General features: G+C 70.1%; 55 protein-coding genes and 3 pseudogenes (2 of these 58 running past the window's edge). 41 read left to right on the top strand and 17 right to left on the bottom strand.

Annotation, left to right across the window (positions count from 1 at the left end; all coding sequences use genetic code 11):
- Positions 1–986, top strand: the 3' portion of a protein-coding gene (locus ACZ7IB_RS01875) for a SpoIIE family protein phosphatase (protein WP_470908750.1). Its footprint begins 949 nt before the window's first position; 986 of the gene's 1,935 nt are visible here — the last part of the coding sequence; the start codon falls outside the window, past its left edge; its stop codon occupies positions 984–986.
- A gap of 103 nt (positions 987–1,089) precedes the next feature.
- Positions 1,090–2,331, top strand: coding sequence for a radical SAM family heme chaperone HemW (gene hemW, locus ACZ7IB_RS01870; protein ID WP_470908338.1), 1,242 nt, complete (start codon positions 1,090–1,092; stop codon positions 2,329–2,331).
- A 127-nt stretch (positions 2,332–2,458) separates the two neighbouring features.
- Here hemW and ACZ7IB_RS01865 read toward each other — a convergent pair whose 3' ends face one another.
- Both ACZ7IB_RS01865 and ACZ7IB_RS01860 read right to left on the bottom strand, forming a co-directional pair.
- Positions 2,459–3,280: a DUF3097 domain-containing protein gene (locus tag ACZ7IB_RS01865; protein ID WP_470908336.1), complete on the bottom strand. Its 822-nt coding sequence runs from the start codon at positions 3,278–3,280 to the stop codon at positions 2,459–2,461.
- 25 nt (positions 3,281–3,305) lie between these two features.
- A complete protein-coding gene (locus ACZ7IB_RS01860; protein WP_470908334.1) occupies positions 3,306–4,028 on the bottom strand; it encodes an MBL fold metallo-hydrolase in 723 nt (240 codons plus the stop codon).
- Positions 4,029–4,225: 197 nt separating this feature from the next.
- Here ACZ7IB_RS01860 and hrcA point away from each other — a divergent pair, with 197 nt between their 5' ends.
- The 9 genes from hrcA to ACZ7IB_RS01815 all read left to right on the top strand — a co-directional run bounded on the left by hrcA (position 4,226) and on the right by ACZ7IB_RS01815 (position 14,669).
- The gene (hrcA, locus tag ACZ7IB_RS01855) at positions 4,226–5,242 is read left to right on the top strand and encodes a heat-inducible transcriptional repressor HrcA (RefSeq protein WP_072483581.1); all 1,017 of its coding nucleotides are present in this window, start codon (positions 4,226–4,228) and stop codon (positions 5,240–5,242) included.
- Positions 5,243–6,379 (top strand): molecular chaperone DnaJ, encoded by a 1,137-nt coding sequence (gene dnaJ / locus ACZ7IB_RS01850; protein ID WP_470908332.1) that lies wholly within the window; start codon positions 5,243–5,245, stop codon positions 6,377–6,379.
- 123 nt (positions 6,380–6,502) lie between these two features.
- Entirely contained in the window at positions 6,503–7,579 is a 1,077-nt protein-coding gene (locus ACZ7IB_RS01845) for a nitronate monooxygenase (protein WP_470908330.1), read from the top strand.
- Complete coding sequence (locus tag ACZ7IB_RS01840) at positions 7,576–8,322, top strand: 16S rRNA (uracil(1498)-N(3))-methyltransferase (RefSeq protein WP_470908328.1); 747 nt, start codon at positions 7,576–7,578, stop codon at positions 8,320–8,322. The genes ACZ7IB_RS01845 and ACZ7IB_RS01840 overlap by 4 nt, the downstream gene beginning before the upstream one ends.
- 83 nt (positions 8,323–8,405) lie before the next feature.
- Positions 8,406–8,939 (top strand): hypothetical protein, encoded by a 534-nt coding sequence (locus ACZ7IB_RS01835; RefSeq protein WP_470908326.1) that lies wholly within the window; start codon positions 8,406–8,408, stop codon positions 8,937–8,939.
- Between the two features lie 80 nt (positions 8,940–9,019).
- A complete protein-coding gene (locus tag ACZ7IB_RS01830; RefSeq protein ID WP_470908324.1) occupies positions 9,020–12,253 on the top strand; it encodes a S41 family peptidase in 3,234 nt (1,077 codons plus the stop codon).
- A 98-nt stretch (positions 12,254–12,351) separates the two neighbouring features.
- Positions 12,352–12,711 (top strand): histidine triad nucleotide-binding protein, encoded by a 360-nt coding sequence (locus ACZ7IB_RS01825; RefSeq protein WP_470908323.1) that lies wholly within the window; start codon positions 12,352–12,354, stop codon positions 12,709–12,711.
- Between the two features lie 18 nt (positions 12,712–12,729).
- A complete protein-coding gene (locus ACZ7IB_RS01820; RefSeq protein WP_470908321.1) occupies positions 12,730–13,638 on the top strand; it encodes a ribonuclease Z in 909 nt (302 codons plus the stop codon).
- 38 nt (positions 13,639–13,676) lie between these two features.
- On the top strand, positions 13,677–14,669 hold the full coding sequence (locus ACZ7IB_RS01815) for an adenosine deaminase (RefSeq protein WP_470908320.1): 993 nt from the start codon (positions 13,677–13,679) through the stop codon (positions 14,667–14,669).
- On the opposite strand, the gene ACZ7IB_RS01810 is transcribed toward ACZ7IB_RS01815, so the two are convergent.
- Entirely contained in the window at positions 14,633–15,991 is a 1,359-nt protein-coding gene (locus ACZ7IB_RS01810) for an MFS transporter (protein WP_470908318.1), read from the bottom strand. The two genes, ACZ7IB_RS01815 and ACZ7IB_RS01810, sit on opposite strands and share 37 nt — an antisense overlap.
- A 337-nt stretch (positions 15,992–16,328) precedes the next feature.
- Here ACZ7IB_RS01810 and ACZ7IB_RS01805 point away from each other — a divergent pair, with 337 nt between their 5' ends.
- The 9 genes from ACZ7IB_RS01805 (at position 16,329) to ACZ7IB_RS01765 (ending at position 24,906) form a co-directional block, all read left to right on the top strand.
- Entirely contained in the window at positions 16,329–17,453 is a 1,125-nt protein-coding gene (locus tag ACZ7IB_RS01805) for a carbohydrate kinase family protein (protein ID WP_470908317.1), read from the top strand.
- Positions 17,454–17,592: 139 nt separating this feature from the next.
- Entirely contained in the window at positions 17,593–18,621 is a 1,029-nt protein-coding gene (locus ACZ7IB_RS01800; RefSeq protein ID WP_470908316.1) for a PhoH family protein, read from the top strand.
- Positions 18,622–18,633: 12 nt separating this feature from the next.
- A complete protein-coding gene (ybeY, locus tag ACZ7IB_RS01795) occupies positions 18,634–19,131 on the top strand; it encodes an rRNA maturation RNase YbeY (protein WP_470908315.1) in 498 nt (165 codons plus the stop codon).
- Positions 19,128–20,420 (top strand): hemolysin family protein, encoded by a 1,293-nt coding sequence (locus ACZ7IB_RS01790; RefSeq protein ID WP_470908314.1) that lies wholly within the window; start codon positions 19,128–19,130, stop codon positions 20,418–20,420. The genes ybeY and ACZ7IB_RS01790 overlap by 4 nt, the downstream gene beginning before the upstream one ends.
- Positions 20,417–20,770 (top strand): MmcQ/YjbR family DNA-binding protein, encoded by a 354-nt coding sequence (locus ACZ7IB_RS01785; protein WP_470908312.1) that lies wholly within the window; start codon positions 20,417–20,419, stop codon positions 20,768–20,770. Before ACZ7IB_RS01790 ends, ACZ7IB_RS01785 begins: the two co-directional genes overlap by 4 nt.
- 59 nt (positions 20,771–20,829) lie before the next feature.
- Positions 20,830–21,183, top strand: coding sequence for a cytidine deaminase (locus ACZ7IB_RS01780; protein WP_470908310.1), 354 nt, complete (start codon positions 20,830–20,832; stop codon positions 21,181–21,183).
- 216 nt (positions 21,184–21,399) lie between these two features.
- Positions 21,400–22,782, top strand: coding sequence for a WxL domain-containing protein (locus ACZ7IB_RS01775; protein ID WP_470908309.1), 1,383 nt, complete (start codon positions 21,400–21,402; stop codon positions 22,780–22,782).
- An 88-nt stretch (positions 22,783–22,870) separates the two neighbouring features.
- Positions 22,871–23,815, top strand: coding sequence for a WxL protein peptidoglycan domain-containing protein (locus ACZ7IB_RS01770; RefSeq protein ID WP_470908307.1), 945 nt, complete (start codon positions 22,871–22,873; stop codon positions 23,813–23,815).
- Between the two features lie 62 nt (positions 23,816–23,877).
- Positions 23,878–24,906 carry a GTPase Era gene (locus tag ACZ7IB_RS01765; protein ID WP_402001202.1) on the top strand — a complete coding sequence of 343 codons (1,029 nt, stop codon included), beginning with the start codon at positions 23,878–23,880 and terminating at the stop codon, positions 24,904–24,906.
- 163 nt (positions 24,907–25,069) lie between these two features.
- On the opposite strand, the gene ACZ7IB_RS01760 is transcribed toward ACZ7IB_RS01765, so the two are convergent.
- Positions 25,070–25,336, bottom strand: coding sequence for a protealysin inhibitor emfourin (locus ACZ7IB_RS01760; RefSeq protein WP_470908305.1), 267 nt, complete (start codon positions 25,334–25,336; stop codon positions 25,070–25,072).
- A gap of 36 nt (positions 25,337–25,372) precedes the next feature.
- On the bottom strand, positions 25,373–26,449 hold the full coding sequence (locus ACZ7IB_RS01755; RefSeq protein WP_470908303.1) for a M4 family metallopeptidase: 1,077 nt from the start codon (positions 26,447–26,449) through the stop codon (positions 25,373–25,375).
- A gap of 295 nt (positions 26,450–26,744) precedes the next feature.
- Between ACZ7IB_RS01755 and leuA the strand changes: the two genes are divergently transcribed.
- The 6 genes and pseudogenes from leuA to ACZ7IB_RS01725 all read left to right on the top strand — a co-directional run bounded on the left by leuA (position 26,745) and on the right by ACZ7IB_RS01725 (position 32,063).
- Complete coding sequence (gene leuA / locus ACZ7IB_RS01750; protein ID WP_470908301.1) at positions 26,745–28,541, top strand: 2-isopropylmalate synthase; 1,797 nt, start codon at positions 26,745–26,747, stop codon at positions 28,539–28,541.
- Between the two features lie 239 nt (positions 28,542–28,780).
- Positions 28,781–29,458 carry a TerB family tellurite resistance protein gene (locus tag ACZ7IB_RS01745; RefSeq protein WP_470908749.1) on the top strand — a complete coding sequence of 226 codons (678 nt, stop codon included), beginning with the start codon at positions 28,781–28,783 and terminating at the stop codon, positions 29,456–29,458.
- Between the two features lie 161 nt (positions 29,459–29,619).
- Positions 29,620–30,276 (top strand): annotated as a pseudogene (locus tag ACZ7IB_RS01740) (MMPL family transporter); the annotation flags it as partial.
- Positions 30,270–30,401 (top strand): annotated as a pseudogene (locus tag ACZ7IB_RS01735) (DNA-binding response regulator); the annotation flags it as partial. The pseudogenes ACZ7IB_RS01740 and ACZ7IB_RS01735, both read left to right, overlap by 7 nt.
- Before the next feature lie 58 nt (positions 30,402–30,459).
- The gene (gene recO, locus ACZ7IB_RS01730) at positions 30,460–31,206 is read left to right on the top strand and encodes a DNA repair protein RecO (RefSeq protein WP_093897111.1); all 747 of its coding nucleotides are present in this window, start codon (positions 30,460–30,462) and stop codon (positions 31,204–31,206) included.
- Between the two features lie 35 nt (positions 31,207–31,241).
- Complete coding sequence (locus ACZ7IB_RS01725) at positions 31,242–32,063, top strand: isoprenyl transferase (protein WP_470908299.1); 822 nt, start codon at positions 31,242–31,244, stop codon at positions 32,061–32,063.
- 34 nt (positions 32,064–32,097) lie between these two features.
- Here the strand turns inward: ACZ7IB_RS01725 and ACZ7IB_RS01720 are convergent, their stop codons facing one another.
- The 4 genes from ACZ7IB_RS01720 to ACZ7IB_RS01705 form a co-directional block, all read right to left on the bottom strand.
- A complete protein-coding gene (locus ACZ7IB_RS01720; protein ID WP_383971248.1) occupies positions 32,098–32,532 on the bottom strand; it encodes a Fur family transcriptional regulator in 435 nt (144 codons plus the stop codon).
- Between the two features lie 65 nt (positions 32,533–32,597).
- Positions 32,598–33,491 carry a metal ABC transporter permease gene (locus ACZ7IB_RS01715; RefSeq protein ID WP_470908297.1) on the bottom strand — a complete coding sequence of 298 codons (894 nt, stop codon included), beginning with the start codon at positions 33,489–33,491 and terminating at the stop codon, positions 32,598–32,600.
- Positions 33,492–33,493: 2 nt separating this feature from the next.
- Positions 33,494–34,276, bottom strand: coding sequence for a metal ABC transporter ATP-binding protein (locus tag ACZ7IB_RS01710; protein WP_470908295.1), 783 nt, complete (start codon positions 34,274–34,276; stop codon positions 33,494–33,496).
- A gap of 38 nt (positions 34,277–34,314) precedes the next feature.
- A complete protein-coding gene (locus ACZ7IB_RS01705) occupies positions 34,315–35,268 on the bottom strand; it encodes a metal ABC transporter substrate-binding protein (protein WP_470908293.1) in 954 nt (317 codons plus the stop codon).
- Between the two features lie 208 nt (positions 35,269–35,476).
- Between ACZ7IB_RS01705 and ACZ7IB_RS01700 the strand changes: the two genes are divergently transcribed.
- From ACZ7IB_RS01700 to ACZ7IB_RS01690, 3 genes are all read left to right on the top strand, one after another.
- A complete protein-coding gene (locus ACZ7IB_RS01700) occupies positions 35,477–36,859 on the top strand; it encodes a glycine--tRNA ligase (protein ID WP_383971260.1) in 1,383 nt (460 codons plus the stop codon).
- Between the two features lie 117 nt (positions 36,860–36,976).
- A complete protein-coding gene (locus ACZ7IB_RS01695; RefSeq protein WP_382897691.1) occupies positions 36,977–37,180 on the top strand; it encodes a hypothetical protein in 204 nt (67 codons plus the stop codon).
- Between the two features lie 198 nt (positions 37,181–37,378).
- Positions 37,379–37,627 carry a DUF6243 family protein gene (locus tag ACZ7IB_RS01690; protein ID WP_470908291.1) on the top strand — a complete coding sequence of 83 codons (249 nt, stop codon included), beginning with the start codon at positions 37,379–37,381 and terminating at the stop codon, positions 37,625–37,627.
- A gap of 91 nt (positions 37,628–37,718) precedes the next feature.
- Here the strand turns inward: ACZ7IB_RS01690 and ACZ7IB_RS01685 are convergent.
- A pseudogene (locus ACZ7IB_RS01685) lies at positions 37,719–37,886 on the bottom strand (MFS transporter); the annotation flags it as partial.
- Positions 37,887–37,940: 54 nt separating this feature from the next.
- Entirely contained in the window at positions 37,941–39,425 is a 1,485-nt protein-coding gene (locus tag ACZ7IB_RS01680; protein WP_470908289.1) for an MFS transporter, read from the bottom strand.
- Positions 39,426–39,495: 70 nt separating this feature from the next.
- On the opposite strand from ACZ7IB_RS01680, the gene dusB reads away from it, so the two are divergent.
- The 4 genes from dusB to ACZ7IB_RS01660 all read left to right on the top strand — a co-directional run bounded on the left by dusB (position 39,496) and on the right by ACZ7IB_RS01660 (position 46,178).
- Positions 39,496–40,644, top strand: a complete 1,149-nt coding sequence (gene dusB, locus ACZ7IB_RS01675) for a tRNA dihydrouridine synthase DusB (RefSeq protein WP_470908287.1) — start codon at positions 39,496–39,498, stop codon at positions 40,642–40,644.
- A 645-nt stretch (positions 40,645–41,289) separates the two neighbouring features.
- The gene (gene ppdK / locus ACZ7IB_RS01670; RefSeq protein ID WP_470908286.1) at positions 41,290–44,037 is read left to right on the top strand and encodes a pyruvate, phosphate dikinase; all 2,748 of its coding nucleotides are present in this window, start codon (positions 41,290–41,292) and stop codon (positions 44,035–44,037) included.
- A 650-nt stretch (positions 44,038–44,687) separates the two neighbouring features.
- Entirely contained in the window at positions 44,688–45,662 is a 975-nt protein-coding gene (locus ACZ7IB_RS01665; protein ID WP_470908284.1) for an ArsR/SmtB family transcription factor, read from the top strand.
- A 102-nt stretch (positions 45,663–45,764) separates the two neighbouring features.
- A complete protein-coding gene (locus ACZ7IB_RS01660) occupies positions 45,765–46,178 on the top strand; it encodes a VOC family protein (RefSeq protein ID WP_470908283.1) in 414 nt (137 codons plus the stop codon).
- 30 nt (positions 46,179–46,208) lie between these two features.
- Here ACZ7IB_RS01660 and ACZ7IB_RS01655 read toward each other — a convergent pair whose 3' ends face one another.
- Positions 46,209–47,138, bottom strand: a complete 930-nt coding sequence (locus ACZ7IB_RS01655; protein WP_470908281.1) for an oxidoreductase — start codon at positions 47,136–47,138, stop codon at positions 46,209–46,211.
- Positions 47,139–47,317: 179 nt separating this feature from the next.
- On the opposite strand from ACZ7IB_RS01655, the gene ACZ7IB_RS01650 reads away from it, so the two are divergent.
- Complete coding sequence (locus tag ACZ7IB_RS01650) at positions 47,318–48,106, top strand: sulfite exporter TauE/SafE family protein (protein WP_470908280.1); 789 nt, start codon at positions 47,318–47,320, stop codon at positions 48,104–48,106.
- A gap of 21 nt (positions 48,107–48,127) precedes the next feature.
- On the opposite strand, the gene ACZ7IB_RS01645 is transcribed toward ACZ7IB_RS01650, so the two are convergent.
- The 4 genes from ACZ7IB_RS01645 to ACZ7IB_RS01630 all read right to left on the bottom strand — a co-directional run bounded on the left by ACZ7IB_RS01645 (position 48,128) and on the right by ACZ7IB_RS01630 (position 51,345).
- Entirely contained in the window at positions 48,128–48,751 is a 624-nt protein-coding gene (locus tag ACZ7IB_RS01645; protein ID WP_470908278.1) for a class F sortase, read from the bottom strand.
- 99 nt (positions 48,752–48,850) lie between these two features.
- Positions 48,851–49,603, bottom strand: a complete 753-nt coding sequence (locus tag ACZ7IB_RS01640) for a hypothetical protein (RefSeq protein WP_470908276.1) — start codon at positions 49,601–49,603, stop codon at positions 48,851–48,853.
- 385 nt (positions 49,604–49,988) lie between these two features.
- Positions 49,989–50,450: a DUF5990 family protein gene (locus ACZ7IB_RS01635; protein ID WP_470908274.1), complete on the bottom strand. Its 462-nt coding sequence runs from the start codon at positions 50,448–50,450 to the stop codon at positions 49,989–49,991.
- Positions 50,451–50,544: 94 nt separating this feature from the next.
- A complete protein-coding gene (locus ACZ7IB_RS01630) occupies positions 50,545–51,345 on the bottom strand; it encodes an aminotransferase class IV family protein (protein ID WP_470908273.1) in 801 nt (266 codons plus the stop codon).
- Positions 51,346–51,433: 88 nt separating this feature from the next.
- Here ACZ7IB_RS01630 and ACZ7IB_RS01625 point away from each other — a divergent pair, with 88 nt between their 5' ends.
- Positions 51,434–52,060 (top strand): NADPH-dependent FMN reductase, encoded by a 627-nt coding sequence (locus ACZ7IB_RS01625; protein WP_470908272.1) that lies wholly within the window; start codon positions 51,434–51,436, stop codon positions 52,058–52,060.
- A 44-nt stretch (positions 52,061–52,104) separates the two neighbouring features.
- Positions 52,105–52,488, top strand: coding sequence for a divalent-cation tolerance protein CutA (gene cutA, locus ACZ7IB_RS01620; RefSeq protein WP_470908271.1), 384 nt, complete (start codon positions 52,105–52,107; stop codon positions 52,486–52,488).
- Positions 52,489–52,517: 29 nt separating this feature from the next.
- On the opposite strand, the gene ACZ7IB_RS01615 is transcribed toward cutA, so the two are convergent.
- Positions 52,518–53,231 carry a SanA/YdcF family protein gene (locus ACZ7IB_RS01615; RefSeq protein ID WP_470908269.1) on the bottom strand — a complete coding sequence of 238 codons (714 nt, stop codon included), beginning with the start codon at positions 53,229–53,231 and terminating at the stop codon, positions 52,518–52,520.
- A gap of 268 nt (positions 53,232–53,499) precedes the next feature.
- On the opposite strand from ACZ7IB_RS01615, the gene ACZ7IB_RS01610 reads away from it, so the two are divergent.
- The 5 genes from ACZ7IB_RS01610 to ACZ7IB_RS01590 form a co-directional block, all read left to right on the top strand.
- Positions 53,500–53,712, top strand: a complete 213-nt coding sequence (locus ACZ7IB_RS01610; RefSeq protein WP_470908267.1) for a hypothetical protein — start codon at positions 53,500–53,502, stop codon at positions 53,710–53,712.
- Positions 53,713–53,789: 77 nt separating this feature from the next.
- Complete coding sequence (locus ACZ7IB_RS01605) at positions 53,790–54,584, top strand: Cof-type HAD-IIB family hydrolase (RefSeq protein WP_470908747.1); 795 nt, start codon at positions 53,790–53,792, stop codon at positions 54,582–54,584.
- Between the two features lie 150 nt (positions 54,585–54,734).
- Positions 54,735–54,965: a hypothetical protein gene (locus ACZ7IB_RS01600; RefSeq protein WP_470908265.1), complete on the top strand. Its 231-nt coding sequence runs from the start codon at positions 54,735–54,737 to the stop codon at positions 54,963–54,965.
- A gap of 45 nt (positions 54,966–55,010) precedes the next feature.
- Positions 55,011–56,357 carry a deoxyguanosinetriphosphate triphosphohydrolase gene (locus ACZ7IB_RS01595; RefSeq protein WP_470908745.1) on the top strand — a complete coding sequence of 449 codons (1,347 nt, stop codon included), beginning with the start codon at positions 55,011–55,013 and terminating at the stop codon, positions 56,355–56,357.
- 182 nt (positions 56,358–56,539) lie between these two features.
- Positions 56,540–56,762 carry the beginning of an NAD(P)/FAD-dependent oxidoreductase gene (locus ACZ7IB_RS01590; protein ID WP_470908263.1) on the top strand. The gene runs 1,037 nt beyond the window's last position, so the window shows 223 of its 1,260 coding nt (coding positions 1–223); the start codon lies at positions 56,540–56,542; its stop codon lies off the right edge, out of view.

The following is a 56,762-nucleotide window of genomic DNA, read 5'->3' as shown; positions in this document are numbered from 1 at the left end:
AGGACGGCGGGGAATCCGACGGGCACGCCGGATCCGCTCTCGCCTACCGGATCACATCGGGCGGCCGGACACTCGGCGCCGTACTCCTCGGCCGGGAGGGCGCGGCACGTGTCCCCGACGAAGTGACCGCCCTGATCGAGGACTTCGTACGCCGTGTCGGCCTCGCCGTCGGAGCCGCCCGCGCCTACACCCGGCAGGCCACCATCAGCCGCATCCTGCAGCGCGCGCTACTGCCCAGCAAGGTCGCCGACATACCCGGCGTCACCAGCTCACTGGTGTACGAGCCCAGCGACGACGGGGTCGTCGGCGGCGACTTCTACGACATCTTCCCGTGCCCCGGCGACCGCTGGTGCTTCGTCCTCGGGGATGTACAGGGCAGCGGCCCCGAAGCCGCCGTCGTCACCGGCCTCGCCCGGCCCTGGCTGCGGCTGCTGGCCCGTGAGGGTTTCGGCGTCGGTGAGGTGCTGGACCGGCTCAACCGGCTGCTCCTCGACGATGCGATGGAGGCTGCCGAGGCTGCCGCGCTCATGGTGGCCGCGGCGGGCGGCCAGCAGACGGCGGACACCGGGCAGTCCCGCTTTCTCTCCCTGCTGTACGGGGAACTCGTGCCGCTGCCCGGCGGCGGCGCGCGCTGCACCCTCGCCAGCGCCGGCCACCCGCTGCCGCTGCTGCTGCGCCCCGGCGGCGAGGTGCGCCCGGCCGCCGAGCCGCAGATGCTGCTCGGAATCTTCGACGACGTCGCGTACAAGAGCCAGAGCTTCGAGCTGGCGCCCGGCGACAGCCTGCTGTGCGTCACGGACGGCGTGACGGAGCGGCGCTCAGGGACGCTGATGTTCGACGACGGGGACGGCCTGGCCCGGGCGCTGGCCGACTGTGCCGGGCTGTCGGCGGACGGGATCGCGGACCGGATCAACCGGGCCGTGCACGAATTCGCCGAGCGGCCGCCCGATGACGATCTGGCGCTGCTGGTGCTGCAGGCGGGGTGAGCGTGCGGCGGGGCGGCCGGGGGCGCTTGCTGCGGCCGGGTGCCGCGGTGCGGCCCCTTCGTGATCATGAACGTGGCTCGGAGGTCCCCGGCGGCGAGTGACAATGGGCGGTATGCCTTCCGTACTGCCCGATGGTGAACCCGTACCCGACGACGGGGCGCTGCCCCGCCATGCCCTGGAAGGCGCCGCCGACCGGCCGCTCGGCTTCTACCTGCATGTGCCGTACTGCGCGACCCGCTGCGGCTACTGCGACTTCAACACCTACACCGCCACCGAGCTGCGCGGCTCCGGCGGTGCGCTGGCCTCCCGGGACAACTACGCAGCCCATCTGATCGGCGAGGTCCGCCAGGCCCGCAAGGTCCTCGGTGACGATCCGCGTCCGGTCCGTACGGTCTTCGTCGGCGGCGGCACACCGACCCTGCTGGCCGCCGGAGACCTGGTACGGATGCTGGGGGCGATCCGCGACGAGTTCGGGCTCGCGGACGATGCCGAGATCACCACCGAGGCCAACCCGGAATCCGTCGATCCGGCGTATCTGGCCGAGCTGCGGGAGGGCGGCTTCAACCGGATCTCGTTCGGGATGCAGAGCGCGCGGCAGCATGTGCTGAAGATCCTGGACCGTACGCATACGCCTGGGCGGCCCGAGGCGTGTGTCGCCGAAGCGCGGGAGGCGGGTTTCGAACACGTCAACCTGGATCTGATCTATGGCACACCCGGGGAGTCCGACGACGACTGGCGGGCCTCGCTGGACGCGGCGATCGGTGCGGGGCCGGACCATGTGTCCGCGTACGCGCTGATCGTCGAGGAGGGGACGCAGCTGGCCCGGCGGATCCGGCGCGGCGAGATCCCGATGACCGATGACGACGCCCATGCGGACCGGTATCTGATTGCGGACGAGGCGATGACCGCGGCGGGCTTCTCCTGGTACGAGGTGTCGAACTGGGCCCGCACGCCCGAGGGCCGGTGCCTGCACAACGAGCTGTACTGGCGCGGAGCCGACTGGTGGGGCGCCGGTCCCGGGGCGCACAGCCATGTCGGCGGGGTGCGCTGGTGGAACGTGAAGCATCCGGGGGCGTATGCGCAGGCTCTGGCCGAGGGGCGGTCGCCGGGGGCCGGGCGCGAGATTCTCTCCGCCGAGGACCGGCGGGTCGAACGGATCCTGTTGGAGTTGCGGCTCGCGGACGGGTGTCCGTTGTCGCTGCTGGCACCGGCGGGGCTGGCCGCGGCGGTGCGGGCGGTGGAGGACAGGCTGCTGGAGCGGGTGCCGTACGGGGAGGGGCGGGCGGTGCTTACGTTGCGGGGGCGGTTGCTGGCGGATGCGGTGGTGCGGGATCTGGTGGACTGAGAGGCCGGGTGCGGGGTGGGGTGCGGGTGCGCCTGCGGCGGGTCTGTTCCCCTGCCCGCTCCTTCCCGTAACAGGGGCTCCGCCCCCGGATCCCTCGCTCCCCGAACGCCGGAGGCGGCGGAGGGGGCTACTGGGGCGGCGCCGTCACGAAGTCGATCAGGTGCTCCACGGAGCCCAGCAGTGCCGGCTCCAGGTCCCGGTACGAGCGCACCGTGGACAGGATTCGCTGCCAGGCCGCGCCCGTGTTCTCCGGCCAGCCCAGAGCACGGCACACGCCCGTCTTCCAGTCCTGGCCGCGCGGGACCACCGGCCAGGCGGCGATGCCCACGGACGACGGCTTCACCGCCTCCCACACGTCGATGTAGGGGTGGCCGACCACCAGCACGTTCGCGTCCGAGACCTGGGAGGCGATCCGGGACTCCTTGGAGCCCGGGACCAGGTGGTCGACCAGAACGCCCAGCCTGGCGTCCGGGCCGGGGGAGAACTCGCGCACGATGGCCGGGAGGTCGTCGATGCCCTCGAGGTATTCGACGACCACGCCCTCGATCCGCAGGTCGTCGCCCCAGACCCGCTCGACCAGCTCCGCGTCGTGGCGGCCCTCCACATAGATCCGGCCCGCCCGCGCGACCCGGGCGCGCGCCCCGGGGACTGCGACCGAACCCGATGCCGTACGCGTGGGGCGTACGGGACCGGCCGCCGACGGGCGCACGAGCGTGACCACCCGGCCCTCCAGCAGGAAGCCGCGCGGCTCCATCGGGAACACCCGGTGCTTGCCGAAGCGGTCCTCCAGGGTCACCGTCGGACCCTGGGCCGTCTTCTCGCAGCGGATCACCGCACCGCAGAATCCCGTGGAGACCTCCTCCACGACCAGATCGGGATCGGCGGGAACCTCGGGAACGGGGGCGGACCTCTTCCACGGTGGGGTCAGGTCCGGCTGGTAGCTGCGCATCGGATGACGATAAGACGACAACACGTCACGACACGCCGAAGAGGGCGGTCAGTTGGTCACGCTGGTTCCTGACGAACGTCGCGTCCACCACCGCTCCGTGCCCCGGAACGTACACCGCGTCCTCGCCGCCCAGCGCCAGCAGCCGGTCCAGCGCGGCCGGCCAGCGGGACGGGACGGCGTCCCGTCCCGCCTGCGGTTCGCCGGACTCCTCGACCAGGTCGCCGCAGAGCACCACCGCGGGGGAGCCGGGGACGAGCACCGCCAGATCGTGGCCGCTGTGGGCGGGGCCCGCATTCGCCAGCAGCACCTGACGGCCGCCGCCCAGATCGAGCGTCCACTCGTCGCGCACTTCATGGTGCGGCGCCACCAGCGCATCGACGGCCGCGGCCGCATCGTTCTCGGACACTCCGTGGCGCACCGCGGAGGCGTGCAGACCGTCCGCCCCGAGCTTCATCAGCCCGGCCATGCCGACCGCTCCGTACACCTGGGTGCCGGAGAACGCGGCGGTGCCCAGCACGTGGTCGAAATGGGGGTGGCTGAGTGCGATATGCGTCACCTTCCGGCCGAGCAGGGCCTGTGCCTGGGTCCGGATTTCCTCACCTTCGCGGAGTGTCGATCCGGTGTCGTAGAGCAGCACCCCATCCGCTCCGACCACCAGTGCGACTGTCGCATCCCATCCGGGGAGGCGCCGTCGGCCCACTCCGTGACCGAGTCGCTCCCAGCCGAACTCTTCCCAAGAGGCGTCCATACCGCGAGGCTATCGGCAACGACCTGCGCAGTCTCGCGGTAGCGTGACCGGTCGCCCTTGCTAGGCCCCCACTCGGTCGCCGTACACTGGCCGGGGGATTGCTGGCACTCGTGAGGACAGAGTGCCAGGGGGATTCCTGGGAATGAAGCAGGAACGGCCCGAGAACCACCGAGGAAACACAGCTGGAGGTGTGCGCGATGCTCAGCGAACGCAGACTCGAAGTGCTGCGCGCCATCGTCCAGGACTATGTCGGCACCGAGGAGCCCGTGGGCTCCAAGGCGCTCACAGAGCGGCACAAGCTGGGGGTCTCCCCGGCCACCGTCCGCAACGACATGGCGGTGCTGGAGGACGAGGGCTTCATCGCCCAGCCCCACACCAGCGCGGGACGCATTCCGACGGACAAGGGCTACCGGCTCTTTGTCGACAAGCTTGCGGGCGTCAAGCCCCTCTCGTCGCCGGAACGTCGTGCCATTCACAATTTCCTCGACGGCGCGGTCGACCTCGACGATGTCGTGGGCCGCACCGTACGGCTGCTCGCGCAGCTGACCCGGCAGGTCGCCATCGTGCAGTACCCCTCGCTGACCCGGTCGACGGTTCGGCATGTGGAGCTGCTGTCACTGGCAGCCGCCAGGCTGATGCTCGTGCTGATCACGGACACCGGCCGGGTCGAGCAGCGCATGATCGACTGCCCCGCTCCGTTCGGTGAGACCTCTCTCGCCGATCTGCGGGCCCGGCTCAACAGCCGGGTCGTCGGACGCCGTTTCGCGGATGTCCCGCAGCTGGTGCAGGATCTGCCGGAATCCTTCGAGAGCGAGGACCGGGGAACCGTGTCCACCGTGCTCTCCACCCTGCTCGAAACCCTCGTCGAGGAGACGGAGGAGCGGCTGATGATCGGCGGCACCTCCAACCTCACCCGCTTCGGGCACGACTTCCCTGTGATGATCCGGCCGGTGCTGGAGGCATTGGAGGAGCAGGTCGTGCTGCTGAAGCTGCTCGGCGAGGCCAAGGACTCGGGCATGACCGTACGGATCGGGCACGAGAACGCCCACGAGGGGCTCAACTCCACGTCCGTCGTCGCGGTCGGCTACGGTTCGGGCGACGAGGCAGTCGCCAAACTCGGCGTGGTCGGACCGACCCGCATGGACTACCCCGGAACGATGGGAGCGGTACGCGCAGTGGCACGTTACGTCGGACAGATCCTGGCGGAGTCGTAAGTGGCCACGGACTACTACGCCGTACTCGGCGTGCGCCGCGACGCATCTCAGGACGAGATCAAGAAGGCATTCCGTCGGCTCGCTCGTGAGCTGCATCCGGATGTGAACCCCGATCCGAAGACCCAGGAGCGGTTCAAGGAGATCAACGCCGCTTACGAGGTGCTGTCGGACCCGCAGAAGAAGCAGGTCTACGACCTCGGCGGCGACCCGCTGTCCGCCTCCGGCGGCGGTGGCGCGGGCGGATTCGGACAGGGTGGCTTCGGCAACTTCTCCGACATCATGGACGCGTTCTTCGGTACGTCGTCGCAGCGCGGACCCCGTTCGCGCACCCGGCGCGGCCAGGACGCGATGATCCGGCTGGAGATCGATCTCGCCGAGGCCGCGTTCGGCACCACCAAGGACATCCAGGTCGACACGGCCGTCGTCTGTACGACCTGCAACGGCGAGGGCGCCGCACCCGGCACCTCCGCCCAGACCTGTGACATGTGCCGCGGCCGCGGCGAGGTCTCCCAGGTCACCCGGTCCTTCCTGGGCCAGGTCATGACCTCGCGTCCCTGCCCGCAGTGCCAGGGCTTCGGTACGGTCGTGCCGACCCCGTGCCCGGAGTGCGCCGGCGACGGCCGCATCCGGTCGAGGCGCACGCTCACCGTGAAGATCCCCGCCGGTGTCGACAACGGCACCCGCATCCAGCTCGCGGGCGAGGGCGAGGTCGGCCCCGGCGGCGGCCCGGCCGGGGATCTGTACGTGGAGATCCATGAGCTGCCGCACTCGGTGTTCCAGCGCCGCGGCGACGATCTGCACTGCACGGTCACCATCCCCATGACGGCGGGCGCGCTCGGCACCAAGGTGCCGCTGGAGACGCTCGACGGCCTGGAGGAGGTCGACATCCGGCCCGGCACCCAGTCCGGCCAGTCGGTCCCGCTGCACGGCCGCGGGATCACGCATCTGCGGGGCGGCGGGCGTGGCGATCTGATCGTGCACGTCGAGGTCTTGACCCCGACGAAGCTGGACCCGGAGCAGGAGCGACTGCTGCGGGACCTGGCGAAGATGCGCGGCGAGGAGCGGCCCACCGGCCAGTTCCAGCCCGGGCAGCAGGGGCTGTTCTCCCGGCTGAAGGACGCCTTCAACGGGCGCTGACGGCCCCGCACACCGTTCCCTGCCGCCGGACGGGCTCGCCTGCCGAGCCCGTCCGGCGTTTGAGGACAAAATGGACCGCAGGCCGCGCACGCCGAGGCATGCAGGACGTGACACGATGCGGTCATGTCATCCGTGTTGACCGATCTCTGCCGGTATCCGGTCGTGCAGGCCCCGATGGCGGGTGGTGCGTCCTGTCCGCAGCTCGTCGCGGCCGTCGCCGAAGCGGGCGGGCTGGGCTTCCTCGCCGCCGGGTACAAGACGGCGGACGGCATGTACAACGAGATCAAACAGCTGCGCGGGCTGACCGGTCAGCCCTTCGGCGTCAATCTCTTCATGCCGCAGCCGGGTCTCGCCGACCCGAGCGCCGTCGAGGTGTACCGGCATCAGCTGGCCGGTGAGGCCGCCTGGTACGAGACCCCGCTCGGCGACCCGGAATCCAGCGGCGGCGACGACGGTTACGAGGCCAAGCTCGCCATCCTCCTGGAGGACCCGGTCCCGGCAGTCTCGTTCACGTTCGGCTGCCCGACACGCGACACCCTCGACGCGTTCGCCGGCGTCGGGACGTACACCGTCGTGACGGTCACCACGCCCGAGGAGGCCCAGGCCGCCCAGTGGGCGGGGGCCGACGCGGTCTGTGTCCAGGGCATAGAGGCGGGCGGCCACCAGTCCACCCACCGCGACGACCCGCAGACCGACGGCACCGGGATCGGACTGCTCTCCCTGGTGTCCCAGGTCCGCGAGACCGTACAGGTGCCGATCATCGCCGCTGGCGGGCTGATGCGCGGGTCCCAGATCGCCGCGGTGCTCGCCGCGGGTGCGGAGGCGGCGCAGCTCGGCACGGCGTTCCTCGTCTGCCCCGAGTCCGGGGCGAATCTGCTGCACAAGCAGGCACTGACCAACCCGCTGTTCGTACGGACCGCCCTGACCCGGGCGTTCTCCGGCCGCCCGGCCCGCGGCCTGGTCAACCGCTTCATGCGCGAGCACGGCCCGTACGCCCCCGCCGCCTACCCACAGGTCCACTATCTGACGGCGGGGCTGCGCGCGGCGGCGGCAAAAGCCGGGGACGCCCAGGGCATGGCACTGTGGGCGGGGCAGGGGCACCGGATGGCACGCGAGCTGCCCGCCGGCCGGCTGATCGGACTGCTCGCAGAAGAACTGGACGCCGCACGGACGGCAGTGAGCACAGGGAGTACGCAGTGACCGCACCGGTCTTCGTCGTCGAACAGGTCCCCGACGGGCCCGAGTTCGTCCTGGAAGGACCCGAGGGACGGCACGCCGTATCGGTGAAGCGGCTGCACGCCGGTGAGGATGTCGTGCTGACGGACGGCCAAGGCCGTTGGACGGAGGGCGTCGTCAGGGCCGCCGAGGGCAAGGACCGGCTCGTGGTCGGCGGCCTGGCGACGGTTCATGAGGAGCCGTGGCCCACGCCCCGTATCACCGTCGTCCAGGCCCTGCCCAAGGGGGACCGCGGCGAGGTCGCCGTCGAGACGATGACGGAGACCGGTGTCGACGCGATCGTGCCCTGGCAGGCGTCGCGCTGCATCACGCAGTGGAAGGGCGACCGCGGCCTCAAGTCCCTCGCGAAATGGCGCAACACCGCCCGGGAAGCGGGCAAGCAGTCGCGCCGGGTGCGCTTTCCCGAGGTGGCGGACGCACTGACGACCAAACAGGTTGGCGCACTTCTGGCCGCGGCTGACTTCGCCGCCGTCCTGCACGAGGACCGGGGCCACGACAGTGAGCCGCTGGCCACCGTCCAGCTCCCCACCCAGGGCGAGATCGTGCTGGTCGTCGGCCCCGAGGGCGGTGTGTCGCCGGACGAACTGGCGGCCTTCGCCGCCGCGGGGGCCCGTACCTGCCGGCTCGGAACGTCCGTTCTGCGCACCTCGACGGCGGGCACGGCGGCGACGGCACTGCTGCTGGGGCGCACCGGCCGCTGGGCGTAAGCCCCCTCCGGCGCGCCTGCGCCGCCCCGTTGTGGCCGCAAGCCGTCTACCGCGTCGTGGGGGATCGGTGGGAAGCTGCCCGTATGGGGACATCAAGGGCATGGGGTCAGGGAAGAACCCGTCGCATTCTGGCCGCGTCCGCGCTCGCGGGCGCGGCGGTCGCAGGTGTCGTGGCCTGTGAGCCGACGGGCAGCCTGAACTCCACATCCATCGCCGTGACCACCGACCTGACCGGCACCAGCGCCCTGGAGCGCAACGGGGTCGATGTGCGGTGGCTGAACTGCACGGCCGACGTCGACGGGGACCGGCTCCAGGGGGCGTCGCCCTCCGCGTCCGCGCGTCGGATCGCGGACGTCGACTGCACCGGAAAGACCGGGAGCGACAAGGACATCACGATCACCGGCAAGGTGACCCAGGCTCTCGACGGGCGGTGTGTGCGGGGCGACCTGACCGCCAGGACCGGCGGGAAGGCCGTCTTCCGGGCAGATGTGCTCGGCAACTGCAACGCCGCTTTGCCGGCCGTCGGGGCGAATCCGTCCCGGGGTGGCGGCAGTGGCGGCGCCCGGCCGACAGTCACCGTGACGGTCACGGTGACCGAATCGCCCCTGGGTAAGTGAGTGTGACCGGCACCGGGCCACCCGGCGGACTCCGGCCAACCCGGTTCCGCGGAGCACACCAGCGGCCTAGGGTGATCCGTGTGACGCAGCCTGCCTACCTCCGATACCCCCATGTCCAGGGCGATTTGATCGCCTTCACCGCCGAGGACGATGTCTGGCTGGCGCCGCTGGACGGCGGCCGAGCCTGGCGCGTCAGCGCCGACAACCGACCCGTCACCAACCCGCGGATATCTCCCGACGGAACCCGCGTCGCCTGGACGTCCACCCGGGACGGGGCGCCCGAAGTGCACATCGCACCGGTCGACGGCGGCCCCTCCAAGCGGCTCACGTACTGGGGCGACGCACGGACCTCCGTACGCGGCTGGACGCCCGAGGGCGACGTACTGGTCATCAGCACCCAGGGGCAGGCGTCACTGCGGCGCAGCTGGGCCAGGGCCGTACCGGTCGACGGCGGGCCCGCGCGGACCCTGCCGTACGGGCCGGTCGGCTCCCTCGCGTACGGGCCCGGCGGGCGGGTCCTGCTGCTCTCGGCCACCATGGGGCGCGAGGCCGCCGCCTGGAAGCGCTACCGGGGCGGAACCGCGGGCAAGTTGTGGATCGCGGAAGCGGGCACGACCGACGGCCCGGCGGAGTTCGTACGGCTGCACGAGGACCTCGACGGGAACATCGAATCCCCGATGTGGGTGGGTGACCGCGTCGCCTTCCTTTCCGACCACGAAGGCGTGGGCGCGCTCTACTCCTCGCTCCCCGACGGCTCGGATCTGCGCCGGCACACCGGCATCGAGGGGTTCTACGCCCGCCACGCGACCACCGACGGAACCCGCGTCGGCTACTCCTCGGCGGGTGAACTCTGGCTGCTGGACGACCTCGAAGGCTCCGAGCCCCGTCGTATCGGCATCCGGCTCGGCGGCCAGCGCGCCGACCTCCAGCCCCACTCGGTGCACGCCGGCAGCCACCTCGACTCCGCGTCCCCGGACCGTACGGGCCGCGGCAGTGCCGTCGGGACGCGCGGCGCCGTCCACTGGGTCACCCACCGCGAGGGCCCGGCCCGGGCGCTCGCAGTCGAACCGGGCGTACGGGCCAGGATGCCTCGCACCTTCCAGGCCGACGGCGACCAGCACGTCGTCTGGGTCACCGACGCCGAGGGCGACGACGCCCTTGAGTGCGCACCCGCCACCGGCACCGCGCCGGGCGCCGTACCGCGCCGCCTCGCCGCGGGCCGTATCGGCAGGGTCCTCGACCTGGAGGCGGCCCCGGACGGCAGCCGGTTCGCCGTCGCCGCGCACGACGGGCGGGTACTGATCGTCGAGCGGGAGAGCGGCGAGGTCCACGAGGTGGACCGAAGCGAGCACGGCGACGCCTCGGGCCTTGTCTTCTCGCCCGACTCCTCCTGGCTCGCCTGGTCGCACCCCGGGCCCGAGCCGCTCAGACAGCTCAAGCTCGCGCACCTTGCCGATCTGTCGGTCGCGGAGGCCACCCCGCTGCGCTTCCGGGACTTCGCCCCCGCGTTCACCACCGACGGCAAGCACCTCGCGTTCCTCTCCGAGCGGTCCTTCGACCCGGTCTACGACGCCCATGTCTTCGACCTGGCGTTCATCGGCGCCTGCCGTCCGCACCTGCTGACGCTCGCCGCCACCACGCCCTCCCCGTTCGGGCCGCAGCGCCACGGCCGTCCGGCCGAGAAGGAGAAGAGCGGCGGTGAGGGCGAGGACAACCCGACCGCGCTGCCCGTCACCCGGATCGACCTCGACGGACTCGCCGACCGGATCGTGCCGCTGCCCGTCGAGGCCGCCAGCTACTCCACGCTGTGCGCCGCGAAGGACGGGCTGTTGTGGCTGAGCCACCCGGTGACCGGGGTGCTCGGTACGAGCGGCGCCACGCCCGACGCCCGCCGGCCCGAGACCGTCCTCGAACGGTACGACCTGGAGAAGCTGCGCTGCGAGGAACTCGCCTCGGACGTCGACGGCTTCGCGGTCAGCGGCGACGGCAAGCGGATCGTCCTGCACACCCGGGGCAAGCTGCGCGTCGTACCGTCCGACAGCCGTGTCCCGGCCGGTGACGACCACGACGGCGGCAGCGACAGCAGTGTCACCGTCGACCTCTCCCGGATTCGCCGGACCCTCGACCCGGCCGCCGAGTGGCGTCAGATGTACGACGAGGCCGGGCGCATCATGCGGGACAACTTCTGGCGTCCCGACATGGGCGGCATCGACTGGGACGGAGTCCTGGACCGCTACCGCCCGGTGCTGGAGCGCGTCGCCACCCATGACGACCTGATCGACCTGTTGTGGGAGGTGCAGGGCGAGCTCGGCACCTCGCACGCCTATGTGACGCCGCCCGGCGGATGGCGCGACGACTCGGCCCGGCAGGGGCTGCTCGGTGCGGACATCTCCCGCACGGACGAGGGCAGTTGGCGCATCGACCGGATCCTGCCGTCGGAGACCTCCGACCCTGCGGCCCGCTCGCCGCTCGCCGCACCCGGGGTGGCGGTGCGCGTCGGGGACGCGATCCTCGCCGTCGACGGGCACCCGGTCGACCCGGTGGCCGGGCCCGGACCGCTGCTCACCGGCTCGGCCGGCAAACCGGTCGAGCTGACCGTCTCACCGGTGGACGGCGGCGACCCGCGCCATGTCGTCGTCGTACCCGTCGCCGACGAGGAGGCGCTGCGCTACCACGCGTGGGTCGCCGACCGGCGGGCCTACGTCCACGAGCACTCCGGCGGGCGCCTCGGCTACCTCCATGTCCCCGACATGGTCGGCTCGGGCTGGGCGCAGCTCCACCGCGACCTGCGGATCGAAGTGGCCCGCGAGGGGCTGGTGGTGGACGTCCGGGAGAACCGGGGCGGGCACACCTCGCAGCTGATCGTGGAGAAACTCGCCCGGCGCATCGTCGGCTGGGACCTGCCGCGCGGGATGCAGCCGTACAGCTACCCGGAGGACGCACCGCGCGGCCCCGTGGTGGCCGTCGCCAATGAGTTCTCCGGCTCGGACGGTGACATCGTGAACGCCGCGATCAAGGCGCTGCACATCGGGCCGGTGGTCGGCACGCGTACCTGGGGCGGGGTGGTCGGCATCGACAGCCGGTACAAGCTCGTGGACGGGACGTCGGTCACCCAGCCCAAGTACGCGTTCTGGTTCGAGGGTTACGGCTGGGGTGTGGAGAACCACGGGGTCGATCCCGATGTCGAGGTCGTGACGGCGCCGCAGGACCATGCCGCGGGGCGGGATCCGCAGCTGGACGAGGCGATCCGGATCGCGCTCGCGTCGCTGGCCCAGACGCCGGCGAAGCGGGCACCGGAGCGGCCGGGGGCGTAGGGGGCGGGTGCGCCTGCGGCGGGCCTTGCCCCCAGCCCGCCGCAGGCGTCCCGATACCATGCCGTACAACGATCACCACCGACCGAGGAGCCGACCCCATGGCGGGAGAACCGCAGCCCGACTGCCTGTTCTGCAAGATCGTCTCGGGTGACATCCCGGCAACCATCGTCCGGGAGACCGAAACCATCGTCGCCTTCCGGGACATCAACCCGCAGGCCCCCACCCACGTACTCGTCATCCCCCGCGTCCACCACCCGGACGCCGCCGCCCTCGCCGCCGCCGAGCCGGGGATCGCCGCCGACATACTGCGCGAGGCCGGACACATCGCCGCCGACGAGAAGATCGTGGACAGCGGCTACCGGGTCGTCTTCAACACCGGCTCCGGCGCCGGCCAGACCGTCTTCCACGCGCACGCCCACGTCCTGGGCGGCCGCGGACTGCAGTGGCCCCCCGGCTAGAACGGTCGATCGCACACCGTGTCCGTACGCGAACTCGTGGTCCTCGGTACCGCCAGCCAGGTCCCGACCAGGCACCGCAATCACAACGGCTATCTGCTCCGCTGGGACGGCGAGGGCATCCTCTTCGACCCGGGTGAGGGCACTCAGCGCCAGATGCTGCGGGCCGGCGTCGCCGCGCACGACATCAACCGGATCTGCGTCACACACTTCCACGGTGACCACTCGCTCGGCCTGGCCGGGGTGATCCAGCGGATCAACCTCGACCAGGTCCCGCACCCGGTCACCGCGCACTACCCGGCGAGCGGACAGCGCTTCTTCGAGCGGCTGCGGTACGCGACCGCCTACCGCGAGTCCGTCGAGCTGACCGAGGCACCGGTCGCCGCCGACGGGGTGCTCGCCGCCACGGACGCGTACACGCTCAGCAGCCACCGGCTCTCGCACCCTGTCGAGTCGTACGGCTACCGGCTCGTCGAGCCCGACGGGCGCCGCATGCTGCCCGCGAAGCTCGCCGAGCACGGCATCAAGGGGCCGGACGTCGGCCGGATCCAGCGGGAGGGCTCCCTCGGCGGCGTGACGCTCGACGACGTCTCCGAGCGCAGGCGTGGGCAGCGGTTCGCGTTCATCATGGACACAAGGCTCTGCGACGGCGTGCACGTGCTCGCCGAGGGATGTGACCTGCTGGTCATCGAGTCGACCTTCCTCGACGAGGACGAACGACTCGCCACCGACCACGGCCATCTGACCGCCGGCCAGGCGGCCCGGGTGGCCCAGGACGCGGGCGTACGGCACCTCGTGCTGACGCACTTCTCGCAGCGCTACGACGACCCGGCCGTCTTCGAGGCCCAGGCCCGCGCCGCAGGGTTCGAGGGCGAACTGACCGTCGCCCGGGACCTCGGCAGGGTTCCCGTGCCCACCCGGCACCTCTGAAACACATCAGCACCACCATTTGTGAGCGTGAATAACCCGTGCACCTCCCCAAAGCCGAACTCCACCTCCACATCGAAGGAACCCTCGAGCCCGAGCTGGCCTTCGCGCTCGCCGAACGCAACGGCGTGCAGCTGCCGTACGCGAACACAGAAGAGCTCCGCACCGCCTATCTCTTCGACGATCTGCAGACCTTCCTCGATCTGTACTACGCCCTGATGGCGGTGCTCCGGACCGAGAAGGACTTCGAGGAACTCGCCGACGCGTATCTCACCCGAGCCGCCGCCCAGGGCGTCCGGCACGCGGAGATCTTCTTCGACCCGCAGGCACACACCGCCCGCGGCGTCCCGATCGGCACCGTCGTCGACGGGCTCGGCCGGGCGCTGGAGCGCAGCGAGGAGAAGCACGGCATCTCCACCCAGCTGATCATGTGCTTCCTGCGCGACCAGTCCGCCGAGTCGGCGCTGGAGACCCTGGAGGCCGCGAAGCCGTATCTGCACCGGATCAGCGCGGTCGGCCTCGACTCGGCGGAGGTCGGGCACCCGCCCGTCAAGTTCCGTGAGGTGTACGAGGCGGCCGGGGCGCTCGGGCTGCGCAAGGTCGCCCATGCCGGCGAGGAGGGCCCGCCCGAGTACATCCGGGAGGCCCTGGACGTCCTCGGGGTCGAGCGCATCGACCACGGGCTGCGCTGCATGGAGGACACGGACCTGGTGAAGCGGCTCGTCGCCGAGCGGATGCCGCTCACGCTCTGCCCGCTGTCCAACGTGCGGCTGCGCGCCGTCGACACGCTGGAGGAGCACCCGCTGCGGGCCATGATGGCCGCCGGACTGCTCTGCACGGTGAACTCCGACGACCCCGCCTATTTCGGCGGTTACGTCGGGGACACCTTCCATGCCGTCCACGAGACGCTCGGCCTGGACCACGAGCAGTTGCGTACGCTGGCACGCAACTCCTTCGAGGCGGCCTTCCTCGACCACGACGAGGAGCGCAGGACGCGCTATCTGGCCGAGGTCGAGGCGTACGAGTTCGACTGACCGACCGCACCCGACGGGCCGGCCGTCCGGAACGCGTTCCTGACCGGGCGCCTGCGACGCAGCGCGGGCAGGCTGATCTCCGTGACGGCCTGCTCGGGCGCGCCCAGCCTGGGCACGGCACCGGGTACCGCTCCGGTGGTGACGGCGAGCAGCGCGGCCGGTGCGCCGCCCCTGCGGCGCACCGATCCCGGCACCAGCGGACGGCCACCGGTGTGCAGGGCGACAGCCGTGACCGGGGCCGCGACCAGGAGCGTGACGGCGCCCAGGATCAGGCCCATGACCGGGTAGCCGGCCTGTTCGGACAGCACGCTGCCGAGGACCGGTCCGCAGGCCACTCCGACGGATGAGGCGGAGCCCGCGAGCACCGCCCAGCGGCCGCGTACGTCCAGGGAAGCGGCCAGGCCGATCAGATACGACAGGACCACCGGGTAGACGGTGTTCCACAGGATCTCGCCGGTCGCGAACGAACCGAGATTCCCGGCCGACGAGCTGAGCACGATGCTCACCGCGATGAGCACGGTGCCCAGACCGATCGGCACCGCACGGCCGAGCCTGGCGCCCAGCACCCCGGCGCCCATCACCCCGAGCAGACCCGCACCGAGCGCGGCGGCGAACACCGCACCGACGGAGACCTCGGAGAGCCCGGCCTGGACCACACCGATCCGGCCGCTGACGCCCCACAGCGCGTTCTGCGCCATGGACCAGACGAGCATTCCGCCCGCCAGCACCAGGCCGGAACGGCGATGCGGCAGCCGGCCGGCGACGGGGGCGGCGGGACCGCTGGGCGCGGCACCGCCGAGCCGTGCGGTGGCGGGCCAGACGAGCAGGGCGGCCAGCGCGATCGAGGCGAACGGCAGCCGGTGGCCGCCGCCGAGGTGCGGGATCGTCAGATAGAGGGCGCCCGCCGTCGCGGAGACGCTGAGCAGACCGAGCGACGAGGTCCGGTGCGGATCGCGCTGGGCGGCGATGCCCGCCGCGGCCACCGCGGTCGCCGTGCCGGAGCCGAAGCCGCCGATCACCGCGCCCATGACCACCAGCGGCACGGAGCCCGCCAGCGCTGCGCAGCCGTACCCCACCATGGCCAGCACCAGTCCGGTCCGGGCCGCCCTTCGCGGTCCGTACGTCTCGACCCGGCCCGCCAGCGTGAACCCGGCGGTGGCCGAGCTCAGCAGCAGGGCGCTGCCCACCAGGCCGGCCTGGGCCGTACTGAGGCCCAGATAGACGGAGAGCCGCCCGACGATGGTGGGGAGCAGATAGGCGGCGAGGTAACCGGCGGTGAACACGGCGACCAGGGGCCACGCGGCGCGAGGGCGCGAGGACATGGGCGTTCCTGAAGACATGCCGAAGGAGGCAGAGAAGGCAGGGGAGGGCAATGCGGGAAAACGGGGGAGACGGGGCACACGGCGGCGACTGTTGCCGACGGGGCTCGCGGGCCAATTTGTATCAACTGCTCCAGGCTGACCGAAAGGCGCCCCTGTGTGATCTGGGCCACGTGTGCGTTTACCCTCTGACCGTCCGGGTAGCAGCTGTCGTTTATGCAGGTCAGCGTCTGTATGTGTGGGGTCGTCGCCGACCCTCCGGAAGCGACGGCGCGGACCCTCCGGTTACGGGGGTGAATCGGGCACACTGGCCAGATCTGCCACGACCGGGGAGTGCAAGGTGAGCACAGACATTCCAGGCATCGACCCACTGGACGGACTGCGCGCCCCGCAGGACCCGGACTGCGATGTCTTCCTCACCGGCACGGTCTTCCTCGACATCATCTTCACCGGTCTGGACAGCGCCCCGGTGCGCGGCACCGAGTCCTGGGCGCGCGGCATGGGTTCCAGCCCCGGCGGGGTCGCCAACATGGCCACCGCGCTGGCCCGGCTGGGACTGCACACCTCGCTGGCCGCGGCGTTCGGCGACGACCACTACGGGGAGTACTGCTGGGACGCCCTGGAGCAGGGCGAGGGCATCGACCTGTCGATGTCGCACACCGTCCCCGGCTGGCACTCGCCGGTGACCGTCTCGATGGCGTACGAGGGCGAGCGGACGATGGTCTCGCACGGCCACGAGGCCCCGGGCCCCGCGGGCACCCCCGGCGTCGCCATCCGTGCCGAGGAGCCCGCGTTCCCGAGCTGTCCGCCCCGTGCCCGGGCCGCCATTGCCTCGCTCGTCCCCGGCCGCAGCGAGCCCTGGGTCGCCAGGGCGGCCAGGAACGGCGCCCGGATCTTCGCCGACGTCGGCTGGGACGAGACCGGCCGCTGGGACCTTGACGCCCTTGTCGACCTGCAGCACTGCCAGGCCTTCCTGCCCAACGCCGAGGAGGCGATGCGTTACACCCGCACGGACTGCCCGCGCGCCGCCGCCCACGCCCTGGCCGAGCGGGTGCCGCTCGCCGTGGTCACCCTGGGCGCAGAGGGCGCGTACGCGGTGGACGCGGTGACCGGGGCGAGCGCCGAGGTGCCCGCGATCGAGGTCGAGACGCTGGACCCGACCGGGGCGGGCGATGTCTTCGTCGCCGGATTCGTCACCGGCACGCTGGCGGACTGGCCGCTGGCCGACCGGCTGGCCTTCGCCGGACTCACCGCGGCACTCTCGGTGCAGGAGTTCGGCGGATCGCTGTCGGCGCCGGACTGGGAGGAGATCGCCGCCTGGTGGCAGCAGGTCCGCACCTTCGCCGACCAGGACCCGGCGGCGCTCCAGCGATACGCGTTCCTGGAGGAACTGCTGCCCGCCGCCGCCCGGCCGTGGCCGCTGCGCCGGGCCGTCCCGACGATCGGCTTCCGCCGCCCGGCGTAATCCCGGGCACATGTGTTCGCAGCCCGTGCGAAAAAGCCCTCGGTGTTGTCAGCGCGGAGTCGTACGCTTGGTAATCCAGAGGTTGTCGATCGGCGAGAACCTTGCAACGGGAGGTATGTGCAGGCCACAGAGCCGGCCCATGACTCAGACATCCACAGCCCAGACCCCCGCGCCGGGGCAGGCGCGAGCCCAGTTCACCGTTCCGGCCAAGCATCCGATGGTGACCGTTCTGGGCTCAGGTGACGCCCTGCTGCGCGTGATCGAGACGGCCTTCCCGGCAGCCGACATCCATGTCCGGGGAAATGAGGTCAGCGCCGCCGGAGACGCGACGGAAGTCGCCCTGATCCAGCGCCTGTTCGACGAGATGATGCTGGTGCTCCGCACCGGTCAGCCGATGACGGAGGACGCAGTGGAACGCTCGATCGCGATGCTCAGGGCGAGTGAGCGCGGCGAGGGGGACGGCCCGGAGACACCGGCCGAGGTGCTCACCCAGAACATCCTCTCCAGCCGCGGTCGCACGATCCGCCCCAAGACGCTCAACCAGAAGCGGTACGTCGACGCCATCGACAAGCACACGGTCGTCTTCGGCATCGGCCCCGCGGGCACCGGCAAGACCTATCTCGCCATGGCGAAGGCGGTCCAGGCCCTGCAGTCCAAGCAGGTCAACCGGATCATCCTGACCCGTCCCGCCGTCGAGGCGGGCGAACGGCTCGGTTTCCTGCCGGGCACGCTCTACGAGAAGATCGACCCATATCTGCGCCCGCTCTACGACGCGCTCCACGACATGCTCGACCCCGACTCGATCCCACGGCTGATGGCGGCGGGCACGATCGAGGTCGCGCCCCTGGCGTACATGCGCGGCCGCACGCTCAATGACGCGTTCATCATTCTCGACGAGGCGCAGAACACCAGCGCCGAGCAGATGAAGATGTTCCTGACCCGGCTCGGTTTCGACTCGAAGATCGTCGTCACCGGTGACGTCACCCAGGTCGACCTGCCGAACGGGACCAAGAGCGGTCTGCGTCAGGTCCAGGACATCCTGGACGGCGTCGAGGACGTGTACTTCTCCCGGCTCACCTCCCAGGATGTCGTCCGGCACAAGCTGGTCGGCCGTATCGTCGATGCGTACGAAAAGTACGACAGCCGAGACAGCCACAACGGGAAGTAGTCGCAGCGCACCATGTCGATCGACGTCAACAACGAGTCCGGAACCGAGGTCGACGAGCGGGCGATCCTCGACATCGCCCGCTACGCGCTCGCGCGGATGCGGATCCACCCGCTCTCCGAACTCTCGGTGATCGTGGTGGACACCGACGCCATGGAGCAGCTCCACATCCAGTGGATGGACCTGCCGGGGCCCACGGATGTCATGTCCTTCCCGATGGACGAACTCCGTCCGCCGTCCAAGGACGACGAGGAGCCCCCGCAGGGGCTCCTCGGTGACATCGTGCTCTGCCCGGAGGTCGCCAAGAAGCAGGGCGAGGACGCTCAGACGCAGCACTCCATGGACGAGGAGCTCCAGCTCCTCACCGTCCACGGAGTGCTGCATCTGCTCGGGTACGACCACGAGGAGCCGGACGAGAAGGCCGAGATGTTCGGTCTCCAGGCCGCGATCGTCGACGGCTGGCGCGCCGAGCACGGCCTGACCGGCCCGTCGCCCGCGCCCACCGTGTCGTGAGCGTTCCTCTCGTCCTGGGTGCCGTCCTGCTGGTCGTCGTCGGCTGGCTGGCGGCCTGTGCGGAGGCGGGCATCGCCCGTACGTCCAGCTTCCGGGCCGCCGAGGCGGTCCGTTCCGGCCGACGCGGCAGCCGGAAGCTGGAACAGGTCGCGGCGGATCCGACCCGTTATCTCAATGTCGCCCTGCTGGTGCGGGTCGCCTGCGAGATGTCGGCCGGTGTACTCGTCACGTACGCCTGTCTGAAGGAGTTCCCGGAGACCTGGGAAGCACTGGCCGTCGCCATGGCCGTGATGGTTCTCGTCTCCTATGTAGCCATCGGTGTGTCGCCGCGCACCATCGGGCGCCAGCACCCGCTGAACACGGCCACGGCGGCGGCGTACGTCCTGCTGCCGCTGGCCAGGGTCATGGGCCCCATCCCGCAGCTGCTGATCCTCATCGGCAACGCGCTGACGCCGGGCAAGGGGTTCCGCAAGGGACCGTTCGCCAGCGAGGCCGAACTGCGGGCGATGGTCGACCTCGCCGAGCAGGAGTCGCTGATCGAGGACGAGGAGCGCCGCATGGTGCACTCGGTCTTCGAGCTCGGTGACACGCTCGTACGCGAGGTCATGGTGCCGCGGACCGACCTGGTCTGCATCGAGCGCTACAAGACGATCCGGCAGGCGCTGACCCTGGCGCTGCGCTCCGGTTTCTCGCGGATCCCCGTCACCGGGGAGAACGAGGACGACATCGTCGGCATCGTGTACCTCAAGGACCTGGTCCGCAAGACGCACATCAACCGCGAGTCGGAGGCCGATCCGGTCTCCACGGCGATGCGGCCTGCGGCGTTCGTGCCCGACACGAAGAACGCCGGCGATCTGCTGCGCGAGATGCAGCAGGACCGCAGCCATGTCGCCGTCGTGATCGACGAGTACGGCGGCACGGCGGGCATCGTCACCATCGAGGACATCCTCGAAGAGATCGTCGGCGAGATCACCGACGAGTACGACCGCGAACTCCCGCCCGTCCAGGAGCTGGAGAACGACTGCTTCCGGGTGACCGCACGCCTCGACATCGGCGACCTCGGGGAGCTGTTCGGCCTCGACGAGTACGACGACGAGGATGTGGAAACGGTCGGCGGACTGCTCGCGAAGGCGCTGGGCCGGGTGCCGATCGCCGGGGCGTCGTCGGTCGTCGACCTGCCGGACGGCCGCCGACTGCGGCTGACCGCGGAGTCCCCGGCGGGCCGCCGGAACAAGATCGTCACGGTGCTGGTGGAGCCCGTGGGGCCCCAGGGGGTGGACGCGGGGTGACTCCGCAGCAGCTGAGGGCGTTCTGCCTGGAGTTCAACGCGAGCGTCGAGGAGTTCCCGTTCGGGCCGGAGGTGTCCGTCTTCAAGGTGCTCGGCAAGATGTTCGCGCTCACCGCGCTGGATGCGCGACCGCTGACGGTGAACCTCAAGTGCGATCCGGACGAGGCGGTGCGGCTGCGGGAGGAGTACGACGCGGTGGTGCCGGGCTGGCACATGAACAAGCGGCACTGGAACACGGTGACGGTGTCCGGGGTTCCGGACCGGGTGCTCCGTGAGCTGATCGAGGACTCCTACGACCTGGTGGTGGCGGGGCTGCCGAAGGCGGAACGGCTGCGGCTGGACCGGGCGTAGGACCCCGCGGGGGTGGGGCGGGGCGGGGAACAAGCCCACCCGGTTCGTATGCTCGGCACATGACTGAGAGCACCGACCTCGGCCCCGAGGACCGCAAGATCGTCACGCTGGCGCGCAGCGCCCGCGCCCGCAACGGTGTCCCGGAGGGCGCGGCCGTACGGGACGGGACCGGACGCACGTACGTCGCGGGCACCGTCCAGCTGGAGTCGCTGAAGCTCAGCGCGTTGCAGACCGCCGTGGCGATGGCCGTGGCCAGCGGCGCCACCTCGCTGGAGGCGGCCGCGGTCGTCTCCGAGGCGCAGACCCCGTCGGACGCGGACCGCGCCGCGGTACGGGACCTGGGCGGCCCGGACACACCGGTACTGCTCGCCGGACCCGACGGCGCGCTGCGGGTCAGCGTGACGGCGGGCTGACGCCGACAGAATCCACACACCGTGTACGAACGCCCCGCACCCCACCGGCGCGGGGCGTTCGCACACCGTGTGAGGGGAATGAGGATCTTGACAGCATCTGATGGTCCATCAGTCGGTGCATTTCGCTTCCATTGACTTCTCTTCGGCCGGAGTCGTCAATGGGCCCCCTGTCGGCGCAGAAGAGCCGCTGCGCCGCATCCGGCAGGAGGGGGCTCCATGCGTCCGACCGTTCGAAGAATCAGCCTGCGAAGATCCGATGTCCGAAAATGTCCCGCGCGCGGCCGCCGCTGGGCCGCCGCGCTGGGCGTGGGCGCGCTCGTCGTCGCCGGGGGAGGGGGACTCGCAGGCCCCGCGCAGGCCATGGCGACAGCCTCCGTACCGGTGGACTTCCCCACCCACTGCATTCCGCCGGCCATCGCGGGCATCCCGCCGATCGACGGGCCCACGAAGGCCGAGATCACTGTCGACAACGCCGCCCCGGAGGTGGGCGACACGGTCACGGTCACGTACACCGTCGTCAAACCGGCCGCGGGTAACCCGGTCGATCTGGCGCTGCCCGCCGACATCATGACGCCGACCGGCAAGGTCACTGTCGGCGGCGCGCAGTCCGCGAGCGTCACCGTCGCGGGCCCGAAGAAGAACGACCCCGTACCCGGCAAGGGCGACTTCCCGCCGTTCTCGATGACCGGCACCTTCACGGTCACCACACCCGGTCAGATCACGCTGTCGCCCGGCGACTACAACATCCACACCAGCTACATCATGGAGCTGGACACCCTCTGCACGGTGACGAACCCGCCCGCTCCCGTCTCCGAGACGATCATCGCGACGGACGGCGGCGGCCAGGTCAACGAGCGTGCCATCCAGCTCGGGACCGCATCCGGCAAGGCGGGCGACGCGGTCACCGTGGCCGGGTCGAAGTTCACCGCGGGTGCGGACATCACGCTCGCGGGCCGGGCCGGTGACACCCAGACCGCCGACACGGCCACCGTCAAGGCGGACGGCTCCGGCGGCTTCAGCGGCCGTCTCACCGTCAACGATCCGGCGACCACCGGCATCGTCGCCTACGAGGGCGGCAACTGGGACGCGGCCAAGGGCGCGGGCCCGCAGGCCTACACCGTCACCGGTGGCGGCGGCGAGATCCCGGACGGCAGCCAGCAGCTCAACTCGTCCGTCAAGGCGGGCACGCTGTCCATGGTCCAGGCCGGGGACACCGTCGAGATGTCGGCGGTCGACTTCGGGAAGGGCGGCGCCTCCCGCGGCTCCCTGCAGACGGTGACGGTCGAGGACTACCGCGGCGGTCCCGCCGGCTGGTCCCTGACCGGAAAAGTCACCGACTTCAAGGGCCCCGGCGGCGCGACGATCGGCGCATCCGCACTTGGCTGGACCCCGGTCTGCGCGACAAAGGCCGGCAGTCCCAGCACCTGTGCGGCCGGTTCCCAGGGACCGGTCGGCAGTGCGGGCGCCACGCTGGCGTCCACGCCGAACGGGAACTTCACCGGCGGCGAGTTCACCGTCGACGCCCGGCTCGCGCTGAACGTACCGGCGTACACCGCCCCCGGCGCGTACTCCGGCGTGCTCACCCTCACCCTCACGTGACCGAGCAGCCCCGATCAACCGGTGGACCGGGCGCGCACCCGCCCGGACCGCTCCGAACCGAGACCGACCGACCCGGAGGCCTTGCACCGTGCGCAAGCTGTACGTACTGCTCGTGGCCGGCGCCCTCATGCTGATCGGAGCCCCTGCGGTCCACGCCGCGGACAACGGCAGCTGGTCGGTCTACCCGGCGACCACACAGACCGGGCAGCGCCCCTACTTCTACCTCTCCGCCGACCCCGGCGCCACGCTCGACGACAAGGTCACCGTCACCAACAAGACGGACCGGCCGCAGACCTTCCGGCTGTACGCGGCCGACGCCTACAACACCGCACGCGACGGCGGATTCGCCGTCCGCGCCCAGAACGAGAAACAGCGCTCGGTCGGCGCCTGGGCGAGGACCGACCGCGAACGGGTCACCGTGCGCCCGCACGGCTCGGTCACCGTCCCGGTCACCATCACCGTCCCGAAGGACGCCGAGCCGGGCGACCACCCCGGCGCACTCGTCGCCCTCGACGAACGCATCGACCCCGCCGACGCGGGAGCCGTCGCCGTCGGCATTCAGAAGGCGGTTGGCGCCCGGATCTATCTGCGGATCAACGGACCGACCATGCCCGCGCTCTCCGTCGACGACGTCGAGGTCGAGCACACCCAGCCGCTGGTCCCGGGCACGGGCAGGAGCCGGGCCGTCATCTCGTACACGCTCCACAACCGGGGCAATGTCACCCTCAACCCCAAGGTCGCTCTCAGGGCCGAGGGCCTCTTCGGCCGCACCCTGCTCGCCCGGGATCTCAAGAAGATCCCCTCCGAACTGCTGCCCCGCCAGCAGGTCAGGCTGACCGAACAGTGGGCCGACGCGCCCCAGCTGGAATGGGGCGAGATAGAACTGACCGCGAGCGCCCGCGACACCCGCGAGTCCGCCGCCGTCTCCTACTTCGCACTGCCCTGGCTGGTGGCCGGGGTCCTGCTGGTGATCGTCGGCGGGGGTGCGGGGATGTGGATTCGGGCCCGTCGGAGCCGTACCCGCAGGGCCTGAGACGACGCGCGACAGGCCCCGCCGGGGCCCTTGGTACGGCAAGGCCGCCAGGATCGGGGACAATGGGCGCCATGAGCGTTCGACCTGACACAGAAGCCGCTGCACAGCAGGCTGCGAACAACGCCCCCCACCGGGCCGGCTTCGCCTGCTTCGTGGGCCGCCCCAACGCGGGCAAGTCCACCCTCACGAACGCTCTGGTCGGCCAGAAGGTGGCGATCACCTCCAACCGGCCCCAGACCACCCGGCACACCGTGCGCGGCATCGTGCACCGCGAGGACGCGCAGCTGATCCTCGTCGACACCCCCGGCCTCCACAAGCCGCGCACGCTGCTGGGCGAGCGTCTCAACGACGTCGTACGGACCACCTGGGCCGAGGTCGACGTCATCGGTTTCTGCCTGCCCGCCGACCAGAAGCTCGGCCCCGGCGACAAGTACATCGTCAAGGAACTCGCGGGCATCAAGAAGACCCCGAAGATCGCCGTCATCACCAAGACCGACCTGGTCGACTCCAAGCAGCTCGCCGAACAGCTGCTCGCCGTCTCCCGCCTCGGCGAGGAGCTCGGCTTCGAGTGGGCGGAGATCGTCCCGGTCTCCGCGGTCAAGGCTGAGCAGGAGGCGGGACGCAGTCCCTCGAACAAGGGTGGTGGTGGGAGAGGGGCCGGCCAGGTCGACCTGCTGGCCGACCTGATCGCCCCCCTGCTCCCGGAGAGCCCGCCGCTCTACCCGGAGGGCGACCTCACCGACGAGCCCGAGATGGTCATGGTCGCGGAGCTGATCCGCGAGGCCGCGCTCGAAGGCGTACGGGACGAGCTGCCGCACTCCATCGCGGTCGTCGTCGAGGAGATGCTGCCGCGCGAGGACCGCCCGGCGGACAAGCCGCTGCTCGACATCCACGCCAACGTCTACATCGAGCGCCCCAGCCAGAAGGGCATCATCATCGGCCCGAAGGGCAAGCGGCTGAAGGACGTCGGCACGAAGTCGCGCAAGCACATCGAGGCACTGCTCGGCACGCCGGTCTTCCTGGATCTGCATGTGAAGGTCGCCAAGGACTGGCAGCGCGATCCGAAGCAGCTGCGGAAGCTGGGGTTCTGACCGTCGCCCGAGTCCGGCGGCCGGAGGCCGGCGCAGTTGCCCGAAGCCGCTGAGGCCCCCCGGGGCCGAGGGGTGCGACGGCGGCCGTGTGGATGGGGTCCGAAGCAGCTGCGGAAGCAGGGGTTCTGACCGCCGCCCCGGTGGATTCAGCGGTACGCCTGTCTCACGCGCCCTCCTTCAGGACGCGTGAGATCAGTGCGCGCTGGGCTTCGGTCAGTTTCGGGTCCGCGCAGTGGACCGTCCGGTCGCCGACCGTGATCCGATAGCGGAAGCCGTCCGGTACGCCCTGGGGCGGGGTGTGGTGGCCCGCGGCGAGCGCCGATTCGGCCAGGGCCTCCCACTCCGAGGCGTCGGCCCGTCCGGTGGTGTCGACCTCGCGGTGGCGTGCGATGCCGGCGAAGCCGCCGGTCCTGCTGACCTGAATCCGCATACGGTGTCCTCCATCGCCGGACGGGCCGGAACTGTTCTACGCGGTCGGGACGCCCACCTCCGACCATGCCTTCAGGACCGCCTCCGCTTCGTCGCCCTCCCCGAAGCGGCTGCGGGCCGCGGCCACCGTCAGCCGGGCGAAGGACGCGAAGTCCGCGTCCACGGCCAGTTGACCACCTGTGAGCACATCGAACCAGAGCTGCCCGGCCCGCTCCCACGCATTGCCGCCGAGTGCCGTCGCCAGCAGATAGAACGCGCGGTTCGGGATGCCCGAGTTGAGGTGCACTCCGCCGTTGTCCTCGCTGGTGTGGACGTAGTTCTCCATCGACGCGGGCTGCGGGTCCTTGCCGAGTACATCGTCGTCGTACGCGGTTCCCGGCGCCTTCATCGAGCGCAGGGCGTCGCCCTGGACGCGGGGCGCCAGCAGTCCGGCGCCGATCAGCCAGTCGGCCTGGTCGGCGCTCTGGCCCAGCGAGTACTGCTTGACCAGGGAGCCGAAGACGTCGGACACCGATTCGTTGAGTGCGCCGGACTGGCCGTAGTAGCTCAGATTGGCGGTGTACTGGGTCAGGCCGTGCGCCAGCTCATGGGCGATCACATCGATGGCGACGGTGAAGTCCAGGAAGATCTCCCCGTCCCCGTCACCGAAGACCATCTGCTCGCCGTCGAAGAAGGCGTTGTTGTACTTCTCGTCGTAGTGCACGGAGCCGATCAGCGGCAGCCCGTTGCCGTCGATCGAACGGCGGCCGTATGCCTTGAGCAGTAGTTCGAAAGTGGCGCCGAGTCCCGCGTACGCGCGGTTGACGCTTGCGTCCTTCGTCGGCTCCTGGCCCTCGGCGCGGACCTCGGTGCCGGGCAGCTGGGTGCGGTGACGACAGTCGTACAGCGTCCGGTCGGGCTTGTCGGACGCCTCCCCCTCGGTCGCGGGGGCGACAGGCAAGGTGGTGACCGTTGCCATCTGGCGGCGGGTGCGGCGGGCGGCGTCGCTCTCCAGGGTGCGGCGGGCGGGGCCCGCGAGATCGGGGTTGTCGGACTGCGACAGCTTGTCGAGGACATGGGGCGGCACGATGGTGCAGAAGACGGGGTGGAACCCGTGCTGAGACTGAGGCTGCATGGAGCCGACTGTGGCACCGGGTAACCGCGATGTCACCGGTTGCGACCAGGATTGATGAAATGGAGTGATTGATCACTCTTGGGCGTTTCCGGCGTCCGGTCCCGCATACTGATACGGGACGGACGCATCAGACGCCTCTCGGCTACTCTCGTCGCATCATGCGTTTCGGGCTGCTTCTTCTTAGCTGCCGCGGCGAGGGCCTGTAGTCGTAGGCCGACCCCCTCCCCGCGGAGTCTGGTGTTGCAGCGACACAGTCGGCCGTCCCATTGGTTGGACCCCCGAGGAGCCGTACGCCATGACCGCCGCAAATCCCGCTCAGAGCCCCGCCGAGAACGCCGTCGGCCGCCCCACGCCGATCACCAACGCGACTCAGCTGCAGAAGCCGTCCGGGATGCCGATCCACAAGTACGGCCGCTACGAGGCCGTCGAGATCCCCGACCGCACCTGGCCGGACAACCGGATCACCGTCGCGCCCCGCTGGCTGTCCACCGATCTGCGCGACGGCAACCAGGCACTGATCGACCCGATGTCGCCGGCCCGCAAGCGTGAGATGTTCGATCTGCTCGTACGCATGGGCTACAAGGAGATCGAGGTCGGCTTCCCGTCCTCCGGCGAGACCGACTTCGCGTTCGTCCGCTCCATCATCGAAGAGGGCGCGATCCCCGAGGACGTGACGATCTCCGTACTGACGCAGGCCCGCGAGGACCTGATCGAGCGGACCGTCGAATCCATCGTCGGCGCCCACCGTGCGACCGTGCACCTGTACAACGCGACGGCACCCACGTTCCGCCGGGTCGTCTTCCGCGGCTCGAAGGACGACATCAAGCAGATCGCCGTGGACGGCACCCGGCTGGTCATGGAGTACGCGGAGAAGCTGCTGGGCCCGGAGACGATCTTCGGCTACCAGTACAGCCCCGAGATCTTCACCGACACCGAGCTGGACTTCGCCCTGGAGGTCTGCGAGGCGGTCTGTGACGTCTGGCAGCCGGAGGAGGGCCGCGAGATCATCCTCAACCTGCCCGCCACCGTGGAGCGTTCGACCCCGTCCACGCACGCGGACCGGTTCGAGTGGATGTCGCGCAACCTGTCGCGCCGCGAGTTCGTCTGTCTGTCGGTCCACCCGCACAACGACCGCGGCACCGCCGTCGCCGCCGCCGAACTGGCCATCATGGCCGGTGCGGACCGGATCGAGGGCTGCCTGTTCGGCCAGGGCGAGCGCACCGGCAACGTCGACCTGGTCACCCTGGGCATGAACCTGTTCTCACAGGGTGTCGACCCGCAGATCGACTTCTCGCAGATCGACGAGATCCGCCGCACCAGCGAGTACTGCAATCAGATGGAGGTCCACCCGCGCCACCCCTACGCGGGCGACCTGGTCTACACCGCCTTCTCCGGCTCCCACCAGGACGCCATCAAGAAGGGCTTCGACGCCATGGAGGCCGACGCGGCCGCCCGGGGCAAGACGGTCGACGACATCGAGTGGGCGGTGCCGTACCTGCCGATCGACCCGAAGGACGTCGGCCGCTCGTACGAGGCCGTCATCCGGGTCAACTCGCAGTCCGGCAAGGGCGGAATCGCCTACGTCCTGAAGAACGACCACAAGCTGGACCTGCCGCGCCGGATGCAGATCGAGTTCTCCCGGATCATTCAGGCCAAGACCGATGCCGAGGGCGGCGAGGTCACGCCGACGCAGATCTGGTCGACGTTCCAGGACGAGTACCTGCCGAACCCGGAGAACGCTGCGGCTCAATGGGGTCGCGTACAGATCCGCTCCGGCCAGACCACGACCGGCTCCGACGGCCAGGACACCATCACCGTCGAGGCGACGGTGGACGGCGCGGACACCGTACTGACCGGCACCGGCAACGGCCCGATCTCCGCGTTCTTCGAAGCGCTGCAGGCCATCGGCATCGATGCCCGTCTGCTGGACTACACCGAGCACACCATGAGCGAGGGCGCCAGCTCCCAGGCCGCCTCGTACATCGAGTGCGCGATCGACGGAAGGGTCCTGTGGGGCATCGGCATCGACGCGAACACCACGCGTGCCTCGCTGAAGGCGGTCGTCTCCGCCGTCAACCGCGCCACCCGCTGACCCGGTGCCCGAAAGGGCATGAAGTCGCACGGCCGCAGACCCCGTCCACCCGTATCCGGGGGGCGGGGTTCGGCCATCTCCGGCGGTTGTGACGATCGAGGTGCTGACGTCACATCATGACTGTGGTTAACATCACGTCCACACGGCAATGCTGCCGGAGGGGGCACCTCCCGTGCCCTTAGGGCTACGGGGGAGTTACGGAGGTGTGCGACGTGCGGTCAGCCCTGGGACAACGCGCCATGAAGCTGCGTATCTGCGGCATCCGCACCATCTGGGACACCGTCGGTGACGGCGAGTTCTTCTGCCCCGGCTGCGGCGGCGACCGCAACTACCGTCGGCTCACCGGCCGTCGCCGCTTCGCGGTGCTCGGCGTGCCGATGCTGCGGCGCGGCACCGTGGGCCCCGTCGTCGAATGCGCCGCCTGCCGGGCGCACTTCGACACCGACGCGCTCGACCACCCCACCACCACCCGGTTCTCCGCCATGCTCCGGGACGCCGTCCACACGGTCGCCCTCGGCATCCTCGCCGCCGGTGGCACCACCTCGCGTACGGTCCTGGAGACCGCGGCCGCCACCGTGCGCGACGCCGGATTCGACGACTGCACGGAGGAACAGCTCTCCACCGTCGTCGAGGTCCTCTCCGCCGACGTCGGCAACGGCTCCGCCTTCGGCCCGGCGGCCGAAGCCTGCGGAGCGGCCCTCGCCATCGAACTGCACGAGGCGCTGGAGCCCCTCGCCCCGCATCTGGCCCCCGCCGGACGCGAGTCGATCCTGCTGCAGGGCGCCAGGATCGCCCTCGCCGACGGCCCGTACGGGCATGCGGAGCGCGAGGTGCTGGCCACGGTCGGCGCGGCGCTGCAGTTCTGTACCGAGGACACGGCCCGGCTGCTCGCCGCAGCGGCACGTACCCCCTCCTGAACGGCCCCGTCCGCACCGGGCACGTACTCCCGCGGGAGTAATCGGCCCTGTGCGCCCACCGTGGCAGTAGCCGCGAAGTCCGCCCCGGGCGCGACGTACCGTCCGCTTTCCGCCGGGAGTCTGGAGAGGAACCAGACACCCGGCGGAAAGGGGGGCCCGTCATGAGGGCCGCAGTGAAACCAAATGGCACGCGGTCGCGGCCACGCAACCGGCGGCGCGTGCTGCCCTGGGCGGTCCTTGCCCTTTGGGTCGCCGCGATCGCGCTCGCCGGGCCGCTGGCGGCCAAGCTCGGCGGTGTACAGACCAACCGCGCCGCCGACTACCTCCCGGCGAGCGCCGACTCCACCCAGGTGGCGAAGATCCAGGACGCGCTGCCCGGCGGCGAGGCCACCGAACTCGTCCTCGTCTACCACCGCGACGGCGGACTGACCGCCGCCGACCGGACCCTGGCCGCCGAGCAGACCGCCGAGGTCGCCCGCGGTCACACACTCACCGGGACGCCGCGAGCCGTGCCGTCCGAGGACGGTACGACCCTGATGTACCCGGTCTCCTCCACCGAGCCGGGACAGGACGACGACGCCAGGACCGCGTTCGTCGACGAGGTGCGCGCGGTCGCCGAGGGCGGCGGCGGACTGAGCGTCGACGTCGGCGGACCCGGGGCGCTGAACGCCGACGCGCAGAAGGTCTACGAGTCCCTGGGCGGCCCGCTGCTCTATACGACCGTCGCCGTCGTGGCGATCCTGCTGATCCTCATCTACCGCAGCCCGCTGCTGTGGCTGGTGCCGCTCGTCGTCGCAGGCGTCGCCGACGCCCTGTCACCGCGAAGCCCCATGTCAGCCGGATCATGGGCAAGGTCGGCGCCCGCGACCGGGCCCAGCTGGTGATCGTCGCGTACGAATCGGGGCTGGTCGTACCGGCCGCCGGTGGGGCGGACGGAAAGTGAGCGACCCCGGCCCGGGGGGCGGGCCCGATGAGCCGTTCCCGTACCGGACAATGGACGCATGAGCTTGTTCCGGGACGACGGCGTGGTGCTGCGCACGCAGAAGCTGGGCGAGGCCGACCGGATCATCACGATCCTGACCCGCGGCCACGGCCGGGTGCGGGCCGTCGCGCGCGGCGTGCGGCGTACGAAGTCCAAGTTCGGGGCACGGCTGGAACCTTTCTCCCACGTCGATGTGCAGTTCTTCGCCCGGGGCAGCGAGCTGATCGGCCGCGGTCTGCCGCTCTGCACCCAGAGCGAGACGATCGCCCCGTACGGCGGCGGCATCGTCACCGATTACGCCCGCTACACCGCGGGCACCGCGATGCTGGAGACCGCCGAGCGGTTCACCGACCACGAGGGCGAGCCCGCGGTTCAGCAGTACCTGCTGCTCGTCGGAGGGCTGCGCACCCTCGCCCGCGGCGAACACGAGCCGCATCTCGTCCTCGACGCCTTCCTGCTGCGTTCGCTCGCCGTCAACGGCTACGCACCCAGCTTCGAGGACTGCGCGAAGTGCGGAATGCCCGGACCGAACCGGTTCTTCTCCGTCGCGGCGGGCGGCGTCATATGCGGCGACTGCCGGGTACCCGGCAGCGTCGTACCCTCGGCTGAGGCCGTCACCCTGCTGAGCGCGCTGCTCACCGGCGACTGGGAGACGGCGGACGCGTGCGAGGCGCGTCATGTCAGGGAGGGCAGCGGACTGGTGTCCGCCTATCTGCACTGGCATCTGGAGCGCGGACTGCGCTCACTGCGGTACGTAGAGAAGTGACACAGGCAGATCAGGCACAGGGAGCGAGACAGTTCATGGCAGTACGCGGGATTCTCGGCGGCCGTAACCGGCGCGACTACAAGACCCCGGAGCCGCACCCCTCCGGTGCCACGCCCCCGAAGATTCCCGGCGAGCTGGTGCCCAAGCACGTCGCCGTCGTGATGGACGGCAACGGCCGCTGGGCCAAGGAACGCGGCCTCCCGCGCACCGAGGGCCACAAGGTCGGCGAGGGCGTCGTCATGGACGTCCTCAAGGGCTGCATCGAGATGGGCGTCAAGAACCTCTCGCTGTACGCGTTCTCCACCGAGAACTGGAAGCGGTCCCCGGAGGAAGTGAAGTTCCTGATGAACTTCAACCGGGACGTCATCCGCCGCCGCCGCGACGAGATGGATGAACTGGGCATCCGCATCCGCTGGGTGGGGCGCATGCCGAAGCTGTGGAAGTCCGTCGTCCAGGAGCTCCAGGTCGCCCAGGAGCAGACGAAGGACAACAACAGGATGACGCTGTACTTCTGTGTCAACTACGGCGGCCGGGCCGAGATCGCCGACGCCGCGCAGCGCATCGCGCAGGACGTCGCGGCCGGGAAGCTGGACCCGTCCAAGGTCAATGAGAAGACATTCGCGAAGTACATCTACTACCCGGACATGCCGGACGTCGACCTCTTCGTCCGCCCCAGCGGCGAGCAGCGCACGTCCAACTACCTGATCTGGCAGAGCGCATACGCCGAGATGGTCTTCCAGGACGTGCTCTGGCCGGACTTCGACCGCCGCGACCTGTGGCGGGCATGCCTGGAGTTCGCCCAGCGGGACCGGCGCTTCGGCGGTGCGGTGGAGGCGGGCCAGGAGCCGAAGGGCTGAGGAAGGGGGGTCCGGGGGGGCCGCCCCCGGACCGTCATCCCTTCGTGCTCGCGCACTCCGCGCACGTCCCGAAGATCTCCACCGTGTGGGCCACGTTCACATACCCGTGCTGCGCGGCGATCGTCTCCGCCCACTGCTCCACCGCGGGCCCCTCGACCTCCACGGCCTTGCCGCACATCCGGCACACCAGATGGTGGTGGTGGTCGCCGGTCGAGCAGCGCCGGTACACGGACTCGCCGTCCGTGGTGCGCAGCACATCGACCTCGCCCGCATCGGCGAGGGACTGAAGCGTGCGGTAGACGGTGGTCAGCCCGACCGAGTCGCCGCGGTGCTTGAGCACATCGTGCAGCTCCTGGGCGCTGCGGAATTCATCCACCTCGTCGAGCGCCGCCGCCACCGCCGCCCGCTGCCGGGTCGACCGGCCGCGTACCGGGGCCGCGTTCGTTCCACTGATCGGCGCCGTCGCCACAGCAGCCTCCTCGTGTCGCCCGTACCTGTGTCGGGCCATTGTGCCAGCCCGTCCGGGCATCACGGTCAAACCCGGAGTTCGTCCGTGGCCGGGCGGGAGGCCGGTACCTCAAGAGTGCACTCCTCGGACGCCACTTCGCTCCGGCGGGCGCGCCTTCTGGCCAGCGGGGTCGCGAGCAGCGTCAGGCCGATGAAGACCGCGATGGCCAGCAGCACGATCGTCGCGCCGGGCGGGACGTCCTGGTAGTACGAGGTCACGGTGCCGGCCAGGGTTACCGCCGTACCGATGACGACCGACAGCACGAACGTCACCTTGAAGGACCTGGAGATCTGTTGCGCGGCCGCGACCGGCACCACCATCAGCGCGCTGACCAGCAGCAGCCCGACGACCCGCATCGCCACGGTGACCGTCACTGCCGCCGTCACGGCGACCAGCAGATTCAGCGCGCGCACCGGCAGCCCGGTGACCCGGGCGAACTCCTCGTCCTGGCTGACCGCGAACAGCTGCCGCCGCAGCCCCAGCGTCACCAGCAGCACGAAGGCGGCCAGCAGACAGATCGCGGTGATGTCCTCGGTGGAGACCGTGGAGAGGGAGCCGAAGAGATACGAGGTGAGGTTGGCGTTGGAGCCGGTGTCGGAGAGGCTGATCAGCAGGACACCGCCCGCCATACCGCCGTAGAACAGCATGGCCAGCGCGATGTCGCCGCGGGTGCGTCCGTACCAGCGGATCAGCTCCATCGTGACGGCGCCGACGACGGCGACCGCCGTGGCCATCCACACCGGGCTGGTGGAGAGCAGGAAGCCGAGGCCGACACCGGTCATCGCGATATGGCCGATGCCGTCGCCCATCAGGGCCTGGCGGCGCTGGACGAGATAGATGCCGACGGCGGGGGCGATGACGCCGACCAGTACGGCGGCGAGCAGTGCCCGCTGCATGAACGGAGGGTTGAGGAATTCCATGATCAGCTCAGCAGTCCCGTCCGGACGGGCTCGGAGGCCGCGTGGGGGTGTACATGGTCGTGTCCGGGCAGGGCGTGCTGGCCCAGCGCCTTCGGGGGCGGCCCGTCGTGCATCACGCAGCCGTCGCGCAGCACGATCGCGCGGTCGATCAGCGGCTCCAGCGGGCCGAGCTCATGCAGCACGAGCAGCACCGTGGTGCCGACCGCGACCTGTTCGCGGAGCGTCGCGGCGAGGATCTCCTGGCTGGCCAGGTCGACGCCGGCCATCGGCTCGTCCATGATCAGCAGCTCCGGTTCGGCGGCCAGCGCCCGGGCGATCAGCACCCGCTGGTGCTGCCCGCCGGAGAGTGCGTTCACGGAGTCCTTGGCCCGGTCGGCGAGGCCCACGAGGTCGATGGCCCGGTCGACGGCGGCCCGATCGGCCCTGCGGAGCAGGCCCAGCTTCGTACGGGAGAGACGTCCGGAGGAGACGACCTCACGGATCGTGGCGGGGACGCCGCCGGCCGCCGTGGTGCGCTGGGGTACGTAACCGATGCGCGCCCAGGTGCGGAAGCGGCGCAGCGGGGTGCCGAACAGCTCGATGGAGCCGCCGGTGAGCGGCACCTGGCCGATGACGGAGCGTACGGCGGTCGACTTGCCCGAGCCGTTGGCGCCGAGCAGGGCGACGACCTCGCCGCGGTGCACGGTCAGGTCGATGCCGCGCAGCACCGGACGCGCGCCGAGCGTGGCCGTGGCGCCGCGCAGGGCTATCACGGGTTCGGTCGTGGTGCTCCCGGGCTCGGACATGAGCGCCTCCGATGCTGCTGTGGCGGGTGTTACGTGGGTCACTTCGCGCCGAGCGCCTTCTGCAGGGCGGCGAGATTGGACTGCATGACCTCGATGTAGTTATCGCCCTTGGACCTGTCCGTGATTCCCTCCAGCGGGTCCAGGACGTCGGTCTTCAGGCCGGTGTCCTTGGCGAGGGTCTTCGCGGTCTTGTCGCTGGCGAGCGTCTCGAAGAATACGGTGGTGACCTTGTTCTTCTTCGCGACGGTGTGGATCTCGCTGATCCGGGCGGGGCTGGGCTCGGCCTCGGGGTCGATGCCGGCGATGCCTTCCTGGGTCAGGCCGTAGCGCTCGGCGAGGTACCCGAAGGCGGAGTGGGTGGTGATGAAGGTCTTGGTCGTGGTGTTCTTCAGGCCCGTCTCGTACGCCGTGTTCAGCGCGTCGAGCTTGTCGACCAGCGCGTCCGTGTTCTTGCGGTAGTCCGCGGCGTGGTCGGGGTCGGTCTTCTCCAGGGACTTTCCGACGCCCTTGGCGACCTCGGCGTACCTCACCGGGTCCAGCCAGATGTGGGGGTCGGCTCCGGCCTCGTCGCCGTGGTGCTCATGACCGTGTTCGTCGGCGCCGGTCTCGGTGCCGTGGTCTTCCAGCGCGGTGAGGGTCGCGGCGTCGACGACGTCCTTCGAGCCGGACTGCTTGATGGCGTCGTCGACGGCGGGCTGGATGCCCTTGAGGTACAGGATGTAGTCGGCGTCGCCGAGTCCGCCGATCTGCCGCGGGGTGAGTTCCAGATCGTGCGGCTCGACCCCCGGCTTGGTCAGCGTGGTGACGGAGACGTGCTTCCCGCCGATCTGCTCGGCCAGGAACTGCATCGGATAGAACGAGGCCACCACGTTCAGCTTGTCGCCGCTTTTATGGTCGGCAGCGTCCGAGGTGGAGCAGGCCGTGAGGGCGGTGAGGCCGAGGACGACTGCTCCGGCGACGGTGGCGGTGGGTATGAGGCGGCTTACGTTCATGACAGTCATTTTCAACAAAACTGGAAACGATTGTCAACAAGGCTGATGAGATGACCCCTCGGCCGACTGCGCCGATACCGATTTGATCCAAGGGGCGTGCCCGCCGGTAATCTGAAGCATTCGCCCGCCCGTCTCCCGACCACCACCCCCCACCGAGGCGCTTCGCGCCACCCCTGTCCAATTTCGTCGTCGTAATGAAGAGAGCACCGTGGCCGCCGACAAGATCGACTCCATCGTCAGCCTGAGCAAGCGCCGTGGCTTCGTCTATCCCTGCAGTGAGATCTACGGTGGCCAGCGCGCCGCCTGGGACTACGGGCCGCTGGGCGTCGAGCTGAAGGAGAACCTCAAGCGCCAGTGGTGGCGCTACATGGTCACCTCGCGCGAGGACGTGGTCGGACTCGACTCGTCGGTCATCCTGGCCCCCGAGGTCTGGGTCGCCTCCGGCCATGTCGCCACGTTCACCGACCCGCTGACCGAGTGCACCTCCTGTCACAAGCGCTTCCGCGCCGACCACTTGGAGGAGGCGTACGAGGAGAAGCACGGCCACGCGCCCGCGAACGGCCTGACCGAGCTCAACTGCCCCAACTGCGGCAACAAGGGCACCTTCACCGAGCCCAAGCAGTTCTCGGGTCTGCTCTCCACCCACCTCGGCCCGACCCAGGACTCCGGCTCGGTCGCCTATCTGCGTCCCGAGACCGCCCAGGGCATCTTCACCAACTTCGGCCAGGTGCAGCAGACCTCGCGCAAGAAGCCGCCATTCGGTATCGCCCAGATGGGCAAGTCCTTCCGGAACGAGATCACTCCGGGCAACTTCATCTTCCGCACCCGCGAGTTCGAGCAGATGGAGATGGAGTTCTTCGTCAAGCCGGGCGAGGACGAGCAGTGGCAGGAGTACTGGATGGAGCAGCGCTGGAACTGGTACACGGACCTGGGCCTGCGCGAGGAGAACATGCGGTGGTTCGAGCACCCGAAGGAGAAGCTCTCCCACTACTCCAAGCGCACCGCTGACATCGAGTACCGCTTCCGCTTCGGCGGCAGCGAGTGGGGCGAGCTGGAGGGCGTCGCCAACCGCACGGACTACGACCTCAAGGCCCACTCCGCCGCTTCCGGCACTGACCTGTCGTTCTTCGACCAGGAGGCCGGCGAGCGCTGGACTCCGTACGTCATCGAGCCGGCGGCCGGTGTCGGCCGTTCGATGCTCGCCTTCCTCCTCGACGCCTACATCGAGGACGAGGCGCCCAACGCCAAGGGCGTCATGGAGAAGCGCACCGTGATGCGCCTCGACCCGCGCCTCGCGCCGGTCAAGGTCGCGGTGCTGCCGCTGTCCCGCAACCCGCAGCTGTCGCCGAAGGCCAAGGGCCTCGCCACCGACCTGCGGAAGAACTGGAACATCGAGTTCGACGACGCGGGCGCCATCGGCCGCCGCTACCGTCGTCAGGACGAGATCGGTACGCCGTTCTGTGTCACCGTCGACTTCGACACCCTCGACGACAACGCGGTGACCGTGCGCGAGCGCGACACCATGAAGCAGGAGCGCGTTTCCCTGGACCAGATCCAGGCCTACCTCGGCGCCCGACTGCTGGGCTGCTGACGCACCACGGTTTCACGGCGAAGCCCCCGGTTCCTCGCACGGAACCGGGGGCTTCGTTGCACACTGTCCACGCTGAGCAGTTGCGTCAACGCGTCAATGCGTCAACAGGAGGCTTGGATGCCGTCCATGACCACGAGCAAGGTCAGCAGATGGGATCAGCACGGCCGTGAACACGTCGTCCATGTACGGAAGTCGGGGATGCAGCGGCAGCTGAGCTGCGACACCTGCGGCTGGCACAAGGGCGTCCAGTTCCTGCCCTGGCTCAAGGCCGAGGAACATCTCGCCGAGGCCCACCAGGCGACGGTCGACCCGACTGCCTGAGGACCCGGGCGCGGGGACCGGCGCGCGAACCGGCCGAAAACCGGGTGCGGGGGCCCGCCGGGCCGGGGTACGGTTCCGGCATGTCTTCGTTCTTCCAGATCTACGAGTGAGAGCGCGGCGGGTTCGACCACCCGCCGCCCATCGGATCGATTCCAGGTCGCTTCAGACCTCACTTCTCACCACGAATGGGAGAACGCCGTGGCCAAGAGCCGCAACAACCTCCTCGGTGTGGGCGGACAGCGCAAGAAGCTGTCCCGCGCCGAGCAGCAGGGCGCGGGCCCTGCGCGCAATGCCGACCGCAAGGCGGCAGCCGACCAGAAGCAGGAGCTGTTGCGCAAGATGCGTGAGCGTGCGCAGTCCGGATCCTCCGCCGCGCAGACGGAGCCGTCGTCGGACGACGCCGCATGCTCGGGCGCGCCCGAGCAGGACGCCCCGGCACAGAGCTGACGCCCCCTCATCACCCGTATGACCGTGGGCCCGGATCACCTGGAGTGATCCGGGCCCACGCCCTTGTCCGTGCCCCGTTGCCGCCCCGCGCTCACGCCACCTTGCGCGGCAGCCGCAGACTCAGCAGCACCGTCAGCACCACCGCGGCCAGCTGCACCAGCAGCGTCACGGCCAGCGCGTCCCGCATCCCCGAGCCCGGGGCCAGAGAGAGGAACAGCGTGCCGAGCGTGGCCAGGCCCAGCGCCGGCGCAGCCTGCTGAGCTGGAGAGCACGATGCGGAACAGGACGAAACCAGGCAGCGGCTGCAGCGCCTTCAGGCCCTGGAGCCCGCCGACGCCTGATTCCCGGCGGGGACACCCGTCGGCGCCTCCAGCCGCTCCGCGGCACGGCGCGCCGTCTCCAGCGCCCAGCGCCCACTGGTCAGCGCCCCCACCAGCAGGACGCACAGCCCGCACCCGGCGAGGATCCACCAGGCGGGCTTGCTCGCGTCCACGAAGGCGGCCGCGTACTCGGCGCCGCGCGGCGAACCGGTACCGGCCACGCCCGCCGCCAGCACCGCGCCGATCACGGCGACCCCGAGCGTTCCACCGATCTGCCGGCTGGTCGAGGCGACCGCCGCCGCCACACCGGCCTGTGAGCGCGGCATCCCGGAGACGGCCGTGTTGGTGATCGGCGCGTTCACCATGCCGAAGCCGAGACCGAACAGCACATAGCCGGTGAACAGCAGGACGTCGTCCGTCTCCGCGTCGAACGCGGCGAACAACAGCCCGCACGCCGTCATGGCCACACCCGCCACCAGCAGCGACAGCCGCGGCCCCCGGCTGCCGACGAGCCGGCCCGACAGGGGTGCGCAGACAAAGGTCAGGGCCGCCATCGGCAGCATGTACAGACCGGCGTGCAGTGCGCTCAGCCCGCGCACGTTCTGCAGATAGAGGGTGTTGAGGAAGAGGAATCCGCTCAGCGCGGCGAAGGCGCAGACCGCTATGACGGTGGCCCCGCTGAACGGGGCGCTGCGGAAGAAGCGCAGATCGATCAGGGGCTCGGCACGCCGCCGCTCGTACAGCAGCAGCCCGGTCAGGGAGCACCCGGCGAGCGCGGCGAACACCAGGATCCGCGGCGAGTCCCAGCCCTCCGAGGGCGCCTCGATGATCGCGTACGTCAGCGAACCGAGCAGCCCGATCACCAGCAGCTGCCCCACCGGGTCGGGGCGGCGCGGCTTCGGGGCGCGGGACTCGGGGACGTACCGCCAGGTGAGCAGCAGCGCGACGAGACCGACCGGCAGATTGATCCAGAAGATCGACCGCCAGCCGACCGAGTCCACCAGAAGGCCGCCGATCACCGGGCCCGCCGCCATGGAAATGCCGACGACACCGCCCCACACCCCGATGGCGCGGGCCCGCTCGCGCGGGTCGGTGAAGGTGTTGGTGATGATCGACATCGCGACAGGGTTGAGCATCGAGCCGCCCACCGCCTGCACCATCCGGAACGCCACCAGCGACTCCAGGTTCGGCGCCAGGGAGCAGAGCACCGAACCGAGGGTGAAGAGGACGAGCCCGATCTTGAAGATCTTCCGGCGCCCTATCCGGTCGGCGGTGGAGCCCGAGAGCATCAGCAGCGAGGCGAGGACGAGGGTGTAGGCGTCGATCGTCCACTGCATGCCCGCGACGGTGGCGTGCAGTTCCTTCTGCATGGAGGGCAGGGCGACATTGAGGACGGTGTTGTCGAGACTGACGATCAGCAGACTCATGCAGCAGATCGCCAGCACCAGCTGCCGTCGACGGGGGCTCAGCTCGGGCATACATGGATAGTACGGTTAACTAACGAACTCTGCCGACGTGCCGCTCCGTGCCGTACGCGACAATGGAGCAATGACCACGCTCGCCCCTTCGCTCCCGCTGCTCCGGATCGGCCCCCACACGGTGCAGCCGCCGGTGGTGCTCGCCCCCATGGCCGGCATCACCAACGCCCCGTTCCGCACCCTGTGCCGGGAGTTCTCCGGGGGCAAGGGGCTGTTCGTCAGCGAGATGATCACCACGCGGGCGCTGGTCGAGCGCAATGAGAAGACCATGCAGCTCATCCACTTCGACGCGAGCGAGACCCCGCGCTCGATCCAGCTGTACGGAGTGGACCCGGTCACCGTCGGCAAGGCCGTCCGCATGATCGTCGACGAGAACCTCGCCGACCACATCGACCTGAACTTCGGCTGCCCGGTCCCCAAGGTGACCCGCAAGGGCGGCGGCTCGGCGCTCCCGTACAAGCGGCCGCTGCTGCGTGCGATCCTCAGCCAGGCGGTCTCCAACGCGGGCGATCTGCCGGTCACCATCAAGATGCGCAAGGGCATCGACGACGATCACATCACCTACCTCGACGCGGGCCGGATCGCGGTCGAGGAGGGCGTCACGGCCGTCGCCCTGCACGGCAGGACGGCCGCCCAGCACTACGGCGGCACCGCGGACTGGGAAGCCGTCGCCCGCCTCAAGGAGCACGTCCCGGAGATCCCCGTCCTCGGCAACGGCGACATCTGGTGCGCGGACGACGCCCGCCGGATGATGCGCGAGACCGGCTGCGACGGCGTGGTCGTGGGCCGGGGCTGCCTGGGCCGCCCCTGGCTCTTCGGCGACCTGGTGAGTGCGTTCGAGGGTGCGGAGACGAGGCGGGCGCCGGCGCTCCGGGAGGTCGCCGCCGTCATGCTGCGGCACGCGACGCTGCTGGGGGAATGGATCGGTGACGAGACCCGTGGCGTGATCGACTTCCGCAAGCATGTCGCCTGGTACCTCAAGGGCTTCTCGGTCGGCTCCGAGATGCGCAAGAAGCTGGCGGTCACCTCGTCGCTGGAGGAGCTGGGCGGTCAGCTGCAGGAGCTGGACCTGGACCAGCCGTGGCCGGACGGCGCGGACGGGCCGCGCGGGCGCACCTCCGGCAATAACCGGGTGGTCCTGCCGGACGGCTGGCTGAAGGACCCGTACGACTGCGCGGGCGTGAGCGCCGACGCGGAGCTGGACACCTCGGGAGGCTGAGAACGCTCCCCGGGCCCGACCGGGGTCCGACGGGGGCTCTCCAGAGCTTCCCCCGGCCCTCCGGGGCCCTTCAAGAGGCACGCGGCATCACAGGCACCGCGTGCCTCTTCCTTTACCTCGCTCATCTGAGCGCTATACCGGGCCGGATTTGGCGATATTCGGCCAAGGGTGAGCCTTAATGCGCCTGCACCGGGCATCGCGCGTCGAATCCGCTCACAGTCGGCTGTGTGTTGATGATCAAAGGGTGACCATCAGTTGCCTCTCGCCCGTCCGGATGGTGACATCTGAGCGTCGATCGTAGAGTGATTCTCGCCACCCTGAGAACTATGTCGCTCAAATGAGCGCCAATTTGGGAGCTGCACTTCTCAAATGGTGGCACTGGGTGCCAATGGGCTTCACTTTGATCGATCGACGCTTCCACTGCGCTGCGTGGTCGAGTCGCGGGATTCCAGTCGCACTGAGTGTTTATTCGTTCAAGAAGTGAAGGCATCCTTCGATCGAGGGACAGGCCATGTCACTTTCGATCTGCTGGCGGACGGGTGGTTGAGGCTGCATGACGCGCAAGTGGACGTACCCAGACACCTTCGATCTGGGTATGTTCCTCGCCGTCAGGGCAGCCACCGCGTCCTCGAGGAGCCGAGACCCGTGTCGGAAAACAAAGATTCCCACGTATCCACCCCGGAATCCCGGGAGCCCCAGGGCGAGAAGTTCGTTTATGACTTCACCGAGGGCAACAAGGATCTGAAGGACCTGCTCGGCGGGAAGGGCGCCAACCTCGCCGAGATGACCAATCTCGGGCTCCCCGTCCCTCCGGGCTTCACCATCACCACCGAGGCGTGCAAGGTCTACCTCGACAGTGGCGAGGAGCCGACGAAGCTGCGCGACGAGGTCAGCGCGCATCTCGACGCCCTTGAGGCGCGGATGGGCAAGAAGCTCGGCCAGGCGGACGACCCGCTCCTGGTCTCGGTCCGCTCCGGCGCGAAGTTCTCGATGCCCGGCATGATGGACACGGTCCTCAACATCGGCCTCTCCGACGAGTCCGTGGTCGGTCTCACCGCCCAGGCCGGTGACGAGCGGTTCGCATGGGACTCCTACCGCCGCCTCATCCAGATGTTCGGCAAGACCGTCCTCGGTGTCGACGGCGACCTCTTCGAGGAGGCGCTGGAGGCGGCGAAGGAGGCCAAGGGCGTCACGGTCGATGTGGATCTCGACGCGGCCGACCTGAAGAAGCTGGTCAAGCAGTTCAAGAAGATCGTCTCGCGGGACGCCGGACGTGACTTCCCGCAGGACCCGCGCGAGCAGATGGACCTGGCCATAAAGGCCGTCTTCGACTCGTGGAACACCGACCGGGCCAAGCTCTACCGCCGCCAGGAGCGCATCCCCGGCGACCTCGGTACGGCCGTCAACATCTGCTCGATGGTCTTCGGCAACCTCGGTCCCGACTCCGGTACGGGTGTCGCGTTCACCCGCGACCCGGCCAGCGGCCACCAGGGCGTCTACGGCGACTACCTGCAGAACGCGCAGGGCGAGGACGTCGTCGCCGGCATCCGCAACACCGTGCCGCTCGCCGAGCTGGAGTCGATCGACAAGAAGTCGTACGACCAGCTGATGCAGATCATGGAAACCCTCGAAACGCACTACAAGGACCTGTGCGACATCGAGTTCACCATCGAGCGCGGCCAGCTGTGGATGCTCCAGACCCGGGTCGGCAAGCGCACCGCCGGTGCCGCCTTCCGGATCGCCACGCAGCTGGTCGACCAGGGGCTCATCGACGAGGCCGAGGCGCTCCAACGGGTCACCGGGGCGCAGCTGGCGCAGCTGATGTTCCCGCGCTTCGACGAGGACGCCAGGACGCAGCTGCTCGGCCGTGGCATCGCCGCGTCGCCGGGTGCCGCGGTCGGCAAGGCGGTCTTCGACTCGTACACCGCCGTCAAGTGGTCCCGCTCCGGCGAGAAGGTCATCCTGATCCGCCGGGAGACCAACCCCGACGACCTCGACGGCATGATCGCCGCCGAGGGCATCCTGACCTCCCGCGGCGGCAAGACCTCGCACGCCGCCGTCGTCGCCCGCGGCATGGGAAAGACGTGTGTCTGCGGCGCCGAGGAGATCGAGGTCGACACCAAGCGGCGTCGGCTGACCGTCGGCGGGACTGTCGTCGAGGAGGGCGACACCGTCTCGGTGGACGGCTCCACCGGCAAGGTGTACCTCGGTGAGGTCCCCGTCGTGCCGTCCCCGGTCGTCGAGTACTTCGAGGGCCGGATGCACGCGGGCGCCGACGACGCCGACGAGCTGGTCGCCGCCGTGCACCGGATCATGGCGTACGCGGACCGGGTGCGCCGGCTGCGGGTGCGGGCCAACGCCGACAACGCCGAGGACGCGCTGCGCGCCCGCCGCTTCGGTGCCCAGGGCATCGGCCTGTGCCGTACCGAGCACATGTTCCTCGGCGAGCGCCGCGAGATGGTCGAGAAGCTGATCCTCGCGGACACCGACGCCGAGCGCGAGACCGCGCTGGACGAGCTGCTTCCGCTCCAGAAGGCCGACTTCATCGAGCTGTTCGAGGCGATGGACGGACTGCCCGTCACCGTACGGCTGCTCGACCCGCCGCTGCACGAGTTCCTGCCCGACATCACCGAGCTCTCGGTACGGGTCGCGCTCGCCGAGTCCCGCAAGGACGCCAACGAGAACGACCTGCGTCTGCTCCAGGCCGTGCACAAGCTGCACGAGCAGAACCCGATGCTCGGTCTGCGCGGGGTCCGTCTCGGTCTCGTCATCCCCGGCCTGTTCGCCATGCAGGTACGGGCGATCGCCGAGGCCGCGGCGATGCGCAAGAACGCCAAGGGCGACCCGCGCGCCGAGATCATGATTCCGCTCGTCGGCACGGTCCAGGAGCTGGAGATCGTCCGCGAGGAGGCCGACCAGGTCATCGCCGAGGTCGAGGCGGCCACCGGCACCGAGCTGAAGCTGACGATCGGCACGATGATCGAGCTGCCGCGCGCCGCGCTGACCGCCGGTCAGATCGCCGAGGCCGCACAGTTCTTCTCCTTCGGTACGAACGACCTGACCCAGACGGTGTGGGGCTTCTCCCGTGACGACGTGGAGGCCTCGTTCTTCACCGCCTACCTGGAGAAGGGCATCTTCGGGGTGTCGCCGTTCGAGACGATCGACAAGGACGGTGTCGGCTCGCTGGTCCGCAGCGCCGTCGCGGCCGGCCGGGCCACCCGCCCGGATCTGAAGCTCGGCGTCTGCGGAGAGCACGGCGGCGACCCGGAGTCGGTGCACTTCTTCCACGAGGCGGGCCTGGACTACGTGTCCTGCTCCCCGTTCCGTATCCCCGTCGCCCGCCTGGAGGCGGGCCGTGCGGCGGCGGACTCGAAGGGCAGCGACAGCCGCTGACCCGACACGACACCCCCTGGCCCCGGAGCTGCTGTCGGCTCACCCGTACCCTCACCGACTCGACGGCAACTCCGGAACTCCCAGAGGCGGCGGCACCCTGTGCGGGGATGCCGCCGCTTCGTTTTGTACTGGGGAAAATGGTTGTTCGACGTTGTGCCTTTTCTTCGTTCAATACGCAAAGACATGGGTCGGGAACGGACCGGGGTGGGGGGGGGGGGGGGGGGGGGGGGGGGGGGAGGGGGGGCGGGGGGGGGGGGGGGGGGGGGGGGGGGGGGGGGGGGGGGAGGAGGGGGGGGGGGAGGGTTGTTTTTTCGCTTTTTTTCTTTTCTTGCGGAAAAAAAGAAAGGGGGGGGGGGGGGAATGGCGGGGGGCCCCCCCCCCCCCCCCCCCCCCCTCCCCCCCACCCGGCTTACCCCCGTCGGGTACGGAGCCGCACCGTCGCCGACCGCCGCCGAACGAGCAAAACCCCCCACGGCCTTCACTCGATCTGCCGGTGGCTCCGGATTCGTACCCGACGTCGTACAGCTTTTCGGGAGACGGCATGGGGAGGCGAGACGTTTCACCTCTGGCCGAAACCCCGTGGTGACGTGCTGTTACGGATCACATACCCTTGGGTGGGGGTAATTGCAGGTGCAACAGATGGGGGTTCGGTGCTGCGTATCCATATGTCCGGAGTGGACCTTTCCAAGGTGCGGATGGCCACCCGGCCGGATGCGCTGTGGGAAACCATTCTGAGTTTCCATCGGCTGAGGGACCGGCGCGGTTCCACGGTGTTCGGGAAATGGCGTACGGAAACCCGGCCCCGGTTGAATGGTGAAGTACGCCTGCTGGCCGCCGTGATTCCACCGCGCGGCTATTTCCCGGACTTTCTGACGCCTTCTCATGAAAGCAGCGAGCCGTACGGCATCGACGCCGGAATTGAAGCGCTGCGCGACACCCCGCCCCGGCGGATCCGCGCCGAACTCGCCCTGCTGGCCGCCGAGCGCCGCGAGGCGGGCCGCACCCCGGGCGGGCACGCCGAGTTGCTCGACCGGCTCATCGGCGCCCTGCGCGGTTACCACCGCGCCGCGATCGAACCGTACTGGCCGCACATCCAGGCCAGCATCGAGGCCGACCGCGCCGTCCGCGGCCGCGCGCTCCTGGACGGCGGGGCGCAAGAACTGCTCGCCTCACTCCCGCCCATGATCCGCTGGCGGGCCCCCGTGCTGGAGGCGGACTACCCCGTCGACCGCGAACTCCACCTGGGCGGGCGGGGGTTACTGCTCCAGCCGTCCTACTTCTGTCGCGTCACCCCGGTCGTCTACCGCGACCCGCAGCTCCCGCCGGTCCTCGTCTACCCGGTCACCCACTCCCGCGCCCCGGTCTTCGCCGAACCGGGGCCCTGGCTCGGCCGGCTCCTCGGCAATACCCGCTCGACGGTTCTGAGGGCCATCGGCAACGGCTGCACGACCAGCGAACTCGCCCGCCGGGCAGGAGTCTCCCTCGCCTCGGCGAGCCAGCACGCCTGTGTGCTGCGCGAGGCCGGCCTGATCCGCACCCTGCGGCACGGCAGCTCGGTCCTGCACACGCTGACCCCGCTGGGCGGATCGCTGCTCCGGGGCGGCGCGCCGCTCGCCATGTCCTGACGCCGGAGGGCCAAAGTTTTCTTCGCGGGACCGATGAGTTCTGCACAGCCCAGCCGTCTACCTGTCGTAAAACGTTCGAACAACAGAGAGAGCGAAACGGCCATGCCTCAGATGATCTTCGTGAACCTGCCGGTCAAGGACCTCGAGACGACCAAGACCTTCTTCGGCAAGCTCGGCTTCTCGTTCAACCCGCAGTTCAGCGACGAGAACACCGCATGCCTCGTCATCAGCGACACCATCTTCGCCATGCTCCTCACGGAGCCCCGATTCAAGGAGTTCACCAAGAAGGAGATCGCCGACGCCTCGAAGTCCACCGAGGTGATCCTCGCTCTGAGCGCCGAGAGCCGCGAGAAGGTGGACGAGCTGGTCGACACCGCCCTCGCCTCCGGGGGATCGCCTGCCAACGAGCCGATCGACTACGGCTTCATGTACGGCCGTTCCTTCCAGGACCCGAACCACCACATCTGGGAGGTCATGTGGATGGACCCCTCCGCTGTCGAGGGCCGGCAGGGCTGAGCCCGTCGATGAGGGGGCGGGGAGCGGTCCTCAGGATGTCAGGCCCGGATACGCCACCCCCGTGAGCTGCTCGGACGCCACCCAGAGCCGTTCGCTCGCCACATCGTTCAGCGTCCAGCCCGCCCGCCAGGACGGGGCGGGCGCACCGCGCCAGCCCAGCAGCCTCGGCCCGGTGAACGAGTCGGGGCGCACGCCGGGCGCGGTGGCCGCGTACAGGGTGGGCAGCGCACCGGACGACGCGGGCTGGGCGATGATCCGGTTACCGAGCTCGACCACCCGTTCCGCCGCCTTGCGGTTCTCCATCCGGACACCCGCCGTCTGCAGATTGGTCGCCGCGTAACCGGGGTGCGCCGCAGCGGCCACCACTTCACAACCGGCTGCCGACAGCCGCCGCGCCAGCTCGTGGATGAAGAGCAGATTGGCGGTCTTCGAGCGGCCGTAGGCGATCCAACGTCGGTAGTTCCGCTCGCTGTTGAGATCCCCGATGTCGATGTTGGACAGGGCGTGCATGCCGCTGGAGACGCTCACCACGCGCGCCCCGGGGGTGTCGAGGAGCTTCGGGAGCAGCAGTCCGGTGAGCGCGAAGTGCCCGAGGTGGTTGACGCCGAACTGCCTCTCGAAGCCGTCGGCCGTCTTCCCGTACGGAAGCGCCATCACGCCCGCGTTGTTGATCAGCAGATCGATCCGGTCGGGCGCGTGGGCCGCGGCGAACTGGCGTACGGAATCCAGATCGGCCAGATCGAGCGGTACGAACTCCACGTCCGCGCCGGTCACGGCCGTCCGGATGCGGGACTCGGCCTCCTTGCCGCGCGTCTCGTCACGGCAGGCGAGCAGCACCCGCGCGCCGTGCCGGGCCAGCTCGCGCGCCGTGATCAGTCCGATGCCGCTGTTGGCTCCGGTGACCACGGCCGTACGGCCGTTCTGATCGGGGATGTCGCTCGCGTTCCAGCCCTGGCTCATGGACCAAAGCGTACGACCGCGGCGGGCCGGCCGGACGGGCCGGGCCCGTCCGGATTCCGCCGGGCTCGCGAGGGCGAGGGCGGGCCCGGAAGCCCGGAACCTCAGAGTTGGCTCAACTTTCCCGCGATCCGGCCGAGGCAGTTGGACGGGGCACGTATCGCCTCCCTATGGTCGCGACCATGCCCGACATAGCACTCACCACTCTGGTCGTCCTCTGCCTCGCCGCAGCCGCGGCCGGCTGGATCGACGCAGTGGTCGGCGGCGGCGGACTGCTGCTGCTGCCCGCCCTGCTGCTCGGACTGCCGCACGTCCCGGCCGCGCACGTCCTCGGCACGAACAAGGCGATCGCGATCGTCGGTACGTCGGGCGCCGCCGTGACGTACGTACGCAAGGCGCCGGTGAAGGTCGGGACGGCCCTGCGGATCGGGCTCGCGGCACTGGCCGGATCGATGACCGGTGCGTTCTTCGCCGCCGGGATCAGCAGCGAGGTGCTGCGCCCGGTCATCATGGTTGTGCTGCTGGCAGTCGCGGCGTTCGTGATGCTGCGGCCCTCGTTCGGCAGGGCGACGGACGACGGTACGCGGCACGAGGTCACCCGGGCCCGCACCGTCACCGCGATTGTGCTGGTCGGCGGCGGCATCGGCTTCTACGACGGGCTGTTCGGCCCCGGCACCGGAACGTTCCTGGTGCTGGCGCTGACCGCGGTGCTCCACCTCGATCTGGTGACGGCGTCCGCCACCGCCAAGATCGTCAACGTCTGCACCAACGGCGGGGCGCTGGCGATGTTCGCCTACCAGGGCAGCGTGATGTGGCAACTGGCCGCACTGATGGCAGTGTTCAACCTGGCGGGTGGGCTGATCGGGGCGCGGATGGCGCTCAGGAAGGGCAGCGAGTTCGTCCGCGGGGTACTGCTGGTCGTGGTGTTCTCGCTGGTCGCCAAGTTGGCGTTCGATCAGTGGATGGCATGAACGACGGGCGTCCGGCCGGGTTCACCGCACCTCGGTGAGGTGCGCGTACGCCACCACATTGCCCTGGTAACCCGTCGTCTTCGAGAATCCGCCGCCGCAGGTGATCAGCCGCAGCGAGGCGTAGGGCGAGGCGCCGTACACCCGCTTGTCGGGGAAGTTCTTGCTCCCGTAGACCTCGATCGCGTCGAGTGAGAAGACGGCGGTACGCCCGTCCTGGCGGACCACCTCGACCGTGCTGCCCTTCTGCAGGGTGCCCAGGTTGTAGAAGACCGACGGCCCCTGTGCGTTGTCGACATGACCGGCGACGATCGCGCTGCCCTTGGAGCCGGGCGGAGTGCCGTCCCGGTACCAGCCGACGACGTTACGGTTCCCGGCCGGCGGCACATCGAGACTGCCGTCGGCCCCGAGTCCCAGTCGCATCATCGGTGCGTCCACCCGGATGCTCGGGATCCGGATGCGTACGGGCGCCGAGGGTTTCAGCGGTTCGGCGACCGGAGAGCCCGGCTGCAGTTGCGGGCCGCCCGCGAACGCCTGGGCGGCGGTCGGCTGGGGCGGGATCAGCCCGGCACCGGCGCCGTGACGGATCAGCCAGATACCGGCCAGCGCTGCGACGACCAGCAGCCAGCTCTTGGCCTTCTGGGACACGGTCGTCCTCCGAATGACGAAATGGGGACGGTCCCGTCCCGGTGGCGCGCGGCCACCGGGACGGAAACCGGGCGGTACGGAGACGTGAATCCGTCTCCGTCAGCCGGCTCCTTGCGTGCCGCTCGCCCGGCGACGCAGGAGCCAGGCTCCGCCGACGGCGGTCGCGGCGAGTACGCCGGCGCCCGCCGCGATCTGGGTGGTGTCGGGCCGGACGCTGCCGCCGACGCCTGTTTTGACGTGCCCGCTGGGGGCATTGGGTACGGACGAGTTGTCGTGCCCGGACGAGGAGTTGTCGCGTCCGGATGAGTTGTTGCCTCCGGACTGGTTGTCGTGCCCGGACGAGGAGTTGTCGCGTCCGGATGAGTTGTTGCCTCCGGACTGGTTGTCGTGCCCGGACGAGGAGTTGTCGCGTCCGGACGAGTTGTCGCCTCCGGACTGGTTGTCGCGCCCGGACGAGGAGTTGTTGCGACCGGACGAGTTGTCGCGCCCCGACTGGTTGTCGCGCCCGGACGACGAGTTGTCGTGCTTTGCCGAGCCCTCGTCCCCGGAAGGGATGCGGAGCCCTGAGAGGGCGTCGAGCCCGCCGACGGAGTCGAGCAACGAAGGGACATTGAGGCCGGAAGGGTTGTTGAGGCCGAAGGGGGTGTTGTTTCCGGACCCGGAGGGGTTGTCCGGCCCGTCCTCGTCGGTCTGCGCCTCCGGGGCGCCATTGGCCCGCGGCGCGGCAGCCGAGCCGGCCCGCAGTGCGCCGGCATCACCTGCGTACGCGGACGGCCCGGCGGTGAAGAGGACGAGCGCGGCTATGGTGACCGCGGAAGCGGCGGTACCGGTCACTGGGCGGGCAGGACGCATGGGGTGTTCCTCCGGCAACTGCGCGAGTGGGTGTGTCCTGACCTCGAGCTAACGGGCGCTCCGCCACCCATGCCTGCTGACATGAAGTCAGCTTTCACCCGAATGGCTCGGCGCGGCATCCTTGCCAAGCTGTATGTGTGCAGGTCACAGCGGTGATCGAAGTGAGGGCGGCCGGTCCCGTACCGCCCGGTGCCGATTGGGTGATGCCACCCGGGAGGAGAGTGGCGCACATCACATGCATGACCTTGTGGGTGTCGGGCACACGTCTGACACCCCCCACGGGACGGTGAACCAGGCCGCCCCAGGCCGCCGCCCTCTCCGGGCCCATCCCCCCTGGGTCCGGCGGGGGCGGTTCCGTGCCGAGGCGCCCCGCGGTGCGGCGTTCTCAGGCCGGGGCCGCGGCGGACCATTCGACGGCCGGCGGCCGCACCCGAGCACAGAGCGGCTGTCCCTTGGCATCGGAGAGCGACAGCCGCGCCGTGAGATGCCCGGAGCGCACGGCGGCTTCGAGCACGGCCGGATCGATGTCGCCCAGCATCAGCTTGGCCCGCCGGAACATGGTGAAGACGCCGTTCTCGTCGACCGTGCCCCAGGACAGGTAGACGAAGCGCCCGCCCAGCCGGTTCTGCACGTAAGGCCCCTTGATCTCGACGCCGTCCTCGGCCGGGGCGACGGTGCAGTCCAAGGTCCACGAGGCCGACGGGGCGTCGCCCGGGCGCAAGTCGAGCAGTTCACCGGGCCTGTCCTTGCGCTGCACACCCACGTGGATGTTGCGGGCACCGGGGAAGTCACTGCCGGGCCCGCAGGTGAGGCCGGGGAGATGCGAGCCTTCGATATGGATCTGCATGCCCCCATGTTCCCTTCCTCCCGTGCGCCTTCGGACCGCCGTCCGCAGCAGGGCGTGGGGTTCGCCGTGCAGGCAGGTGTGAGGCCAGGGGGTGTCAGATCGTGTCCCACGGCGCACCGTCGTACGCCTGCCCGATCCGCTTCATCAGCTCCTCGTCCACCGTGAACTCGGTGTCGTCGATGCGCCGGACCGGCGCGATGCCCTGCGAGTTGGTGATGAACGCCGACCGGAACGCGGCCAGCCCGTCCAGCGTCACCGGGCGCCGTACGGACTCCAGCCCCGCGCCGGGCAGCTCCTGCTCCAGCAGCGCCATGGTGATGCCGAGCAGGGAAGGGGCTTTTGGCCAGACGACCGAAGTGCCGTCCCAGAAACCGATGTTGGTGATCGAACCCTCGGTCACCGCACCGTCCGGCATGGTCAGCAGGGCCTCGTCGAAACCGGCGCGTGCCGCGAGCCTTGCGTAGTACGTCTGGCCGAACTCGCCGGGACGTTTGATGTGCGGCACGGTCCGGGCGTACGGAACGGACATCAGGTCGTGCGGTTCGGCGGACTTCTGCGCCGGCTCGCGCACCGTGACCATCACTGTCGTCCCTGTGCCGCCCGGCGACGGAAAGCCGTACACCCGGGTCGAGGCGTCCCGTACCCCAGCACTGTCCAGCGCGTGCCGGATCAGCTCGCGGACCCGCTCCCCGTCGAGGCCGACCTCGAACAGCTCCTGGTTGGCGGAGCCCAGCCGGGCCAGATGCAGGGCGAGGCCGCGCACCTTTCCGTCCCTGACCTGCATGGCCGTGAAATGGCCGTAGTTGACGAAGGCGGGAATCCGCAGATCCGCCTCGGTGGCCGGGTGCCCGTCGAACTCGGCGTACGGGAAGGGTGCGGGAGGGGGAGTCGTCATGCGATCCACCGTATGCCGCGGCGCGCGACGGCGTCCCCCGACGGACAGGACTTGACCTCAACCGTGGTTGACATATGAGCCTCTCCGTATGGACCTCACCGCAACATCCTCATCCATCGCATCCACGACCGGCCCCACCCCACCTCTGAAGGTCGCGGTCATCCTCGCCAGCAATCGCGAGGGACGGTTCGCCCCCGTCGTCTCCGACTGGTTCCTCTCGCGCACCGCCGGTCACCCCGACATCGAGACCGACCTGATCGACATCGCGGAACTCGACCTCCCGATCGCCCTCTCCCACCGGCCCGACGCCGATGCGCAGGCCCAACTGGCGGCCGTTTCGTCCAGGTTGGCGTGGGCCGATGCCTTCGTCGTCATCACCCCCGAGTACAACCACTCGTACCCGGCCCCGCTGAAGAACCTCATCGACTGGCACCACGCCGAGTGGCAGGCCAAACCCGTCGCCTTCGTCTCGTACGGCGGAGTCTCCGGAGGTCTGCGCGCCGTCGAGCATCTGAGGCAGGTCTTCGCGGAGCTGCACAGCGTCGGCATCCGGGAGACGGTGTCGTTCCACAACGCGGGCGCCCTGTTCGACGACGAGGGCAGGCACAAGGACCCGGCGGGCTGCGACGCGGCGGCCAAGACGCTGCTCGACCAGCTGGTCTGGTGGGGGCGCGCGCTGCGCGACGGCAAGGCTGTCCATCCCTACGGCGTCTGACCACCGGGCACTGCGCCGCGCCGCAACGCCCCCAACCATCGACGATGGGAGCAAGGACACTCCGTAACCGACCTCCGAGGAGCTCGAAAGTGACGACGCCGGCATTGCTGACCGTACTGACCACGACGGACAGCGAGGAGAAGGCCCGTTCCCTGGCGCAGGGCGCGGTGGAGGCGCGGCTCGCCGCCTGCGTACAGATCTCCGCGCCCGTCACCTCGGTCTACCGCTGGCAGAACGCCATCGAGACCACCGAGGAGTGGCAGCTGCTGTTCAAGACGACGGCCGAGCGGTACGACGAACTGGAGGCCCATCTCCTGGCGGCGCACGACTACGAAACACCGGAGATCGTCGCGATCCCGGTGGTACGGGGCAGCGCCCGCTATCTCGACTGGGTCTCGGCCGAGACCGCCCCGGTCACCTCTCTGTAGAGCCGGCACCTGCCCGGGGGCGCCCGCCCTCAACGCCCGTCCGCCGCCAGGGCCTCCCCGATCCCGGGCTCCTCCGGCCCCAGGAAGTGCGGGTCGGGCCTGAACACGGCATCCAGCGCCGCCTTCCCGGCCGCGAATATCTCCCGCGTCCCGCCGTAGTACCAGGTCGCATCGTGTACGGCGTCGACGCCGACCCCGAACGCATCGATCCCCGCGGTGCGGCACAGCGCGATTGCCCGCCGGATGTGGAACCCCTGGCTCACCAGCACCGCGCGGTCGACGCCGAAGATCTTCTTGGCCCGAACGCACGAGTCCCAGGTGTCGAACCCGGCGAAGTCGCTCACGATCCGCTCGTCCGGCACCCCGTGCGCCCTGAGATACGTGCGCATGGCGTCCGGCTCGTCGTACTCCTTCCGGCTGTTGTCACCGGTCACGAGCACGACCTTCACCTTCCCGTCCCGATACAGCTCGGCAGCGGCGTTCAGCCGGTTCGCGAGATACGGCGACGGCTTGCCTTCCCAGAGACCGGCCCCGAACACCATGGCGACCTGCTGCGCGGGCGCGTCCGCGGTCGTTCTGACGCGGGCGTCGGCCACGGAGTACATCCAGGTCGCGGGCGCCAGCGCCGCCACACAGGCGACCATCACCCCCTGCACGAGCCACCGCTGCCCGCGCCGCGTCCGCGGCCATCGCGGCCGCAACCGCCCGAGCCGCCTGAGCCGTCCCGGCTGCTTCTCCCGCATGAGTGTCCCCCTGTTCGTGCCCTGTGCCGTGCTGTCCCACATGATCGGACGAGCGGCGGGGAGAAAGGGTTCTCTATCTTCCGATTTCATTGATTTCGTAGCCGTTTCCGGTCTTGCCGCAGACACTTCGGGCATGATGGCCGCCATGAACCGACCTGGAACCGGGACAGGCGGCTGGGTGACCGTCGCCGCGTACGAGAATCTGAAGGGCCGGCCGCATCCCGCGGCTGCCGTCCGCGCTTGACTGCGGGACCGGGGCATCGACTGGATGCCGTTCGCCGTCGACGACCTGCACATCGACCTGGCCTGTGGCCCGGGCCCGGACGGCCACTGGCACGGCTGGATCACCGTCCGCGTCCGGGCTTCGGTGCTGATTCCGCGCGGCCTCCATCCCGACCAGCCGACCTCGCAGCCAGGATTCCCGCCTGCCCCGGCGTGGTGGCACGCGGCAGCCGAACGGGCGGCCCGGAAAACCCATTGAGCTCTGGTGCAACTCGGACTGAGACCGGCGATTGTCCGCAGGACGCCCAGTAGCATCGGGCAATGTTGCTTCCACGGCTGATCGCCTCCGATCTCGACGGCACGCTCCTGCGCAACGACGGCACCCTCTCGCCCCGCACCCTGCGCGCCCTGCGCACGGCCGAGAGCGCCGGTACGGAGGTCGTCCTCGTCACCGCCCGGCCGCCCAGATTCGTCGACCGGCTCGCCGAGGCCGCCGGCCTCGAGGGGACAGCCGTGTGCAGCAACGGGGCGCTGGTGTACGACATCGGGACGCGCACCGTCGTCTCCTCCCGCGCCCTGCCCCTCGCCACCGCCCGGCGCGTGGCCACCGCGCTCGCCGCCGCCGTGCCCGAGATCGGCTTCGCCCTGGAGACCGGCAACCACGTCCTGTACGAACCCGCCTACCGGCTGCGGCTCTCCGAGGACATCGACGCCGAGCTGCCCGTACCGTCGCTGGCGGATCTGTGGCTGACCGACGTCCCCGTCACCAAGCTGCTCGCCTGGTCGGACCGGCTCGACGCGGACGCCCTGCTGGCCGCTGCCGAGGAAGGGGCGGGCGACGAGGTGCAGCTCACCCACTCCGGCGGGCGCGGGCTGCTGGAGATCAGCGCGTCCGGCGTCACCAAGGCCGGCACCCTCTCGATGCTGTGTGCCGGGCGGGGCATCGACGCCACGGAGGTCATCGCCTTCGGCGACATGCCCAACGACCTGACCGTCCTCGACTGGGCCGGCACCGGCTACGCGATGGGCAACGCCCACCCGAGCGTGCTGGCCGCCATACGGACGCACACGCTCTCCAACGAGGAGGACGGGGTCGCGCACGTCATCGAGCGGCTCTTCGGCGCGGCCTGATACCGAGGCGCGGCCCGACACCGAGGCCCGACACCGAGGCCCGGCACCGATGCCCCGACCGACACCGCCCCGACCGCGCGATGCGCCCTCGGAAAGCACCCGTCACCCTCACGCAACGGTGCGGCAACCTCGGCCCTGCACCATCGGTCCATGACGGAGTCGGCACCGGCACACCCCGATGAGTCCCTGCCCCTCGACAGCACGGCGCAACTGTTGACCCGCATCACCGCACAGCTCGGCACCCAGCTCGGCCTCGTCTCCCTGAACGGAACCCGGCGGGCCGCGCAGGCCCCTCACTCAGGGCCTGTCCGGCGGTTCGCGGCCGGGGCCACGACGACCGAACAGCGCCTTCCCCGAGCCGCCCGCCGCGCATCCGCCTGAGCCCTCGTGCCGGCCCGGCCGTTTACTGTCGGAACCATGGACGGCATGGACGGCATGGACGGCATGGACGGCATGGACGGCATGGACGGTACGCAGGGAACGCAGGACCACGGCACGGCCCCCTACGGTGCGGCCGACGCCGAGCGATGGGACACCGAGCCGGACAAACGGCCCGGTCGTACCGCATTCCAGCGTGACCGCGCCCGAGTGCTGCACTCCGCCGCGCTGCGCCGGCTCGCCGGGAAGACCCAGGTCGTCACCCCCGGCACCCGCGGCCACGCCTGGGACGCCAGCCCGCGGACCCGGCTCACGCACTCCCTGGAATGCGCCCAGGTCGGCCGCGAACTCGGGGCGGCGCTCGGCTGTGACCCCGATCTGGTCGAGACGGCCTGCCTCGCCCATGACCTGGGCCACCCACCGTTCGGACACAACGGGGAGCAGGCGCTCAACGACTTCGCGTCGGACTGCGGGGGCTTCGAGGGCAATGCCCAGTCGCTGCGCCTGCTGACCAGGCTCGAACCGAAGCGGTTCGTGCCCGACACCCGGACCGGCGAGCTGGTCAGCGTCGGACTCAACCTGACCCGTGCCGCTCTGGACGCGGCCACCAAGTACCCGTGGCCGCGTGGCGGGCACCCCTTCGACCCCGGCTCGCCGAAATTCGGGGTGTACGAGGACGACCTGCCGGTCTTCGAGTGGGCCCGCCAGGGCGCCCCGAAGGACCGCAAGTGCTTCGAGGCCCAGGTCATGGACTGGTCCGACGACGTCGCGTACTCGGTGCACGACTTCGAGGACGGGCTGCACGCCGGGCACATCGACCCCAATTGTCTCTACGCCGAGCCCGAGCGGAACGAGATCTGGGCGGTCGCCATCGGCCGCTACGTTCCGGCGGACACCGACCCCGAGGAGCTGGCCGACGCTCTGGACCGGCTCATCGGCCAGGACTGGTGGCCGCACGGCTACGACGGATCCGCCGTCGCCCAGGCCCGGCTGAAGGACGCGACGAGTCAGCTGATCGGCCGGTTCTGTCTCGCTGCCGAGAGCAGCACCCGGCTGGCGTACGGGACGGGCCGACTCGGCCGGTACGGCGCCGAGCTCGTCGTCCCCCGCGAGGCACGCAACGAATGCGCCGTGCTCAAGGCGGTCGCCGACCGGTACGTCATGCAGCGCGCCGAGCAGGAGGCCATCCGCGCCGACCAGCGGATCGTCATCGCGGAACTGGCCGCCGCGCTGACCGCACGTGCCCCGGAGGGGCTGGAGCCGCAGTTCCGGGCGCTGTTCTACGCCGCCCAGGACGACAGGGCCCGCAAGCGGGTCCTGGTCGACCAGATCGCCGCCCTGACCGACGCCTCCGCACGCTCCCTGCACGCATCGCTCACCGGCGGCCTCCGCTGACCGGGGTCCCGTCCCCGGCCGGCCGTGTCCGCGAGCCGCACGGCGCGGTATCGACCGAGCCGCGCAGACCGGCCTGTGACCACTGGGTGTGACCTGATCGGTGTACACCCTCTTTCGCCATCACGCTGCGTGCGGGACGCTCGCAGTTGGGCCCCGCGCAGCAAGCACCGAGGAGGCATCAAGTGGTCGACGCACATCGGACGTTCGTCATCGTCGGCGGAGGACTGGCAGGAGCGAAGGCAGCCGAGACACTCCGGGCGGAAGGTTTCAGCGGTCGGGTGATCCTTCTCGGCGATGAACGCGACCATCCGTATGAACGGCCTCCGCTCTCCAAGGGCTATCTGACCGGCAAGGAGGAGCGGGACAGCGTCTTCGTCCACGAGACCGCCTGGTACGCGAGCGCCG

This window comes from Streptomyces sp. NPDC037301 (genome assembly GCF_055602785.1).
Note: the sequence above shows the minus strand (reverse complement) of the source record. Positions and strands in the feature narration are given on the sequence as shown.

Coding starts and splice junctions, on each gene's coding strand:
- hemW (WP_470908338.1), top strand. CDS start 1,090: ATGGGCGGTATGCCTTCCGTACTGCCCGATGGTGAACCCGTACCCGAC.
- hrcA (WP_072483581.1), top strand. CDS start 4,226: ATGCTCAGCGAACGCAGACTCGAAGTGCTGCGCGCCATCGTCCAGGAC.
- ACZ7IB_RS01755 (WP_470908303.1), bottom strand. CDS start 26,449: ATGCAGCCTCAGTCTCAGCACGGGTTCCACCCCGTCTTCTGCACCATC.
- leuA (WP_470908301.1), top strand. CDS start 26,745: ATGACCGCCGCAAATCCCGCTCAGAGCCCCGCCGAGAACGCCGTCGGC.
- ACZ7IB_RS01775 (WP_470908309.1), top strand. CDS start 21,400: ATGCGTCCGACCGTTCGAAGAATCAGCCTGCGAAGATCCGATGTCCGA.
- ACZ7IB_RS01625 (WP_470908272.1), top strand. CDS start 51,434: ATGGACCTCACCGCAACATCCTCATCCATCGCATCCACGACCGGCCCC.
- ACZ7IB_RS01655 (WP_470908281.1), bottom strand. CDS start 47,138: ATGAGCCAGGGCTGGAACGCGAGCGACATCCCCGATCAGAACGGCCGT.
- ACZ7IB_RS01640 (WP_470908276.1), bottom strand. CDS start 49,603: ATGCGTCCTGCCCGCCCAGTGACCGGTACCGCCGCTTCCGCGGTCACC.
- ACZ7IB_RS01710 (WP_470908295.1), bottom strand. CDS start 34,276: ATGTCCGAGCCCGGGAGCACCACGACCGAACCCGTGATAGCCCTGCGC.
- ACZ7IB_RS01635 (WP_470908274.1), bottom strand. CDS start 50,450: ATGCAGATCCATATCGAAGGCTCGCATCTCCCCGGCCTCACCTGCGGG.
- ACZ7IB_RS01650 (WP_470908280.1), top strand. CDS start 47,318: ATGCCCGACATAGCACTCACCACTCTGGTCGTCCTCTGCCTCGCCGCA.
- ACZ7IB_RS01780 (WP_470908310.1), top strand. CDS start 20,830: ATGACTGAGAGCACCGACCTCGGCCCCGAGGACCGCAAGATCGTCACG.
- ACZ7IB_RS01865 (WP_470908336.1), bottom strand. CDS start 3,280: ATGCGCAGCTACCAGCCGGACCTGACCCCACCGTGGAAGAGGTCCGCC.
- ACZ7IB_RS01845 (WP_470908330.1), top strand. CDS start 6,503: ATGTCATCCGTGTTGACCGATCTCTGCCGGTATCCGGTCGTGCAGGCC.
- ACZ7IB_RS01810 (WP_470908318.1), bottom strand. CDS start 15,991: ATGTCCTCGCGCCCTCGCGCCGCGTGGCCCCTGGTCGCCGTGTTCACC.
- ACZ7IB_RS01600 (WP_470908265.1), top strand. CDS start 54,735: ATGACGGAGTCGGCACCGGCACACCCCGATGAGTCCCTGCCCCTCGAC.
- ACZ7IB_RS01615 (WP_470908269.1), bottom strand. CDS start 53,231: ATGCGGGAGAAGCAGCCGGGACGGCTCAGGCGGCTCGGGCGGTTGCGG.
- ACZ7IB_RS01595 (WP_470908745.1), top strand. CDS start 55,011: ATGGACGGCATGGACGGCATGGACGGCATGGACGGCATGGACGGTACG.
- recO (WP_093897111.1), top strand. CDS start 30,460: ATGAGCTTGTTCCGGGACGACGGCGTGGTGCTGCGCACGCAGAAGCTG.
- ACZ7IB_RS01760 (WP_470908305.1), bottom strand. CDS start 25,336: ATGCGGATTCAGGTCAGCAGGACCGGCGGCTTCGCCGGCATCGCACGC.
- ACZ7IB_RS01630 (WP_470908273.1), bottom strand. CDS start 51,345: ATGACGACTCCCCCTCCCGCACCCTTCCCGTACGCCGAGTTCGACGGG.
- ACZ7IB_RS01800 (WP_470908316.1), top strand. CDS start 17,593: ATGACTCAGACATCCACAGCCCAGACCCCCGCGCCGGGGCAGGCGCGA.
- dusB (WP_470908287.1), top strand. CDS start 39,496: ATGACCACGCTCGCCCCTTCGCTCCCGCTGCTCCGGATCGGCCCCCAC.
- ybeY (WP_470908315.1), top strand. CDS start 18,634: ATGTCGATCGACGTCAACAACGAGTCCGGAACCGAGGTCGACGAGCGG.
- ACZ7IB_RS01695 (WP_382897691.1), top strand. CDS start 36,977: ATGCCGTCCATGACCACGAGCAAGGTCAGCAGATGGGATCAGCACGGC.
- ACZ7IB_RS01725 (WP_470908299.1), top strand. CDS start 31,242: ATGGCAGTACGCGGGATTCTCGGCGGCCGTAACCGGCGCGACTACAAG.
- ACZ7IB_RS01860 (WP_470908334.1), bottom strand. CDS start 4,028: ATGGACGCCTCTTGGGAAGAGTTCGGCTGGGAGCGACTCGGTCACGGA.
- ACZ7IB_RS01705 (WP_470908293.1), bottom strand. CDS start 35,268: ATGAACGTAAGCCGCCTCATACCCACCGCCACCGTCGCCGGAGCAGTC.
- ACZ7IB_RS01715 (WP_470908297.1), bottom strand. CDS start 33,491: ATGGAATTCCTCAACCCTCCGTTCATGCAGCGGGCACTGCTCGCCGCC.
- ACZ7IB_RS01825 (WP_470908323.1), top strand. CDS start 12,352: ATGGCGGGAGAACCGCAGCCCGACTGCCTGTTCTGCAAGATCGTCTCG.
- ACZ7IB_RS01745 (WP_470908749.1), top strand. CDS start 28,781: ATGAAGCTGCGTATCTGCGGCATCCGCACCATCTGGGACACCGTCGGT.
- ACZ7IB_RS01765 (WP_402001202.1), top strand. CDS start 23,878: ATGGGCGCCATGAGCGTTCGACCTGACACAGAAGCCGCTGCACAGCAG.
- ACZ7IB_RS01610 (WP_470908267.1), top strand. CDS start 53,500: ATGCCGTTCGCCGTCGACGACCTGCACATCGACCTGGCCTGTGGCCCG.
- ACZ7IB_RS01835 (WP_470908326.1), top strand. CDS start 8,406: ATGGGGACATCAAGGGCATGGGGTCAGGGAAGAACCCGTCGCATTCTG.
- ACZ7IB_RS01680 (WP_470908289.1), bottom strand. CDS start 39,425: ATGCCCGAGCTGAGCCCCCGTCGACGGCAGCTGGTGCTGGCGATCTGC.
- ACZ7IB_RS01660 (WP_470908283.1), top strand. CDS start 45,765: ATGCCTCAGATGATCTTCGTGAACCTGCCGGTCAAGGACCTCGAGACG.
- cutA (WP_470908271.1), top strand. CDS start 52,105: ATGGGAGCAAGGACACTCCGTAACCGACCTCCGAGGAGCTCGAAAGTG.